We start from the raw sequence: 57,671 nt of genomic DNA, 5'->3' as shown, positions 1-57,671 counted from the left end.
CTCTTCGACCCGTCGGTCAAGACCGCGCGCCGCCAGGCACTCCTGACCGCCGCCCGGGCCGGGCAGGAGGTGCCCGGGGAACAGGCGCAGCTGGTGCGGGCCGTGGAGTTCACCGTGCCCGACCGAAATCCCGACGGGGAACTGGTCTGCCTGATCACCACCGTCCTGGACCCCGCCCGGATCAGCGCCACCGAGCTGGCCACCGCGTATGCCCAGCGGTGGGAGCACGAGTCGGCGCTGGACGAGATCAAGACGCATCTGCGTGGTGGCGGCCAGATCCTGCGCAGCAAGTCTCCCGACATGGTCGAGCAGGAGATCTACGGACTGCTCCTGGCGCACTACGCGGTCAGGGACCTGATGTGCCAGGCCGCGGACGAAGCAGGCCACGACCCCGACCGGCTGTCATTCGCCCGCTCCGTCCGCGTCGTCCGCCGCCAGGTCACCGACCAGGCGGCCTTTCCCCCCTGAACACCTGCCCACGGCAACCGCCCACACCCTCGCCGAGATCACCGAGCGGCCCAACCCCCGGCGTCGCCACCGCACCTACCCCCGCGTCATCAAACGCGCCCGCCACAACTCCTACCGCGTGAAACGCCCCACCGACGTAGCCCTCAAACACACCGGACCACCCACACCGCAACTCATCCGAGCCACCTAACTTAGCGGCATTGGGTCTGGATGCGGATGCGCCCCGGCCCGAACGGCGCCGGGCTGTCCCGCAAGGCGATCTTCGCCGAGCTCGACGCCTCCCTGAAGCGGCTGGGGACCGACTACATCGACCTCTACCAGATCCACCGCTGGGACTACGACACCCCGATCGAGGAAACCCTTGAAGCGCTGCACGACGCGGTCAAGTCCGGGAAGGTCCGCTACATCGGAGCCTCTTCCATGTACGCCTGGCAGTTCGCCAAGGCCCTGTACCTGGCTGACCTGAACGGCTGGACCCGGTTCGTGTCAATGCAGGACCACTACAACCTCATCCACCGAGAAGCAGAGCGGGAGATGCTCCCGCTCTGCGCCGACCAGGGCATCGGCGTGATCCCGTGGAGCCCGCTGGCGCGAGGCAGGCTGACGCGGGTCCGGGACACCGCCACGGCGCGTGCCGAGACCGATGAGGGCGGCAAGATCCTCTACCGCGACGGGGACCAGGCAGTGGCCGAGCGCGTCCACGAGATCGCGGGCAAGCGGGGTCTGTCCCCGGCCCAGGTCGCCCTGACCTGGGTCATGCGCAACCCGGCGGTGACCTCGCCCATCGTCGGGATCACCAAGCCGGCCCAGCTGGCCGACGCACTCGCCGCGGTGGACGTCGAACTCGACGAAGCCGAGGCTGCCTACTTGGAGGCGCCCTACCAGCCGCACGAGGTCGCCTACCTGGAGGAGTCCTTCTACAAGTCGCGCCCGGTGGCGGGCTCCCGGTAGTCCGGGCTACCGCCGGCCTTCGACGAGTCCTTGGCCCCGGCCTTCACAGCCCTGTGGTGGGCCCGGCGGTGCTTGCGGGCGGGCAGCGCGCAACTGCATGATCTGGGCACTGCCCGCCAGCGCGGTGAGCAGGATGCTTGCCACTGCGGCCAGCAGCAGGGCGACGCGCAGCGGAACGTGCCCGTGGGCACCGAGTAGCTGACGTCCACCGACTGCTCCTGAGTTTGGTCAATTGGTAAGAGATTTCGCGGGTAGGGGCGTCAGGCTGATGTGACGCGGGCACCGGGATCCGTTTTGACGTGGGACTCCTACATCTCTACATCTGAAAACGGAGCACCGGTGCCCGCCGTCGAAGCATGGGCGATCGAGCCCTTGTGGGTCCAGTTTGAGGCCCTCCTGCCACCGCATCTCGAGACACATCCGTGGGGCTGTCACAACCCACGGATCCCGGACCGGATCGTGTTCGACAAGCTCGTCGCGAAACTCGTCTTCGGCGGCTCGTACGAGAAGCACGCCGATCAATCGTGCTCGGCAACCACGATGAGAACCCGACGCAACGAGTGGATCGCGGCCGGTGTCTTCGCAGGGCTGGAGCAGATCGTGCTGGAGACCTACGACCGTGTCGTGGGCCTGGACCTGGCCGACATCACCGTCGATGGGCAGATCACCAAAGCGCCCTGCGGTGGCGAGGTCGCCGGGAAGTCACCGGTTGACCGAGGAAAACTCGGGATCAAGTGGTCGCGGCTGACCGACGGACGCGGGATCCCACTGGGCTGTGTCGTGACCGGCGCGAACCGGCACGACTCCCCTTTGCTGCGCCCGACGCTAGAGAAGCTCGGGCGTTTCGAGCTCGCGTTGCCTGAGCAGATCACGGTGCACCTTGACGCGGGCTACGACTCCACGGTCACCCGCAAACTGCTGACCGATCTCGGCTGCGAGTGGCGGATCCAGCCCAAGGGCGTCGTGATCCCGATCAACCACACTCGCCGCTGGGTCGTCGAGCGCACCAGCTCCTGGTACAGCCGCGGCTTCAACTTCACCCTGTCCTGCACGGAACGTCGAGCGGTCGTCATCAACGCACTGCTCGCGTTGATGACCGCGATCATCGTGATCCGACGCCTCATCCGCGAAGCCCGGACCAGCCAACGCTGGGACACACGGCCAGCCCGCCGACCATGACGCCTTGTCCTCTACCCGCGGAATCTCTTAGAACAACGCGCTGTACGCGTTCAGCGCCGGCTGCCCGCCCAGGTGGGCATAGAGCACGGTGGAGTCCCGCCCGATCTCCCCCCGCGCCACCAGGTCCACCATCCCGGCCATCGACTTGCCCTCGTAGACGGGGTCGGTGACCATCCCCTCGGTGCGCGCCGCGAGCCGCATCGCCTCCAGCGTGGCCTCGTCCGGAATCCCGTACGTGCCCGCGTGATAGCGCTCGTCCAGCTCGACGTCCGCCTCCGTCAACTCCTTCCGTACGCCGATGAGCTGCCCCGTGCCGTGCGCGATCCGCGCGATCTGCTCACGCGTGCGGGCGGGCGCCGCCGACGCGTCGATCCCGAGGACGCGCCGCGGCGGCCCGCCCGCCTCCTCCAGGGCGGCGAACCCGGCGACCATGCCCGCCTGGGTCGACCCGGTCACCGAGCAGACCACGACGGTGTCGAAGAAGACGCCCGACTCCGCCTCCTGCTCGGCCACTTCATAGGCCCACCCGGCGAACCCGAGCCCGCCCAGCGGATGGTCCGACGCCCCCGCCGGAATGGCGTACGGCTTGCCGCCGCCCTCCTCGACCTCCCGCAGCGCCTGCTCCCAGCTCTGCTTGAAGCCGATCCCGAATCCGGCCCGCACCAGCCGTACGTCGGCGCCGGCGAGGCGGCTGATGAGGATGTTGCCGACCTTGTCGTACACGGAGTCCGGCCATTCCACCCAGCTCTCCTGCACCAGCACGCACTTGAGCCCGGCGCGGGCCGCGACGGCCGCGACCTGGCGGGTGTGGTTGGACTGCACGCCACCGATCGAGACGAGGGTGTCGCAGCCCTGGGCGAGCGCGTCGGCGACCAGGTACTCCAGCTTGCGGGTCTTGTTCCCGCCGTACGCGATACCGGAGTTGCAGTCCTCCCGCTTGGCCCACAGGGAGGCACCCCCGAGGTGCTGGGTCAGCCGCTCCAGGGGATGCACGGGCGAGGGCCCGAAGAGCAGGGGGTAACGCTCGTACGAGGAAAGGGACATGGGTCGAGCCCGCCTTCTCTACAGCGCCGTGTCAGGCAAGTCACCGTATCGCTCGATGATCTCCCGGGCGAAGACCAGCAAGTCACTCACCCGTTGACCGCTGGGTTGGATCGAGGTCCACAGCTCCAGGTTCTCCGGTCGGTTGTCGTCACGGATGCCGTTCTTGTGGTGCACGCTTTCGACGCGCGGTCGAAGCTGTCTACCCAGGATCTGCTCCATCACCAATCGGTGTTCGGGAACGCGCTTTCCGTTCACCCAGAAGATTCGATAGCCGTTCTGCAGACTGCCGCGAACCTTGCGACCGTCAAGACCGTTCTTGCCGCGTCGCAAGCGCGTGTAGTGCAAGTGACAGTACCCGCGGCCGCCGCCGTAACGCTCCCGTCCACACCCTGCATAACTGCAGAGAGTGCCACGCCGGGTCCATTCGAACTGCGTTGACGACGGTGAGCCGTACCTCTGCAAACGTCTGTAGTGCGTATTGCACAGCCCTCGTGCCTTGAGGGGCCTCGGACATCCCTCCACGCCACACGGCCGGGGCGGGGAGACAGCCCTCCCAGCAGGGGGACCACCACCGCTCGGATCGCCGTAAGCGAGCCAACGTTGGTAGTGCAAATTGCAGTATCCCCGCCCCTTGTGCGGCCTTGAGCACTCGTCCATTTCACACAACCTGGTTGCCATTAGGATAGGTTGGCGAACTAATGCCCGTTCACTCAAGCCATGGCCAGAGCCCGTCACTACCACGCTCAAGCAAGGGAACCATCCGGAAAGCCGCGTCCGAGAGCCCCCCGAACGTGTGCCGGTTGCCCGTCCCGGACGGGCCGTGGCCCGCCCGGTACCCGGCCAGGTTCCAGGTGTAGACCGGAACGTGCGCCGGGACCTGCTCGGTCGGGTCCCCGTAGTGGCTGTACGTGGCCTGCTCGTCGGTGACGATGAGCACCCGGTCGTGCTTCCTGTAGTGCGCGCGCACCGCCTCGCTCGTGTTGGTGCCCCCGAGGTCACCGAAGCGCTCCAGCACCTTCAGCACCGACTCGCCCTTCTTGAACTTCAGCCGGTTGCTGCTGGTGCCGAACTCGACGAGATCCGCGTCCGCCGCCCGCAGCGCGAGCGCCGTGCCGAAGATCGCCGCCGCGTCGGCCCGGTTGAGCTCCGAGCGCTCCGACAGCCGCGAGTAGAACATCGAGCCGGACCGGTCGACGAGCACGAGCGTACGTCCGGGCAGCGCCGGCACGTTGGCCAGCGAGTGGCCGAGCGCCTGCTCCAGCGGGTACGACCAGCGCAGCGAGGGCGCGTGCCGGTACGCGGCGAGGTAGCGGAAGGGGAACTGCCGCGAGCGCGCCACCTCCGCCGGGTCACTGATCCTGGCGGCGACCTGAGCCGCCACCTCGTCGCTGACCCCCGCCTCGTCGAAATTCCGTAGGTTGCGAACGAGCGACGTCGCACCCATGGACGGGATCACGGCCTCCCAGGCCGCCTTGTCCATCGGTCCCTGCAGCCAGCCGGCCAGCGCCTCCCAGGTCATCCCCGCGTCCGCGAGGCGCCGCACGCCGTGCGCGCCGGTCACGACCTTGCGCCGCTTGGCGGGCCGCAGCGTCATCAGGTCGCGGTGGGCCGCCACCACGGGCAGCGACTTGGGCACCACCGCGGTGTCCGGGTGGTGGCGCCGGTCGAGGGCGTACTGGAACAGGTCGCTCTGCCACGGCTTCGCCGGGTCGGGCGCCGCGTGCACCAGGTTGAGGATGTCGCCGAAGCGGTAGCCCTTGGCCGCCGTGTCGTACTTCAGCAGCGCCTTCTCGCCGTAGAGACGTCGTACGGCGTCGGCGATGCCCCGCTTGACGGGCTTGGGCACATTGCGGCCGTACTGGGAGGTCCAGTAGGCGAGCAGCTCGCCGGGCTCGTCCGGGCGGCGCAGCACGGAGGCGATGACCTGCCGGTTGGCCGGGCCGTCGGTGGCGCCGGCGTCGAGGCGTGCCTTCACGTACTCGGCGGCGCCCACCAGCGAGGCCGTCCGCAGGTTGCCCTCGCCACGCAGCCAGCCCAGCAGGGCGGCCGTCCACGACGGGTCGGCGACGGCAAGCTCGCGCACGAGCGTGGCGAACCGGTCGTCGCGGGCCCCGCCGGTCTCGTAGAAGGTGTTCTGCGAGACGAAGTTGGCGATGGCCAGCAGGAAGAGCTCGGAGCGCGCGTCGCGCTCCTGGCCCCGGCCGCCCTGGTGCGTGCGCAGCACGCGGCCGGTCGACGTCACACGGGAAGTGGGCTGCGCCTTGGCCGCCTTGGTATTGAATCGTGCCATGATGAATTCCCCCGAATTCTTTCCACGACGGTGAAGTCGTGTTTCGGAGGGAGGCACAGCAAATGGAGGGGGCCCGAGTTCAGGGGTCGGCGACGGACTTAGCCAGATGCTCTACCCAATTGAGCTACAACGACCCGAAGTCGATGACGGGACTTGAACCCGCAACCGTCCGATCCAATGAAGTAACCGTTGCCTGCGCACCGGGCACCCACCATGAGCTGCGCCTCCCGAGATCAAGTCGGCGGCGGCGTGGATTCTTTGAGAGAGAAGTAGCCGCAGCCCGCGCACCGGGAGGTGCATGAAGTTGTGGTGTCCAGAGTTCAAGGCCGGCGGAACCGACGTAGGTGCTCTAACCCCTGAGCTACACCGGCGCGTTGTACCGGTGGCGGGACTCGAACCCGCGGCCGCCCCATTATGAGTGGAAGTAGGTCCTGCCTTCGCACCTGGACATGCATCACTCTAGGAGGCGTACCGCGGGACGGGCGAGCGAATTAATTCCCCGGGAAACGGCGGGGAGTTCAGCCGCGCTTCTGGCGCTTCCAGGGACCCGTGATCGCGAGCATGATGCCCGGCTCCTGGATGTTGGCGAAGAGGGTCCTGCCGTCGGGCGAGAAGGTGACGCCGGTGAACTCGCTGTAGGCCGGCTCCGCCTCGGTGCCGATGTTGAGTTCGTTGCGGGCGATCGGGTAGGTGCGGCCGCTGTCGGTGGCGCCGAACAGGTGCTGGATGCCTGAGCCGTCCTCGGCGATGACGAGGCCGCCGTACGGGGAGACGGTGATGTTGTCGGGGCCGTCGAAGGCGCCGTCGACGGACGGGTCGGGGTTCACGCCGATCAGGACCTTCAGGGTCAGGGTGCGGCGCTTGGGGTCGTAGAACCAGACGGCGCCGTCGTGTGCCTGACCGGGGCTCTCGGTGCGGGCGTAGGAGGAGACGATGTACACGCCGCCGTCGCCCCACCACATGCCTTCGAGCTTGCGGGCGCGGGTGACCTGGCCGTCGGTGAACTGCTTGCGGACGGAGACGGTCTTCGCGTCACGGTCGGGGACGTCGATCCAGTCGACGCCGTACACCGTGCCGATCTTGGTGGCGCGGGAGAGGTCGTCGACGAACCGGCCGCCGGAGTCGAAGCACTTGAAGGCCTGGAGTGCGCCGGCGTCGTCGGCGAGGGTGGCCAGCTGCCGGTGGCCGTGCTCGAAGCCCTGCGGCGGGGTCCAGCGGTACAGCAGGCCGTTGGGGCCCGAGGCGTCCTCGGTCAGGTAGAGGCGGCCGCGCTTGGGGTCGACGACGACGGCCTCGTGGGCGTAGCGGCCGAGCGCCTTGATGGGCTTGGGGTTCTTGTTGCGGCGGCGGTCCTTGGGGTCGACCTCGAAGACGTAGCCGTGGTCCTTGGTGAAGCCGTTGGTGCCGGCCTTGTCCTCGGTCTCCTCGCAGGTGAGCCAGGTGTCCCAAGGGGTGTTGCCACCCGCGCAGTTGGTGGCGGTGCCCGCGATGCCGACCCATTCGGCCACCTTGTCGCCGCGTACCTCCACGACCGTGCAGCCGCCGGCCGCGGCCGGGTCGTAGACCAGGCCCTCGGTGAGCGGCACCGGGTGGGGCCACTGGGCGCGGGGGCCGGCCAGCTCGTGGTTGTTGACCAGGAGGGTGGTGCCGCGCGGGCCGTCGAAGGTGGACGTGCCGTCGTGGTTGGACGGCGTGAACTCGCCCGACTCCAGCTTGGTCTTGCCGCTGTAGGTGATGACGCGGTAGGAGAACCCGGCGGGCAGCGCGAGCAGGCCCTTCGGGTCGGGGACCAGCGGTCCGTAGCCGACTCCGCCGTGCCGGTACGCCGACTCGTCGCTCTCTCCCACGCTCTCGGTTTCGGTGGAAGCTAGGGCGTTCGGGGCGGTGGCGAGGGCGCCGACACTGCCGGCCAGGGCGATACCTGCACTGGTGAGCGCGGATCGACTGGCGAAGTCCCTGCGGGTGAGCGACATGAGTGTCTCCCGTGACGGTGAAGGATGACCGTGGAGGGTGGCCGAGGGCATTGCGGCCACACAGTCCCGCCCGCGTCTGAACGGGAGTTGAACGCCGGGCGACTTCACCGGCCTCGCTTCCATGAATCCGTAAGGACTCCCCCACGGGCCCCCAAAGTCCACCGAGGCCCAAAAGCCGGGCCACCCGGGCCACCTCGCCCGCCCTTCCGGGGCCGGGCCCGCGCCCGGCCCGCCCCCTCAGCCCCCCCAGTCCCCTAGCTCCGCCTTCCCCTCCCTCAGCCCCCTTGCTGCGAACGTGCCTTGAAGGCGGCCTTCCGGGCCTCCTTGGCGACCTTCTTGTCGGGGTGCAGCCGGCCCATCGCCTCCAGGACGTCCGGGGTGGCCGGGTGGTCGACGCGCCAGGCCGCGGCGAAGAAGCCGCCGTGCTGCTGGGCCAGTCCCTCGACGAGCCCCAGCAGCTCGGCGGAGTTGCCCTCCGCGGCGAGCTGTGCGGCGAGCGTGTCGATGGTGAGCCAGAAGACCATCGCCTCGGACGGCGCGGGCACGTCGGCGATGCCGTGCTCGGAGAGCCAGACCCGGGCGAGTCCGCCGAGCTCGGCGTCGTCGAGGACCTCGCGGAGCGCGGGCTCGGCCTCCAGGCCGACGAGCGAGAGCGCCTGCTGGCAGCGCAGCCGGCGAAGGGGCGCTCCGGTGTCGCCGCCGCGCGCCGCGGCGAGCAGTTCCCGTGCCGCGCTCAGGGGCTCGCGCCGGGCGAGCCACTGCTCGGTCTCGGCCTGGGCGGCGGTCGGCGGGAAGACGGAGGTGCCGTCCAGCAGCGCGTCCGCGCCCTTGTCCGCCAGGTCCCCCACCGCCGGCGCGGCGAGACCGGACTCCAGCAGCCGGGCGCGCAGCCCGTACAGGCCCAGTGGTGTCAGCCGTACCATCCCGTAGCGCGATACGTCCGTGTCGTCGCCGGAGGCCGCCGACTCCTCGGTTTCCTCGTCGGGCTCCGCCATCAGCGCCTCGTCGAGCGGCTGGTAGTGGACGAGTCCGACGGGTTCGAGCAGCCGGAACTGGCCGTCGAGGCGCATCATCGCCTCCGACACCTGCTCCAGCACGTCGTTGGTGGGTTCCGCCATGCCGTCGGGCACGATCACCGACGCGGCGAGGGCCGGCAGCGGTACCGGCAGCCGGCCCGCTCCGCCCTCGTTCACGGTCAGCAGGTAGAGGTTGCCGAGCACGCCGTCCAGGAACTCGGCCTCGGCCTCGGGGTCCCAGTCCAGCGAGGAGAAGTCGATCTCCCCGCCGCCGTCCATCGCGTCGACGAGGTCGCCGAGGTCGGGCACGCTCGCGTCGGCCAGCACCGTCTCCAGCGCGGCGAGCCACACCCCCAGGGCGTCCTGCGGCCCCCCGGAGGTGAGCAGCGCGAGGTCCGCGCCCGCGGCGACCGCGCCTTCCTCCTCGTCCACGATCTCGACGAGCCCGGTGTCGACGGCCACCCGCCAGGCCTCACCGGCGAGGGCCGCCGCGTCGTCGCCGCCGAGCCCGAGCACGTCGGCCGCCCCGGGAAGCTGTTCCTCGACGAGTTCGCCCCCGGCGCCGACCCGCGTGTCCGGACCGGCCCAGCGGGCCAGCCGCGCGGCGCGGGAGAGCAGCGGCGTGGCGAGCGCGTCCCGCGCCAGCTCCGCTTCGGAGTGCAGCCGCACCGGCGGCAAGGGGGAACTGTCTGACATCGGCTGGGTTCTCCTCCGAACAATCAGGACCCGGACAGCGGGACAGAACGGCCCGAACCGCAGGACCGGACGCCCCGTCGAGCAGGACCGACCAAGCATGACAAGCGTGCCGAGCGGGACATCCACCGGGGTCCGGCGGCACATCCGGCAGGACAGCCGTCGCAGCCCCGGGGCCACCCCGGATCCGAGGATCCGGACGCCGCCCAGGAACACCGCGCGGACGGCTCAGCCTAGACGGATTTCCACCCATGCCGCCCGGTTCATGTCCCTGTCAGGCGCAGTACACCCCTGAAACCTTGACAACTCCCCGCACCACACACGAGATTGACGCGCGTAGAAGTTCACCGTGCGCCAGCTTCATCACCTTCTACGCGCGTCACCGGCCCGCACACAGGTCGCGCCACCCCCCACCTGCTCCACCCTCGTCGTCCCGGCGCTCACGTAAGTCCCCGGAGGGATTCCCTTGCCGAGCAAGAGAACCGCGCGCATCGGCGCGCTGACCGTTGCCGCGGTCTGTTCCACCGTCTCCGCCGTGGTGCTCACCGCACCCGCCCACGCGGACACCGTCCACATCCACGACATCCAGGGCACCACCCGTACGTCCCCGTACGCGGGCCAGAAGGTCACGGACGTGGCCGGCATCGTCACGGGCGTGCGGACCTACGGCTCGTCCAGGGGTTTCTGGATCCAGGACCCGACCCCGGACGACAACCCGGCCACCAGTGAGGGCGTCTTCGTCTTCACCAGCTCCACCCCGAAGGTCGCCGTCGGTGACTCGGTCACCGTCACCGGCACCGTCTCGGAGTACGTGCCCGGCGGCGCCTCCACCGGCAACCAGTCGCTGACGGAGATCACCAAGCCGACGATCACGGTGCTGTCCTCCGGCAACGCGGTCCCCGCGGCCACGGTCGTCAACAGCCGTTCCGTGCCGGCCGCCTACACCCCCGCCGGTGACACGGCCGCGAGCGGCTCGATCAACGCCCTCACGCTGCAGCCGAAGAAGTACGCCCTGGACTACTACGAGTCCCTTGAGGGCATGAACGTCCAGGTCGCCGACACCCGTGTGGTCACCGCCACCGACCCGTACACCGAGCTGTGGGTCACGGTGAAGCCGCGCGAGCACACCACCCGCCGCGGCGGCACGCTCTACGGTGCGTACACCTCGCAGAACACCGGACGTCTGCAGATCCAGTCGCTCGGCTCGACCGCCGACTTCCCCGTCGCGAACGTCGGCGACGAGCTCAAGGGCACCACCGCGGGCCCGCTCGACTACAACCAGTTCGGCGGCTACACGCTCGTCGCGAACCAGCTGGGCACCCTGAAGAAGGGCGGCCTGGAGCGCGAGACGACGAAGAAGCAGTCGCGCGGCGAGCTGGCCGTGGCGACGTACAACGTCGAGAACCTGGACCCGGGCGACGGCACCTTCGCCGCCCACGCGGCCGCGATCGTGGACAACCTGCAGTCGCCCGACATCGTGTCCCTGGAGGAGATCCAGGACAACAACGGCGCGACGGACGACGGCACGGTCGCCGCCGACCGGACGGTCACCAAGCTGATCGACGCGATCGTCGCGGCGGGCGGCCCGAAGTACGACTGGCGTTCCATCGACCCGGTCAACGACAAGGACGGCGGCGAGCCCGGCGGCAACATCCGCCAGGTCTTCCTGTTCAACCCGGAGCGGGTCTCCTTCACCGACCGCGCGGGCGGCGACTCGACGACCCCCGTCGGTGTCACCAAGGTGCACGGCAAGGCCCAGCTGACCGCGTCCCCCGGCCGGATCGACCCGGCCAACACGGCCTGGACGACCAGCCGCAAGCCGCTGGCCGCCGAGTTCGTCTTCCGCGGCAAGACGGTCTTCGTGATCGCCAACCACTTCGCCTCGAAGGGCGGCGACCAGGGTCTGACCGCGCAGTACCAGCCGCCGACGCGGAGCTCGGAGACCCAGCGCCACCTTCAGGCGACCGCGGAGAACGCCTTCGTCAACGAGATCCTGAAGGCGCAGAAGAACGCCGACGTCATCGCGCTCGGCGACCTGAACGACTTCGAGTTCTCCGACACGACGAAGATCCTGGAGGGTCACGGCGAGCTCTGGTCGGCGATCAAGTCGCTGCCGAAGAGCGAGCGTTACACGTACGACTACCAGGGCAACGAGCAGGTTCTCGACCAGATCCTGGTCAGCCGGTCGATTCGCGAGGACTGCGACTTCGACTACGACAGCGTGCACATCAACTCGGAGTTCTCCGACCAGATCAGCGACCACGACCCGCAGGTGCTGCGGTTCAAGCCGTAGTCCTGCAGGGGGCTGCGGTTGGGGCCGCAGTCCGGGCAAGGGAAGGGCCCGGCCCCGTCGTCCGGGGGGCCGGGCCCTTCCCTTGCCCGGTGCCGGCCCCGCTCGGTACCGGCTGCCCGGCGTCAGGCTGCGAACACCTCGTTCAGCCAGCCCTGCCAGGCGGCCTCGTTGTGCTTGGCGTCGGCGTCGGACGCGAAGTCGTGGACGCTCATCCCGACCGGCGCGCCCCAGTGGTTGCGCCCGAAGAAACGGATGAGGGCGTCATCGGTACGCAGCCCGATGAAGTACGGGTTGCGGAAGTCGACCACGGCGTCCAGGGCTCGGCCCTCGGGCCCCCGGGCCCGTACGCGCGCCCCCTCGGCCGTGTCGTCCGCGAGACCGAGCGCCCGCCCGACGGCGGCGAAGGCGTCGGACGCCGTGGACGTCCCCGGCCCGTCGAAGGTGGCGAAGGCGACCGGACGGCCCCCGAAGTGCGTCACGTACTCGCGCAGGGTGTGCAGATAGAAGTCCGTGTGCCGGCTCGCGCCGTCGTACTGGTTGTCCCAGTCGTCGACGAAGATGCCGCTGTGCACATACCGCACCCAGGACCGCCGGCCCTCGTCACGCGGTTCGATGGTCTCGTCGATCTGGTTGAGGGTCTGCTGGGAGATGCCCTGGACGTCCTCGACCCGGCTGGTCAGGCGGTGCGGCGGGTCCCAGTTGGTGAGCGTGGAGCCGAAGGGCCCGGTACCGCCCTGGCGCGGCTCGAACTCCATCGGCCACAGCCAGCCGCCGGTGCCGCTGGTGATCGCGTCCCACATCTGCTCCGGCGTGGCGTCGACCTCGAACTCGCGGGCGATCTCGAATTCCTTGGACATGATGGTCTTTCTCCTGGGGTTCAGCCCTGGGCGGGCGGGGTCGGAGTCGGAGTCGGAGTCGGAGTCGGAGTCGGAGTCGGAGTCGGAGTCGGGGTCGGGGTCGGGGTCGGGGTCGGGGTCGGGGCGATCGGAGCCGGCCTGACGGCGGACTCCGGCCCGATGACGGATTCGGACTCGACGGCGGACCTGGTCTCGACGGCGGACTCGGTCCCGACGGCGGACTCGGTCCCGACGGCGGATTCCGGCTTGAGCGTCGGGTGGACGGCGACGACGATCCGGTGGTCACGCCCGCCCTCCGCGTTCCCGTCGTGGTACTTGCGGATGAGCGCGCCGACCCCTTGCGTCAGCTCCTCGATGAACGCGGCGCGATCGGCGGCGGAGGCGAAGGTCACCTCGCCGTCGAGCGCGTAGGTGGCGAGCCGTTTGCGGGCCTTCGCCGCGCCGGTGATCAGCGAACCGACGTCCCGGACCAGCCGGGCGCCGAGCGCGAGCAGCCAGCGGGCCGAGAGCTGGTCCCGGAAGCGGTCCGGGTCGGGCTGCACGGCGGCGAGCGCGAGCGGCGAGATGACGTACGACGCCGCGGTCGCGCGCATCAGCCGCTCGGTGACATTGCCCTTGCGACGCTCGCCCGCGAGCTCGACCAGGCCGTGCCGTTCCAGCGCCTTCAGGTGGTAGTTCACCTTCTGTCGCGGCAGCCCGACCTTGCCGGCCAGCATGGCGGCCGAAGCGGGCCCTGCGGCGAGCTCGGCCAGCAGCCGGGACCGTATGGGGTCCAGCGAGACGGCGGCTGCTTCTGCGTCCTCGATCACGGTCACGTCCAACATGACTCCACCGTCCCACCGAAAACTTTTTTTGTCCAGGCGGATCGAGTTGTCGGTGGAAGGAACCGGGGAAGGAACCGGGGGAGGAACCATGGAGGAGCGAACCGGTCCGGTTCGGCCCGATCCGGACGGCCCCGGCCGAAAAGACCTGGCCGCTAGGCCCTTAGGTCTGCCGCCCGCCCTCGTCGAGACGCGCCAGCCGGGTCTGGAACCAGTCCAGCCTGGCCTGCAGCAGCGCCGCCTCGGCGACCAGCTCGGACACCCCGAGCCCGGCGGGCATGTCCAGGTCCGCGACCGCGGACCCGCTCCCGGCACGGACCCGCAGCCCCTCACCGGCCAGCCGCGCGAACCCCGCGAGCGACACGGACGTACGACCGCGTACGCAGCCCGCGCAGGCCGCCGTCAGGGCGCGCCGGCCGGGCCGCCCCCAGCCCGCGTCCGCGAGCGCGGCGGCCACCGCGCCGCACGCGCAGGGGCCGACCGTCGCGGTCCGCACCCGCTGGCGGGCGTATCGGAAGCCCCGTTCGAAACGGATGTAGGCGCCGAGGACGGAGACCTCCAGGAGGACGGCCGCCCGGTGTTCGGCGGTGCAGAGCATGGCCTCGGCCGCGGCCGGGTCGTGCACACAGTGGAAGCCGCAGTCGCAGCGGCGGTGCGGCGCCCGGTGCCGCAGCCCGTAGACGCAGCGCGCCTCGTCCAGCACTCCGTACGGTTGCGCGCCGCCCAGCGAGACGCCGGTGAACCCGGCCCGGGTGCCGTCCTGGGACAGCACCGGGTGGGCGATCTTGTATCCGGTCGGCGGCTCCGTCGGGCGTTCCTCGGGGAGCCGCAGCCTCATCGGGCGACCGGGACCTCTTCGGGCACGGACGCCTCCAGCTCCTCGATTTCCTCGGGAAGCTGGAGATTGTCTTCGTCCGCGCGAGTCTGCTCCTCCGCGACTCCGGTGGCGAGTGCCTTGCCCAGCCTCATGACGCCTCCCGCGATCTGCCGTCGACTTCCGTCCTCGCCATGGTGACCCATGAGGGGCCGAGTTGGCACCAGGGCCTTGAGAAAGCCACCACCAGGTAGCGCTGCTTCCCTTTGCCTCGTAGGAGAATTAAGTGGAGCTTCACAGTGGGGGTGTCGACACTACTCGTATGACGACCTCACCCATCTCCTCCACCTCCTCCGCTTCCTCGGCCCCTCCCGCCTCCTGCGCCCCTCCCTTCGGCCGCGCGCTCTGTGCGATGGTCACGCCCTTCACCGCGTCGGGCGCACTCGACCTCGTGGGTGCGCAGTCGCTCGCCGACCGGCTGGTCCGCGAGGGCTGCGACGGCCTGGTCCTGTCCGGCACCACCGGCGAGTCGCCGACCACGACGGACGCCGAGAAGTCCGCGCTCGTACGGGCCGTGCGCGAGGCGGTCGGCGACCGGGCCACGATCGTCGCGGGCGTCGGCACCGCGGACACCCGGCACACCGTCGAACTGGCCCTGGCGGCCGAAAAGGCGGGCGCGGACGGCCTGTTGGCCGTCACGCCGTACTACAGCAAGCCCCCGCAGGACGCCGTCGAGGCCCACTTCCGCGAGATCGCCGACGCCACCGGGCTGCCGCTCGCGCTGTACGACATCCCGGGGCGCACCGGCACCCGGATCGAGCCCGACACACTGATCCGGCTCGCCGGGCACCCCCGGATCGTGGCCGTCAAGGACTGCGCGTACGACCTTCTCGGCACCCAGAAGGTGCTGGGCCGCACGGAGTTGGCGTACTACGCGGGATGCGACGAGCAGGTGCTCGCGCTGCGGGCGGTCGGCGGGGCCGGGTACATCAGCACGGTGGCGAACGTGATCCCGGGCGCCTTCCGCGCGATCCTCGACGCGTTCGGGGCCGGGGACACGGCGGAGGCGGCCCGCCGACAACAACGGACCATCCCCCTGGTCGAGTTGATGATGGCGGCAGGCCTGCCCGGTACGGTCACGGCGAAGGCCCTGCTCAACGGTCTCGGCCTGCCCGCCGGACCGGTCCGCGCGCCGCTGCTGCCCGCCGGCCGGGAGGTGACCGACGGACTGCTGGCGGCGTACGAACGGCTGGCCACAAGCGGCTGACGACGTGCGGCGGATGGCCTGCGAACGGCTGACGACCTGCTGATCAGCGCGTGGCGAAGACCGGTGTCCAGCGCCCGGCGGCGCCGTCCTCGCCGCCGCGGAAACCGCTCAGGGGTACCTCCTTGTCGCTGCCCAGGGTGACGAGCACGAGCCGGTTGTGGAACTCGTTCGAGCCGGGCGTGATGTCCCAGGCGATCAGGCGCTTGTTGTCGACCCAGGCGAGCAGTTGCTGCCCGCGTACGGTCGTGGTCCGCCTGCCGGTGACGGGGTCCAGGATCTCGGAGGCCGTGGTTTTCGCGCCGCCCGCGAAGTCGCCCGCGGCGTGCCTGCCGTCCGGGGACAGCCGCGCGTCGACGTACCAGGGCAGGTGCGCCTCGTTCGCGGGTGCCTGGACCCGGTTGCCCCGGAAGTCGTAGAAGTGCTGGCCCGGTGCCGTGGTGAACCCGGTGTGGACGAGCTTGCCGTCGTGGCTGAAGCCGAAGTCCTGGCGGTCGTTGAGGCCGCTGCCGTCGCCCGACGAGACCTCGCTCCAGCGCGCCGCCGCGCCGGACGCGACGTCGACGACGTAGAAGCCGGTCCGACCCGGCTCCTGGTAGTTCGGCCAGCGGCTGGACTGGTTGCCCGACAGCGTGACATGCAGGTCCGGGTTCTTCTTGTAGGTCGTCGCGACGAGTGTGCGGCCGTCGGGCGAGAACGCGACCGCTCCGACGGTGTGATCGACCGGAATCCAGCGTTCCACCCTTCCGGTGAGCAGGTTGAGCAGTCCGATCCGCCGGGCGGGCAGGCTCCGCTCCAGGACGGCGGCGGTCCGCAGGCCGGGAGCGACCGCCACGAACGACCACTTCGTCTTCTCGTACGTACGGGTGCGCGCGTCGAGGAGCCAGTACGTGCGGACGTCGGCGTGGTGCGTGGCCGACAGCTTGACGTTCGTCTCCGTGCAGTACGCGGCCGGCGCGACTCCCCCGGCCGCGATCAGGTCGCGCGGTGGGGTCTGGCCGGGAAATCGGACGGCATTGCGCCGGTTCATCTCCGTGGCCGGGCGGACGTCATCCCTGCCGACGCACGACGACAGCCACGGTGGGCACCGCTACGCTCAAGACCGTACGGTCTTGAGGAAGCAGCCAAGGAGCCGGGCCACGCGACCTCGGGCAGATCCTCGAATTGACGTCCTCGTCTGTGCTAACGCAGGCGATTCCGGTCCGCACCGCTACGCGGTGCCACCCAGGGTTCCTGCTTCACAGGCCCTCGCCCTTCCCTCTCGGGAGCTGGTCTTACGCGGGCCTCCACAGGCGTTACTTTCCGCCCGTCCGGCGGTAGGTCGGACAACTCTGTTGTCCGACAAGGCGATCCTACCTCCGCCACTGCCCCCCGCCAGGCCACAGTGACGGAGATGCCCTCCGCCTCCACCCTAAGGAGTGGAGCACTGGGCAAGTGTTCGATAGTGCAGGACGAGCACGGTGCGCTGCCGGGCGGTGAGCCGGGCCAGGGCCGCGCGCATCACGACCCGCAACTCCGCGGTGGACGAGGGGTCCGCGTCGTGGAACGCGCCCTCGGGCGGCTCGGCGACGCTCAGCTCCCGCCGGGGCCACTTCAGCCGCCAGCGGCTCACCTGTTGGCGGTACAGGACCTGCCGTACGTACGCTTCGGGCTCGTCGATGCGGTGCCAGCGCCCCGCGGCCTTGATCAGGGCGTTCTGCAGCAGGTCCTCGGCGGCATGCCGGTCTCCGCCGCTGAGCAGGACGGCCGTCTTCAGCAGCGCGGACGACCGGTTCGCCACGAACTCCCGGAAGCTCTCCTGTGCTTCGGCATCCATCGTCACCTTCATCTTCCCCGAGGGTCATCGCCGACGGCCCTGGCGGCCCGCCCCTGTGTCTCTTGGGACGCGTGCGGACGCCCGGCGCTATGCCTCTGGGGCACGATCAATTCCCCGGCATCCGCGCGAGGGCGTGAAGAGCCTCTCGTTCCACGGTCGTATGCGCCGGTCCATGGGAGATCCTCCTGGGCCGGCGCGCCACCGTACGCGGGGCGCTGCCGCTTCTCGAGGAGGTTGTCCGTCCACAGCGGACCACAAAAGACAGTGGCAAGGAGGTTACCCACTCCTTGCCACTCTCAACTTATAGCGCACTGGGGGGCTTGCGGCAAGACCCCGGTCCTGCCGCAGAATCACCGGCCGAGGCCGGAATCCGCGGAGAATCGGGAGTCGCGAAGTGCGTGTGTTGTTGTCGACGTATGGGTCACGCGGGGACGTCCAGCCGATGGCGGGGCTCGCGGTGCGGCTGCGGGAACTCGGCGCGGAGGTGCGGGTGTGCGCGCCGCCGGACGAGGAGTTCGTGGAGCTGCTGGCCGGTGTCGGCCTGCCGCTGGTGCCCTTCGGCCGGTCGGCGCGCGAGCTGACGACGGCGACGCCGCCCCCGTCGCCGGCGGATCTGCCCCGGCGCGCGGCCGAGCTGACCGCCGGCCAGTTCACCGCGGTCACCGCGGCGGCCGAGGGATGTGACGCGCTGGTGGCGACCGGCGTGATGTCGGCCGCGGCCGGCGCGCGGTCGGTGGCCGAGAAACTGGGCATCCCCTCCGTGTCCGTGACCTTCCAGCAGCTCACCCTGCCGTCGCCGCGGCGCCGACCGCTGGCCTATCCGGGCCGGCCGCTCCCGCCGGAGGTGACCGACAACCAGGTGCTGTGGGACCTGGACGCCCGGAACATCAACGCGCTGTTCGGCGAGGCGCTCAACACCAACCGGGCGTCGATCGGCCTGCCCCCGGTGGACAACGTCCGCGACTACGTCATCGGCGACCAGCCGTGGCTGGCCACGGACCCGACCCTGGACCCGTGGCAGGAGACGCCGGACCTCGACATCGTACAGACCGGCGCATGGCTCCTGCCGGACGAACGCCCGCTCCCCGCCGAGCTGGTGGCGTTCCTGGAGGCCGGCGAACCACCGGTGTACGTGGGCTTCGGCAGCATGCCCATGCGCGCCTCGCAGGATGCCGCCCTGGTGGCCGTCGAGGCGGTCCGCGCGCAGGGCCGCCGCGTGCTCGTCTCCCGTGGCTGGGCCGACCTGGGCCTGATCGACGACCGGGACGACTGCTTCGGCGTCGGCGAGGTCAACCAGCAGGCGCTGTTCGGCCGGGTGGCCGCCGTCGTGCACCACGGCGGCGCGGGCACCACGACGACAGCCGCCCGGGCCGGCGCGCCCCAGGTGGTGGTACCCCAGGCGGCGGACCAGCCCTACTGGAGCGACCGGGTGGCCGACCTGGGCATCGGCGCGGCACACGACGGTCCGACCCCGACCTTCGAGTCCCTGTCGGCCGCGCTCAAAACGGCCCTGACGCCTGAGACCCACGCACGAGCGACCGCCGTGGCCGGCACCGTCCGCACCGACGGGGCGACGGTGGCCGCGAAGCTGCTGCTCGACACGGTCGGCCGGGAAGGGCCGCCCGTGTCCGCGTGAACACACGGGACCGCGAGCCAGGACCGTCCCGACGCCTTACACGCCTTACACGCCTTACGCCTTACGCCTTACGCCTTACGCCTTGTCGAGCGCCATGGTCGCGAGCGACCTCAGATCGGAGCTGCTTACGTGAACCCTTTGACCACCAGCGCGTTCGACCTTCCCGACCGTCTCTCCGCCAAGGCCGACCCAGCGCTGACCGCCGGCGACGAGCAGCACTTCGCGGCCGTCGCGGAGTGCCTGGAGCAGTCGATCGCCGAACTGACCGAACGCCTCGACGCCGAGCGCCGGGCGCCCGGCGTCATCGGCCGGCAGGCGATGGACCGGGACATCGAGATCCACCGGCTGACCGCTCGCCTGCGCGCGCTGCGCCGCTTCGGTCTGGACCTGTGCCTCGGACACATGGTCGGCGCGGAGGACCCCGAGCCCGTGTACGTCGGAAGACTCGGTCTGACGGACAGCGCGGGTCGTCGGCTGCTGCTCGACTGGCGCTCCCCCGCGGCCGAGCCGTTCTTCGGAGCCACCCACGCCAACCCGATGGGTCTGGCGAGCCGCCGCAGGTATCGCTGGACCCGCGGCCGGATCAGCGACTACTGGGACGAGGTGTTCACCGCGGACGGGTTCGCCGGGCATGCCGCGCTCGACGACCAGTCCGCCTTCATCGCCAGTCTGGGCGGCAACCGGTCGGCACGGATGCGAGATGTGCTCGGCACCATCCAGGCCGACCAGGACGCCATCATCCGCGCGGGATCCCGCGGCGCTCTCGTCGTCGACGGCGGTCCGGGTACGGGCAAGACCGTCGTCGCTCTGCACCGCTCCGCCTATCTCCTCCACTCCGACCCCCGTCTCGGTCACCGCCGGGGCGGCGTGCTGTTCGTCGGTCCGCACCGCCCCTACCTGGCCTACGTCGCCGACGTCCTCCCCAGCCTCGGAGAGGAGGGTGTGCAGACCTGCACCCTGCGGGACCTCGTCGACGAGGGAGCCGCGGCAGCGATCGAGTCCGACCCGGACGTGGCCCTCCTGAAGTCGTCCGCGGACCTGGTGCGGGCGATCGAGACGGCCGTCAGGTTCTACGAGGAGCCGCCCACCAAGGGGATGACGGTCGCGACCCACTGGTCCGACATCCGACTGAGCGCCGACGACTGGGCCCTGGCGTTCGAAGCTGCGGAACCCGGTACTCCGCACAACGAGGCACGCGAGCAGGTCTGGGAGGAGCTGCTCACGATCCTGGGAGACAAGCACGACGAGCACGACGAGGCCAACGAGGCCAACGAAGGCGACGAGGACAACGAGCACGACGAGGGCGCCTCGCCCGGGCTGCTCCGGAGGTCGCTGCTGCGCAACAGGGAGCTGCTCACGGCCTTCGACCGCGCGTGGCCGCTGCTCGAAGCGGCCGACCTCGTCGGAGACCTCTGGTCGGTACCCGCCTACCTGCGCAAGTGCGCTCCCTGGCTCAGCCCCGACGACGTGTCGCGGCTGCAGCGCGCGGACGCCCGGGCCTGGACGGTGTCCGACCTGCCGCTCCTGGACGCGGCACGGCAGCGGCTCGGCGACCCGGAGGCGGCGCGACGCAGGCGTCGGCACAACGCCTCCGTCGCCGCCGAACGTGAGCGCATGGCCGGCGTCATCGACAACCTGCTCGACGCCGATGCCGACGGTGAAGGTGCGGTGACGATGCTGCGCGGGCAGGACCTGAAGGACACCCTGGTCGACGAGACCGTGTCGCCCGGCATCGAACCGGACCTGCTCGCCGGTCCGTTCGCGCACATCGTCGTGGACGAGGCCCAGGAACTGACCGACGCGGAGTGGCAGATGCTGCTGCTCCGGTGCCCGTCCCGGAGCTTCACCATCGTCGGGGATCGTGCCCAGGCCAGGCACGGGTTCACGGAGTCGTGGCAGGAACGGCTGGAGCGGATCGGGCTCGACCGGATCCGCCTGGCTTCCCTGAGCGTCAACTACCGGACGCCGGAAGAGATCATGGCGGAGGCCGAGCCGGTCATCCGGGCCGTGCTCCCGGACGCCAACGTGCCGACCTCCATCCGCAGCGGCGGTGTCCCCGTCGTCCACGGATCCGCCGCGGATCTGAGTTCGGTCCTCGACACCTGGCTCGCCGCGCATGCCGACGGGATCGCCTGCGTCATCGGCGATCCGGCGTTCCGGGCGAGGTCCCGGGTCCGGTCGCTGACCCCGGAGCTGTCGAAGGGGCTCGAGTTCGACCTGGTCGTCCTGATCGACCCGGAGTCGTTCGGCAAGGGCATCGAAGGGGCGGTCGACCGCTATGTCGCGATGACCCGGGCGACCCGGCAACTCGTCGTCCTCACGAGCTCATGAGCTCATGAACATGAAATGGTTCCCCGCACCCCGGAAGGGGCGCGGGGAACCATACGACCGGCCACGAACAACCCACGGCCGATGACGAACCCCTCAGTTGTGGCTGTGCAGAACCTCGTTCAGGCCGCCCCACACCGCGTTGTTCGGCCGCGCCTCGACGGTTCCGGTCACCGAGTTGCGGCGGAAGAGGATGTTCGACGCCCCGGACAGCTCGCGAGCCTTGACGATCTGCCCGTCGGGCATGGTCACGCGGGTGCCAGCGGTGACGTACAGCCCCGCCTCGACCACGCACTCGTCGCCGAGGGCGATACCGACGCCCGCCTCGGCGCCGATCAGACAGCGCTCGCCGATCGTGATGCGGACGTTGCCGCCGCCGGAGAGGGTGCCCATGGTGGAGGCGCCGCCGCCGATGTCGGAGCCGTCGCCGACCACGACCCCGGCCGAGATGCGGCCCTCGACCATCGAGGTGCCGAGCGTGCCCGCGTTGAAGTTCACGAAGCCCTCGTGCATGACGGTGGTGCCCTCGGCGAGGTGCGCGCCGAGCCGGACGCGGTCGGCGTCGGCGATGCGGACGCCCTTGGGGGCGACGTAGTCCGTCATGCGCGGGAACTTGTCGATGGACGTCACCTGGAGGTGCAGCCCCTCGGCGCGGGCGTTGAGCCGCGCCTTCTCGACGTCGTCCACGGCGACCGGGCCGAGCGAGGTCCAGGCGACGTTGGCGAGGTGGCCGAAGATGCCGTCCAGGCTCTGGCCGTGCGGCTTCACGAGGCGGTGCGAGAGCAGGTGCAGCCGCAGGTAGGTGTCGTGCGCGTCGATCGGCTTCTCATCCAGTGAGGCGATGACCGTACGGACCGCGACCACTTCGACCCCCCGGCGGGCGTCGGGCCCGACGGCTTTGGCGGCGCCTTCGCCGAGCAGCTCGACGGCACGCTCGGCGGAGAGCCGCTCGGTGCCGGCCGGGCCGGGCTCTGCGGACAGTTCGGGCGCGGGGAACCAGGTGTCGAGGACGGTGCCGTCGGCCGTGAGGGTGGCGAGGCCTGCGGCGACGGCGCCGGTGGTGCGAGTAGCAGTCGTGTCGGTCATGGGTGAAACCTAACGCGGCCCGGGCCGCGCGGGCGAACCGATCCACCCGGCATCTCACGTGCCGAGCGCCCCGTACGCCCCCCTGCGGGGCGACCCGGCGGGAGCCCGCCCTGCCACCGCACATCCCACCTCACATCCCCCCGCACCGCCCCCTCCCCCTCAGCCGATCACCCGCCCCAACGCCTCCCGCGCATACCCCTCGTCGTACGTCGTCCCCGTCAGCAGCACCTGCAGACAGATTCCGTCCACCAGTGCGACGAGCGCCCGCGCGGTGACGGGGTCGGTGCGGCGGGCGAGGGGTTCGGCCAGGCCCTGGACCCATTCGGCGGCGACGGGGCGCAGGGCGGGGCGGCGCAGCGCGGCGAGGTAGAGCTCGTACTCCAGTTCCACCCCCGTACGGTCGCCCGCGAGCCACTCGCCCATCAGCCCGGCGAGCTCGCCGGCGAGGTCGGCCCGGGGGTCCTCCAGCGCGCCGCGCGCGGCGACCACCTTGGCGAAGCCCTCGTTCGCCTGGCGCAGCGCGGCGACCATGAGTTCGTCGAGGGTCTTGAAGTGGTACGTGGTGGAGCCGAGCGGCACATCGGCCTCGGCCGCGACGGAGCGGTGGCTCAGCCCGGCGAGCCCCTTGGCGCCCACCACCCGGATCGCCGCGTCGATGATCCGCTGCCGACGTTCGGGGTCGTAACGGCGGGGCGCCATCAGTGGGCTCCGCCGAGGTTCAGCACCACGACCCCGCCGATGATCAGCAGTATCCCGGCGACCTTCGTGAAGTTGAGCGCCTCGCCGAGGAACACCATGCCGATCGCGGCGATGACGGCGGTCCCGGCGCCGGCCCAGATCGCGTACGCCGTGCCGACCTGGACGGTCTTCAGGCACTGCGCGAGCAGCACGAAGGCGACGACGTAGCCGAGGACGGTGACCAGCGACGGCCAGGGCCTGCTGAAGCCCTCGCTGTACTTCATGGCGGTCGTGGCGGCGACCTCGGAGGCGATGGCTCCGGCGAGCAGCGTGTATCCCATGTGTACGAGTGTACGCATCGATGCGTACGCACGTACACAAAGAGGCCTGCCCGACTCGGTCGCCGGTCGAGAACCTGACACCGGAGGCGGGCGAGCGCGGACCGATCATGGGCGTGAACGACGACTCGATACCGGCGCCGGGACGCCGGTCGATCCCACCCGTGCCGTCCGACCGGCGAAATCGTAGCCGTACAAGGTCGGCCGTTCCCCCAGTACGGCCTCGCACAGCCGTATCTGAGTGGGCGTCAGCCGGGTGGTCCACCTGCCGGCCCGCGAGGCGTCCAGCGAGGCGCTACGGCTCTCTCGTCCCGGATACGTACTCCTCGCCCAAGTACCCGCACAGCCACCAGAGTTGGGCCTCCGGATCCGCCACCAGGCCCTCGAAGCACAGCTCGTACCAGCCGTCCGGGCCCCGCTCGCGGGCGTGCCTGCGCGTGGCATCCAGCCCGAGTTCGCGGAAGCGTGTCTCCTCGCGGCCGGTGATCCACCGTGCGAGCCCGGCCCGGTTGCCGCGCTCCTCCGGATCGCCGAAGCCCAACCGGCTCTCGTAGGCGGGGAGTACGAAGTCGCGTCGCGATGAGCCCGGACTTGGATCACACTGAGAATGCAATGTGAAGCCACCGCGTGAAGCCATCGCGCCCATGAACGCGCATGAACCCCCATGAATCCCCATGCGGCCACTGGATCAGTGGGGGAAACGGCTGCTCAGACCTCACCGGGTCCACTACTGTTTCACCAGTCGCGCACCCGGTTTCCACGGCTACCGCCGTTCCGTGTGTCTGCGCCCCCCTTTCTTGTACTGAGATCAGTAGACGAATCCGCGTGCGCCTCGGGCGACGCTGGAGGAACGCGCATGCCAGAAATAACGCCGGAGCCCGACCCCGACCCCGAGCCCGGGCCCGACCAGCCCGTGCCCACCTCGGAGGAACCCGCCTGGCGCCCCACTCCCCAGGGCACTCCCTACCCGGCGGAACTGCCCGCCTTCGTCGAGCCCCCACTGCCCTGGGTGTCCGGCGAGATCCCGGGCGAGGGACGGCTGCCAGGCACCCGTCGGCTGTGGTTGGCCGGCGGGCTCGCGGTGGCGGTTCTCATCGCCACCGCGACCGCCATCGCCGTACTGGACAGCAATACTGACGCCGCGTCGAAGAAGGAGGCGAACCACACCGCCTCCGACACGGACGTCCCGTTCATCCCCGGCTTCTCCGCCTCGGCCGACGGCACGGACAACGCCCCGGCCGGCAAGGCCGCCCTGTCCTCCCCGCGACCGTCCGGCTCGGGTTCCGGCTCCGCCTCCGCCTCGTCGGACGCGGCCTCGCCCAAACCCTCGGAACAGGGCTCCGACTCCGAGCAGGTCCCCGGCGACACCGCACCGTCGAAGACGCCCTCGCCGAGCAAGTCTCCGACGTCCAAGCCCGTCTCCTCGCGGAAGTCGCTCCAGTCGGTCAACTACCCCGACCGGTACTGGCACCTGAGCAACGGCCTCGTCCGTCTCGATCCGGTGGGTTCGGGCAGTTCGGAGTCGACCAGGCAGGAAGCCAGCTTCAAGGTGGTGCCGGGGCTCGACAACTCCAACTGCTACTCCTTCACCACCGCCGACGGCAGCTATCTGCGCCACCGCAACTTCTATCTGCGCGCAGACCGCAACGACGGCTCCGGCCTCTTCCGCAAGGACGCCACCTTCTGCCCCCGGACGTCCCCGTACACCGGCGCCGTCATGCTGGAGTCGATCAACTACCCCGGCCGCTATCTGCGCCACCGCAACTTCCAGCTCCGCCTGGAAAAATACGACAACACCCAGCTCTTCCGCGCGGACTCGGCCTTCCGCGTGGTGAACGGCTGGACCTGAGGCGACCTGACCCGACCGCAGGAACAGCCGTGGCCCCCGGCAAGCCGCCGGGGGCCACAGTCGTGTGCGCAGGTGCGGGTGGACTCAGACGTTGAACCCGAGCGCCCGCAGCTGCTCGCGTCCGTCGTCCGTGATCTTGTCCGGGCCCCACGGCGGCATCCAGACCCAGTTGATGCGCAGTTCGTTGACGATGCCGTCCGTGGCGGACTTGGCCTGGTCCTCGATGACGTCGGTGAGCGGGCAGGCCGCGGACGTCAGGGTCATGTCGATCGTCGCGATGTTCGCGTCGTCGATGTGGATGCCGTAGATCAGGCCGAGGTTGACGACGTCGATGCCCAGCTCGGGATCGACGACGTCGTACAGCGCCTCACGGAGTTCTTCCTCCGAGGCCGGCTTCGTCGTCAAGGTCTCGTTCTCGCTCATGCCGTCTTCCTCTCGGCGCTCCCGCCCAGAGCCTGGGCCGTCGCGTCCTTCCACGCCATCCAGCTCAGGAGAGCGCACTTGACCCGGGCCGGGTACTTGGAGACGCCGGCGAACGCGACCGCGTCCTCCAGCACCTCCTCCATCGCGTCGTCGGGCTCGATCCGGCCCTTGGACTGCATCAGCTCCAGGAAGGTCTCCTGGATCTTCTGCGCCTCGGACACGTCCTTGCCGACGAGGAGGTCGTTCAGCACGGACGCCGAGGCCTGGCTGATGGAGCAGCCCTGGCCCTCGTACGAGATGTCCGCGATCTGCTCGCCGTCGTACTTCACACGCAGCGTGATCTCGTCGCCGCATGTCGGGTTGACGTGGTGCACCTCGGCATCGCCATCCCGCAAGCCCCGCCCGTGCGGGTGCTTGTAGTGGTCCAGGATGACTTCCTGGTACATCGAATCCAGCTTCACAACGACTAACCTCGCGTCCTGTCGTCCGTTGCGCGGTCATCCGGCCGGGGGTCCGGGGGTTGTCCCCCGGGATGGCACAGCACGTCTCAGCCGCTCCTCAGCCGAAGAAATTCCGGACGTGCTCCAGGCCTTCGACCAACGCGTCGATCTCGGCCGGCGTGGAGTACAGATAGAACGACGCTCGCGTGGTCGCAGGAATTCCGTAGCGCAGGCAGACCGGGCGGGCGCAGTGGTGGCCGACCCGGACCGCGATGCCCTGCTCGTCCAGGACCTGGCCCACATCGTGCGGGTGGATGTCACCCAGCGTGAACGAGATCGCGGCGCCGCGGTCCTCGGCCGTGGTCGGGCCGATGATCCGCAGGTCGGGGACCTCACCGAGCAGCTTCACCGCGTACTCGGTGAGCGCGTGCTCATGGGCGAGGATCTTGTCCATGCCGATCGAGTTCAGATAGTCGATCGCCGCGCCGAGGCCGACCGCCTGCGCGATCGGGGGCGTGCCCGCCTCGAACTTGTGGGGCGCCGGGGCGTAGGTCGACGAGTGCATCGACACGGTCTCGATCATCTCGCCGCCACCGAGGAACGGCGGCAGGTCCTCCAGGAGCTCCTGGCGGCCCCAGAGGACACCGATGCCCGTCGGACCGCACATCTTGTGGCCGGTGAAGGCCACGAAGTCGGCCTGGAGAGCCTGGACGTCCAGCGGCATGTGCGGCGCGGCCTGCGAGGCGTCGATGCAGACCAGCGCGCCGACCTCCTGGGCGCGGCGCACTATGGCCTCGACCGGGTTCACGGTGCCCAGGATGTTCGACACCAGCACGAAGGAGACGATCTTCGTCTTCTCGGTGATGATCTCGTTGATGTTCGACAGGTCGAGACGGCCGTCGTCGGTCAGGCCGAACCACTTCAGCTTCGCGCCGGTGCGCTGCGCCAGCAGCTGCCACGGGACGATGTTGGAGTGGTGCTCCATCTCCGTGATGACGATCTCGGTCTCGTGGTCGACCCGGTAGGGCTCGTCGGCCCAGCCGAGCATGTTGGCCACGAGGTTGAGCGACTCGGAGGCGTTCTTGGTGAAGATCACCTCGTCGCGGCTCGGCGCGTTGATGAACGCGGCGACCTTGTCGCGCGCGCCCTCGTACAGCGCCGTGGCCTCCTCGGCGAGCACATGCACACCGCGGTGGACGTTGGCGTTGTACTGCTCGTAGTAACCACTGAGAGCGTCCAGCACCTGGCGCGGCTTCTGCGAGGTCGCCGCGTTGTCCAGGTACACGAGCTTCTTACCGTCGTGGACCAGGCGGTCCAGGATGGGGAAGTCCTTGCGGATCGCCTCGGTGTCGAGGAGGCCCGGCAGCTGCGTCACGCGGATACGCCACCCTTCGTGGTGTAGGCCTCGTAGCCCTCGTTCTCCAGCTTGTCGGCGAGTTCGGCGCCGCCGGACTCGACGATCCGGCCGCCGGAGAAGACGTGCACGAAGTCGGGCTTGATGTAGCGCAGGATGCGCGTGTAGTGGGTGATGAGCAGGGTGCCCACCTCGCCGGTCTCGCGGACGCGGTTGACGCCCTCGGACACCACGCGCAGAGCGTCGACGTCCAGACCGGAGTCGGTCTCGTCGAGGATCGCGATCTTCGGCTTGAGCAGCTCCAGCTGAAGGATCTCGTGGCGCTTCTTCTCACCGCCGGAGAAGCCCTCGTTGACATTGCGCTCGGCGAAGGCCGGGTCCATGGAGAGGCGCTCCATGGTCTCCTTGACCTCCTTCACCCAGGTACGCAGCTTGGGGGCCTCGCCGCGGACGGCGGTGGCGGAGGTGCGCAGGAAGTTGGAGACGGAGACACCGGGGATCTCGACCGGGTACTGCATCGCCAGGAACAGGCCCGCGCGGGCGCGCTCGTCGACGGACATCTCCAGGACGTTCTCGCCGTCGAGGGTGACGGTGCCGCCGGTGATCGTGTACTTCGGGTGGCCCGCGAGCGAGTAGGCGAGGGTCGACTTGCCGGAGCCGTTGGGGCCCATGATGGCGTGCGTCTCGCCCTGCTTCACGGTCAGGTCGACACCCTTGAGGATCTCCTTCGTGGCGTTGTCGGCCTCGACGGTGACGTGCAGGTCGTGGATTTCAAGCGTAGCCATGGGTTCCTCAGGACTCCTGGGTGAGGGAGACGAGCACATCGTCCCCTTCGATCTTTACGGGGTATACGGGGACGGGGCGCGTCGCGGGAAGGCCGGACGGTTTGCCGGTGCGGAGGTCGAACGCGGAGCCGTGCAGCCAGCACTCGATCTGGCAGTCCTCCACCTCGCCCTCGGAGAGCGAGACGTTCGCGTGCGAGCAGATGTCGTTGATCGCGAACACCTCCCCCTCGGTCTTCACCACCGAGACCGGCGTGCCGTCGAGCTCCACCCGCTTCGGGGTGTCGTCCTCCAGCTCGCTCAGCCCACAGGCGCGTACGAACGTCGACGAGACAGTCATCAGACGGACGCCTCCAGCTCCTCGTCGATCTTCACGAGGAGCCGCGCTTCGATGTCGTCGACACCGATCTGCTGGACCAGCTCGGCGAAGAAGCCGCGGACCACCAGTCGGCGGGCCTCGTCGGCGGGGATGCCACGGGCCATCAGGTAGAAGAGCTGTTCGTCGTCGAAGCGGCCGGTGGCGGAGGCGTGACCGGCGCCGACGATCTCGCCCGTCTCGATCTCCAGGTTCGGCACGGAGTCGACCCGGGCGCCGTCGGTCAGAACCAGGTTGCGGTTCATCTCGTAGGTGTCCGTGCCCTCGGCCTTGGCCTCGATGAGGACGTCGCCGATCCACACCGCGTGCGCGCCCTCGCCCTGGAGCGCGCCCTTGTAGGCGACGTTCGACTTGCAGTGCGGGGTGTTGTGGTCGACGAAGAGGCGGTGCTCCTGGTGCTGGCCCGCGTCCGTGAAGTACAGACCGAACAGCTCGGCCTCGCCGCCGGTGCCCGCGTAGGCGACGCGCGGGTGGAGGCGTACCAGGTCGCCGCCGAAGGTGACCACGAACGACTTGAAGGTGGCGTCCCGGCCGATCAGCGCGTTGTGCTGGCCCACGTGCACGGCCTTGTCGTCCCAGTCCTGGACGGAGACGACGGTGAGCTTGGCACCGTCGCCCAGGATGTAGTCGACGTTGGCGGCGACCACGGCGTCACCGGTGTGGTCGATGACGACGACGGCCTCGGCGAAGGCTCCGAGTTCCACGACCTGGTGGCCGTAGGCGACGCCGCCCTCGCCGTGCACGGCGATGCGGATCGGCTCGGTGAGCACCGTCTCCTTGGGGACGGTGACGACACCGGCCTTCTCGAACGCCGAGTACGCCTGGGCGGCGACACGGTCCACCGGGGTGCCGGCCCTGCCGAGCCGGGCGTCGTCGCGGCCGACGGTCTCGACGATGACGCCCTCGGGCGCCTCGATGTCGACCTTGACGCCGTCGCCGGTGGCGACCGCGGTGCCGTCGTGCAGCCCGCGCAGCCGCTCCAGCGGGGTGAACCGCCATTCCTCCTCACGGCCATGGGGGACCGGGAAGTCGGCCACGTCGAAGGACGGGGGCGCGCTCATGCGCGTGGCGACGGTCGACTCGGCGGCCACCGCGATCTGGCCGGCGGTGGTGGACCCCACCGGAATATTCTGGGCCTCAGCCATGGCTGTCGGTCTGCTCTCTTTCCTACGTCGGAGTTCGCTGGCTGCTTGCGGAGGCCGGGGCTTAGCCGACCGCGCCTTCCATCTGCAGCTCGATCAGCCGGTTGAGCTCAAGGGCGTACTCCATGGGCAGCTCCTTGGCGATCGGCTCGACGAAGCCGCGCACGATCATCGCCATCGCCTCGAACTCCGTCAGACCACGGCTCATCAGGTAGAAGAGCTGGTCCTCGGAGACCTTGGAGACGGTCGCCTCGTGGCCCATGGACACGTCGTCCTCACGGACGTCGACGTACGGGTACGTGTCGGAGCGGGAGATGGTGTCGACGAGCAGCGCGTCGCACAGCACGTTCGACTTGGAGCCGTGGGCGCCCTCGCCGATCTCGACCAGACCGCGGTAGGACGTACGACCGCCACCACGCGCCACGGACTTCGACACGATGTTCGACGACGTGTTCGGCGCCATGTGCACCATCTTGGAGCCGGCGTCCTGGTGCTGGCCCTCGCCCGCGAAAGCGATGGACAGGGTCTCGCCCTTGGCGTGCTCGCCCATCAGGTAGACGGCCGGGTACTTCATGGTGACCTTGGAGCCGATGTTGCCGTCGATCCACTCCATGGTCGCGCCCTCGTACGCCACGGCGCGCTTGGTGACCAGGTTGTAGACGTTGTTCGACCAGTTCTGGATGGTCGTGTAGCGGCAGCGGGCGCCCTTCTTCACGATGATCTCGACCACCGCGGAGTGCAGGGAGTCCGACTTGTAGATCGGCGCCGTACAACCCTCGACGTAGTGGACGTAGGCGTCCTCGTCGACGATGATCAGCGTCCGCTCGAACTGGCCCATGTTCTCCGTGTTGATACGGAAGTAGGCCTGGAGCGGAATCTCGACCTGCACGCCCTTCGGCACGTAGATGAAGGACCCGCCGGACCACACCGCGGTGTTCAGCGACGCGAACTTGTTGTCGCCGACCGGGATGACCGTGCCGAAGTACTCCTTGAAGAGCTCCGGGTGCTCCTTCAGGGCGGTGTCGGTGTCGAGGAAGATGACGCCCTGCTCCTCCAGGTCCTCACGGATCTGGTGGTAGACGACCTCGGACTCGTACTGGGCCGCGACACCGGCGACGAGGCGCTGCTTCTCCGCCTCGGGGATGCCGAGCTTGTCGTACGTGTTCTTGATGTCCTCGGGCAGGTCCTCCCAGGACTCCGCCTGCTTCTCCGTGGAGCGCACGAAGTACTTGATGTTGTCGAAGTCGATGCCCGACAGGTCCGAGCCCCAGTTCGGCATCGGCTTCTTCTCGAAGAGGCGCAGGCCCTTGAGGCGGAGCTTGGTCATCCACTCCGGCTCGGACTTCTTCTGGGAGATGTCGCGGACGACGTCCTCGTTGATGCCTCGCTTGGCAGAGGCACCGGCCACGTCGGAGTCGGCCCAGCCGTATTCGTACGTACCCAGACCCTCGAGCTCGGGGTGGGCAGTCTCCTCGATGGGGAGCGTCATGCGGGGTTCCTCCCGGCGGTGCTTGCAGATGCGTTGAGGCCATGGAAATCGGATTCGGAAATCTTGGAAATCTTGGAAATCTTGGGGATGAACGTGGTGCACACACCATCGCCGTGGGCGATGGTGGCCAGCCGCTGCACATGGGTGCCGAGCAACTGGGAGAAGAACTCGGTCTCCGCCTCGCACAGCTGCGGGAACTGCTCGGCGACATGGGCGACCGGACAGTGGTGCTGGCAGAGCTGCTCGCCGACCGGTGCGCTACGCGCCGTAGCAGCGTACCCGTCCACGCTCAAGGCCTTGGCCAGCGCTTCCGTGCGCTCTTCGGGCGCGGCGGCCTCGACGGCCGTGCGGTACGCCTCCGCCTGGGCGGCCATCCGGGCGCGGGCGAAGGCGGCGACCGCCTCGCCCCCGCCCTCACGGGCCGCGATCCAGCGCAGCGCGTCCGCGGCGAGCTTGTCGTAGGACTGGTCGAAGGCGTCCCGGCCGCAGTCGGTCAGGGCGAACACCTTGGCGGGACGGCCGCGCGTACGCGCTCCGTAGACCCGTTGCTCACGTGCTTCCACGACGTCGTCGGCGACGAGGGCGTCGAGATGACGGCGCACCGCGGCCTGGGTGAGTCCCAGCCGTCCCGCGAGATCGGCCACCGTCGAGGGGCCGTGGTCCAGGATGGACCGCGCGACTCGGTTGCGGGTGGACCGCTCCCCGGTCGCGAGTTCCTCCTGAGGGGCCCCCACAGGGGTCTCCCGAGTCTCGCCAACGTTTTTCACAACGCCATTGTTGCGTAATTCCTCAGAGACTGACAAGCCGCGTCCTGAGGGGTGGACGGTGCCGTACGTCACTTAGGTATACCTAAGATGACCTGCGGAAACGATCTTTGATCGATCAATCCACTGGCTTCCGGCCGGGCTCTCGGGAAGACTCGCGAACCATGTCGACACCGCCTCCCACCGGCCCACTCGTCACGCGGGACACCCTCGCCACCCAGCTTCACTCGATCGGCGTCCGGCCCGGCGAAACGCTTCTGGTGCACTCCTCACTGAGCTCCCTCGGCTGGGTCAACGGCGGCCCGGTCGCCGTGGTCCAGGGACTGCTCGACGCGCTCGGCCCCGACGGCACCGTGGTCGTCCCCACCCAGTCCGGCGAGCTCTCCGACCCGGCGCTGTGGAGCAATCCGCCCGTGCCCGAGGAGTGGTGGTCGACCGTCCGGGCGACGATGCCCGCGTACGATCCCCTCGTCACGCCCTCGCGCGGGGTCGGAGTGATCCCGGAGACCGTCCGCACCTGGCCCGGCGCCCTGCGCAGCGCGCACCCGCAGACCTCCTTCGCGGCTCTCGGCCCGCGCGCGGCGGAGATCGTCGAGGAGCACGCGCCCGACTGCCGGCTCGGCGAGCGCAGCCCGCTGGCCCGTCTGGAGGCCCTGGACGCCCGGGTGCTCCTGCTCGGCGCGGGCTACGACACCTGCACCAGCTTCCACCTCGCCGAGTACCGCATATCCTCGCCCCTCGTCGAGGTGGGACGCCCGGTGCGGACCCCGCAGGGGGCGACCCGGTGGGAGGTCGTCACCGAGGTCTCGGTCGACTCCGACCGCTTCGACGAACTGGGCTCCGACTTCGAGCGGGACCGTCCCGTCGTACGGGGCCGGGTGGGCGCGGCCGACGTACGCCTGTTCCCGGTGGCCGACGCGGTGGCGTACGCGGCGCGCTGGCTCGCGCTGCATCGCCCCCGTGAGCCGTACCTGGATGCGGCCCCCGGCTCCCGGGCGCCCCGGAGGCGTCCTTAGACTTGCTCCTCATGCGAAGCGAGCCCGTGGTCCAGGTCCAGGCCCTGGTGAAGCGGTACGGCACGAAGACCGCGGTGGACGGCCTGGACCTGGTGGCCGAGGCGGGCATCACCGCCGTACTCGGCCCCAACGGCGCGGGCAAGACGACCACGGTCGAGACCTGCGAGGGGTACCGGAAGCCGGACTCCGGCACGGTGCGCGTCCTGGGCCTCGACCCGGTGCGACAGTCCGGGCAGCTGCACTCCCGCATCGGTGTGATGCTCCAGTCCGGCGGGGTCTACTCGGGCGCCCGGGCCGACGAGATGCTCCGGCACGTGGCGAAGCTCCACGCCCATCCGCTGGACGTGCCCACGCTCATCGAACGGCTCGGCCTCGACAGCTGCGGCCGTACGACCTACCGGCGGCTGTCGGGCGGTCAGCAGCAGCGCCTCGCGCTCGCGATGGCCGTGGTCGGACGCCCCGAGCTGGTCTTCCTCGACGAGCCGACCGCGGGCCTCGACCCGCAGGCCCGCCGCGCCACCTGGGACCTGGTCCGTGATCTGCGCGCCGACGGTGTCTCGGTGATCCTCACCACGCACTACATGGACGAGGCCGAGCAGCTCGCCGACGATGTCGCGATCATCGACGCGGGCAGGGTCATCACACAGGGCTCCCCCGAGCAGCTGTGCCGCGGCGGCGCCGAGAACACCCTGCGCTTCACCGGCCGCCCGGGCCTCGACGTCGGCTCCCTGCTCAAGGCCCTGCCGGCCGACTGCACGGCGGCCGAGCTGACACCCGGCTCGTACCGGATCGGCGGCAAGATCGATCCACAGCTGCTGGCGACGGTCACCTCCTGGTGCGCGCAGCACGGCGTGATGCCGGAGAAGATCTCGGTCGAACGCCACACCCTGGAAGACGTGTTTCTGGAGCTGACCGGCAAGGAGTTGCGCTCATGAGTGAGGCTCAATTGCATCTCGGCCGGGGGTCCGGGGGTTGCCCCCCGGGAAGACACAGCCTGGAGCTGACCGGCAAGGAGCTGCGTTCGTGACCACCGCCGGCATGTACACCCCGAAGCCGGGGGCGGCCCCGCTGCCCCGCATGATCCGCGCGCAGGCCGCCCTGGAGACGAGGATGCTGCTGCGCAACGGCGAGCAGCTCCTCCTGACGGCCGTCATCCCGACGCTGCTGCTGGTGCTGTTCAGTTCGGTCGACATCATCGACACCGGCAAGGGCGAGGCCGTCGACTTCCTGGCCCCCGGCATCCTCGCGCTCGCCGTGATGTCGACGGCGTTCACCGGCCAGGCGATCGCCACCGGCTTCGAGCGGCGGTACGGGGTGCTGAAGCGGCTCGCCGCCTCCCCGCTGCCCCGCTGGGGCCTGATGACCGCGAAGACGGCGTCCGTGCTGGTCACGGAGGTCCTCCAGGTCGTCCTGCTGACGGTGATCGCCTTCGCGCTGGGCTGGTCGCCGCACGGCAACCCGCCAGCGGTGCTGCTTCTGCTGATCCTCGGTACGGCCGCCTTCTCGGGCCTCGGCCTGCTGATGGCCGGCACGCTGAAGGCGGAGGCGACACTGGCCGCCGCGAACCTGGTCTTCCTGCTGCTGCTCGTGGGCGGCGGCGTGATCGTCCCGATGGACAAGTTCCCCTCCGGCGCCCAGGACGTGCTCGGTCTGCTGCCGATCTCGGCGCTCTCGGACGGACTGCGGGACGTCCTCCAGCACGGGGCGGGCATGCCGTGGGGCGATCTCGGGATCCTGGCCGTGTGGGCGGTCGTGGGCCTGGCAGCCGCGGGCAGGTTCTTCCGCTGGGAGTAGCGCCGCGGCTCTGGGAGCCGGTACGGCGGGCACCCGTCGAGGTGGCGATTTGCGTGGGTGCGGGGGTCTCGTGAAGGCGTGCACAAGCGGCCGCCTACGATGGGGCCCGTGCCAAAAGTGACCCGAGCCGACGCCGTAGCCTTCGCGCGCAACCCGCTCGCCCTCATCGCCGAACGCTGGACCCCGACCCCCCGGACGGTGCGACGCGCGGCCCTTGCCGCGCTCGTCATGTCGGTGGTCATCGTGGTGACCGGCGGCGCCGTGCGGCTGACCGGTTCGGGCCTCGGCTGCCCCACCTGGCCCGAGTGCGCCAACGGCTCGCTCACCCCCACCAGCGCGATGGACTTCCACGGCACCATCGAGTTCACCAACCGCATGCTGACCTACGTGCTGTGCGCGGCGGTCGGCTGGGCGATCATCGCCGCGCGTTCCGAGAAGCCGTGGCGGCGCGACCTCACCCGGCTCGGCTGGGCGCAGTTCTGGATCGTCATGAGCAACGCGGTCCTCGGCGGCATCGTCGTCCTGGTCGGCCTCAACCCCTACACGGTCGCCGCGCACTTCCTGCTCTCCACGGTGCTCATCACCGTGGCGACGGTCATGTGGCAGCGCACCCGCGAGGGCTCCGCCCAGCCCCGCCCGCTGGTCGGCAAGGCGGTGCGGCAGCTCGTGTGGTTCCTGGTCGTCGCCACTGTCCTGCTGATCGCGGTCGGCACGGTGGTCACCGGCGCGGGCCCGCACGCGGGCGACTCGAGCGAGGTCGACCGCATGCACGTGAACTGGGAGAACGTCGCCAAGCTGCACGCCGTGCTGGCCTGGATCGTGGTCACGCTGACGTTCGCCCTGTGGTTCGTCCTCAAGGCCGTCGACGCCCCCAAGGGCCCCCTGGACCGCACCCGCGACCTGTTCCTGATCCTTCTCGGCCAGGGCGTCATCGGTTACGTCCAGTACTTCACCGACCTCCCGGAGGCCCTGGTCGGCCTCCACATGTTCGGCTCCTGCCTGGTGTGGATCGGCGTCCTGCGCGTCCTGCTGTCGCTGCGCGAACGGCCCGAGGCCGTGGCGGATCTGCCGGGGCCCGCCACGGAGTCGGCGCTCACGCGCGCGTGAGTCACGCGTAGGTGCTCACCAGGTCGTCGATCGCGGGGCCCAGATAGCCGCGCGTCAGCTCGGCCCGGCGTCGCAGCCACTCCTCGGTGTGCGGCGCCGGATCCTCGTACCGCCGTCGCCATATGTCCTCGACCACGGCGACCGGCGCGCCGAGTTCCGGCAGCAGCTCCAGTGCCTCCCGCTTGGGGATCAGACGGCCCTCCCTGAGGGTGACGGTCGCACGGGCGAAGGTCACCATCCCCAGATCGACCCAGATGTCCCGCTCCCAGAGCGCGGCCTTGCGCACCGCGGGCCGCCAGAACTCCCTCTGCTCCCGTACGACGAAGGCGTCGAGCTCATGGTCGGGAGTGGGCGGCAGCAGATCCTCCGGCGGCTTGCCCCGCAGCACCAGGCCGAAGGCGTACAGCTCGCGGCGGGTGACCGGGGTGACCGGGCGCCTCAGCGGATGGTTGTGGGCCCAGGTGACGTACGACCGCTCGGTGTCGGCCATGGTGTCGGGGGTCAGATAGCTGCAGTGCAGCTTCTCGGCGAGCGGTTCGTCGGCGCGCAGCCGCCGGTGCAGCCGCACCCCCTGGCGGACCGTGGCCGGCGAAACGGGTCCCTCCAGGACCGCAATCAGGTCGAGATCGCTGCGTCCCTCCTGGTAGTCGCCCCCGGCGAGTGAACCGTGGGCCCACAGGGCCACCGGCGCGAGCGCACACAGTTCGGCGGCGAATCGATCCAGGAGTCGAGCAGTGGCGTAGGCGGTCATCCGCACAGTCTGAAGCCCTCCGGCGCCCAGCGGGAAGGGGCTCAGTCCACGCCGTACACCCGCCGTGCGTTGCCCGCCGCGATCAGTCCCGCCACCCGTTGCGCGTCCACCAGCGACCAGGCGCCCTCGGCGACCCAGGCACCGAACACCCGGGCGAGCGCCTCACGGAAGAGGCGGGCGCCGACCACATGGAGCTCGGGCAGGCCGTGGGCTCCGCTGGAGAAGAGGAGCTTGCCGAAGGGGGCCAGTTCCAGGATCTCGGAGAGGACGGCCACCGCCCGGGCTCCCGTACGCACGAGTGCGGCCCCCAGGTCGGCGTAGACATGCGGGAACACCCCGGCGAGGTGCGCCGCGTGGCGGTGGTACGGGTAGCCGTGCAGGAGGACGAGATCCGTGCCGAGCCCGGCCGTGGCGCGCGCGAAGTCGGTGAGCAGGACCGGGTCGGTGCGGTCGATGCGCAGGCCGGGTTCGCCGAGGCCGGCGTGGAGTTGGAGGGGCAGGCCCGAGGCGACCGCGATCCACAGCAGGTGGCGCAGCAGGACGGGGTCGCTGAGGGTCCCGCCCACCCGGCGGCCCGCGAGCCAGCGGCCCGCCGCGCCCCGCACCTCTCCCGGCCCGGGGGGCTCGGGCGCGAGCGCCAGGCCGTGTCGTCCGCCCGCGACGGAGGTGAAGGCGACGGCGTTCGCGGCGGCCCCGTGGACGGACTCGGCGAGATTGGCGAGAAAGGACTCGACGGTGCCCGAGGTGTCCGCGACCTGTTCGGCCAGCAGTTCCAGACGGACGACCTCGTGGGCGTGGGCGGCGCCCGCCGAGGCCATCTCGCTCGGCCCGGTCAGATCGCCGGGCAGCCCCGTGTCGACGAGATACGTGGTGATGCCGCTGCCCCGCAACAGCCTGCGGCCCGCTTCCAGGACGCCCAGTTCGCGGCGCCGGGCCAGATAGCGGGCGGGCGGGCAGTGCGGCTCCAGACCGAGCAGGGGCGGGCACCAGCGGCGTACCGCGAAGCCGGTCTGGGTGTCGAAGAAGGTGGTGCCGGGGGCCGGTGGGCCCTCGGTTCTGGCGAGGTGGGCCTCGAAGGTGCCGAGGCCCAGCTCCGTCCTCAGTACGCCGTGGCAGTACTGGTCCACCAGGGACGGCATTTCGATCATCCGGACTCCCCCGCGACTGGACCGTGCGTTCTGCACGTCCTAACGGGTGAGACGGGCGTCAGGTGTTGCTTGGGGCCGTATTGCCCCCCACCGGGTCAGCCGTTGCTCGGAGCGCCCAGCTGGATTCCCGCCATGCGCTTCCACTCGTACGGGCCCGTCCTGACCCTGGCCGCGAACTCGCCGTCGAACGTTTCGTGAACAGTGAGGTCGGCCTTCTTCACGGCCTCTTCGGCGATCGCGTAGGTGGGGGCCACCAGGTCGCCCCAGCCGCCGTCCGCGCCGACGAGCACGATCCGGGCGCCGCGCCGCCCGATGTACTCGACGTGTCCCTCGGCTCCGCCGTGCTCCTTGGCGAAGGCGTTGATCTGCTTGGCGAGCTTGGCCGCCCTGCGCTCGGCCTTGACGTCCCGGGCGGCGCCGGTGGTCTCGTCAACCTGCTGCGTGTCTGCCATGGTCAGGATGCTACCGACGGGTAGATCAAACGGCGACGGGCGGGGTGCGTGGCCTTGACCACGCACCCCGCCCGTCCGGGACCGGGAAGCCGTACTAGCGCAGGAAGGGGTCCACCGCGACCGCGACGAAGAGGATCGACACATAGGTGATCGACCAGTGGAACAGCCGCATCTCCTTGAGCTTCCCACCCGTCACCTCGGACTTGGCGCGGTTCTGCAGACCGTGCGCCTCCCACAGCCAGAACGCGCCCGCGCCGAGCGCGACCACGGTGTAGAACCAGCCCGTGTAGCCGAGCGGGGTGAGCAGCAGTGAGACCGCGACCATCACCCAGCTGTAGATGACGATCTGGCGGGCGACCACCTTGTTGGAGGCGACGACCGGCAGCATCGGCACGCCCACGCGCGCGTAGTCGTCCTTCACCTTCATGGACAGCGGCCAGTAGTGCGGCGGCGTCCAGAAGAACATCACGAGGAAGAGGACGACCGGCGCCCACGACATCGAGTTGGTGACGGCCGACCAGCCGATGAGTACCGGGAGGCAGCCGGCGATACCGCCCCAGACGATGTTCTGGGAGGTACGCCGCTTGAGGATCATCGTATAGACGACGACATAGAAGAGGAGCGCTCCGAGTGACAGCCAGGCGGACAGCCAGTTGACGGTCAGCCCGAACAGCAGCGTCGAGACGACCGCGAGCGAGATCCCGAAGGCCAGGCACTCGCGCGGGCTGACCATGCCGGTGACCAGCGGCCGCTGCGAGGTGCGCTCCATCAGGGCGTCGATGTCACGGTCGATGTACATGTTGAGCGCGTTGGCACCGCCCGCCGACAGGTAGCCGCCGAGGCAGGTGAGCAGGACCAGTTTGAGGTCGGGCACACCCTGTTGCGCCAGGAACATCACCGGAACGGTGGTGATCAGCAGCAGTTCGATGATCCGTGGCTTGGTCAGCGCCACGAACGCCTTGACACGGGCCCCGAACGGCCGGTGGCTCGGGCGGCTGCTCGTCCCGAGCACCCCCGCTGGACGGGATTCGACGGCCGTCACGCACACCCCTGACAGAGACTTCCCAGCAAGCCCCCAGGTGTGAACTCCCCGTAAAGGCTCGCGCGTACCACGCCACTGTAGACGTTGCCTATACCCCGACCTTCGCGGGGGTGGGGTCGTGTTGGGGGTGGCCCCACCAGGGGCGCGAGGAGGCTCGCGCAACGGGCGTGAGGAAACTCGATTGAGCACTCTTACGAGCGGCTCCGTATTCAGTTGCCGAACATGGATCGGACCGGTCGGGAGGCGGATCCCGGAGAGTCCCGGCAGTCTGGAATGACTCGAAAAAACGCGCGTACTTACGGGGGTAGGCTCGACAACGGCCGGTGGGCGCCCCAGTACACCGGTATTCGACATGTGGAACATGTGGAGAGGAGCCCTGACCCAGGGTGAGCACCAAGCCGACCACCACAGACCTCGAGTGGACCGAGTTGGACCAGCGGGCCGTGGACACCGCCCGCGTCCTGGCCGCCGATGCCGTACAGAAGGTCGGCAACGGCCATCCCGGTACGGCCATGAGTCTGGCGCCTGCCGCGTACACCCTCTTCCAGAAGGTGATGCGGCACGACCCGGCGGACCCCGACTGGACCGGACGCGACCGCTTCGTGCTGTCCGCGGGCCACTCGTCCCTGACCCTCTACACCCAGCTCTACCTGGCCGGGTTCGGCCTGGAGCTGGACGACCTGGAGGCCTTCCGCACCTGGGGCTCCCGCACTCCGGGCCACCCCGAGTACGGGCACACCCCCGGCGTGGAGACCACCACCGGCCCGCTCGGGCAGGGTGTCGCCAACGCGGTGGGCTTCGCGATGGCCGCCCGCTACGAGCGCGGTCTGTTCGACCCGGACACCGCGCAGGGCGAGTCCCCCTTCGACCACTTCGTCTACGCGATCGCCGGTGACGGCTGCCTCCAGGAGGGCATCTCCCACGAGGCGTCCTCCCTGGCCGGTCACCAGAAGCTCGGCAATCTGGTCCTGCTGTGGGACGACAACCACATCTCGATCGAGGGCGACACGGAGACCGCGGTCTCCGAGGACACCGTCAAGCGCTACGAGGCCTACGGCTGGCATGTGCAGCGCGTCGCCCCGAAGCCGGACGGCGACATCGACCCGCACGCCGTCTACAACGCGATCCAGGCCGCGAAGAAGGTGACGGACAAGCCGTCGTTCATCGCGATGCGCTCGATCATCGCCTGGCCCGCCCCCCACGCGCAGAACACCGAGGCCGCGCACGGCTCGGCGCTCGGCGAGGACGAGGTCGCGGCCACCAAGCGCGTCCTGGGCTTCGACCCGGAGAAGTCCTTCGAGGTCGCGGACGAGGTTCTCGCGCACACCCGCAAGGCCCTCGACCGCGGCCGTGAGGCCAGGGCCGAGTGGGACAAGGGCTTCCAGGAGTGGCGCACCGCTCAGCCCGAGCACGCCGCCGAGTTCGACCGGGTCGCCGCGAGCGAACTACCGGCCGGCTGGGAGGAGAAGCTCCCGGTGTTCGAGACGGGCAAGGGTCTCGCCACCCGTGCCGCGTCCGGCAAGGTGCTCCAGGCCCTCGGCGCGGTCATCCCCGAGCTGTGGGGCGGCTCCGCCGACCTCGCGGGCTCGAACAACACCACGATCGACAAGAACTCCTCGTTCCTGCCGGCCGACAACCCGCTGCCGGGCGCCGACCGGTACGGGCGCACGATCCACTTCGGCATCCGCGAGCACTCCATGGCCGCGGAGATGAACGGCATCACCCTGCACGGCAACACCCGCGTCTACGGCGGCACCTTCCTGGTGTTCTCCGACTACATGCGCAACGCCGTACGGCTGTCCGCGCTGATGCACCTGCCGGTGACATACGTGTGGACGCACGACTCCATCGGCCTCGGCGAGGACGGCCCGACCCACCAGCCGGTCGAGCACCTCGCCGCGCTGCGCGCCATCCCCGGCCTCAACGTCGTCCGGCCCGCGGACGCCAACGAGACCGCGGTCGCCTGGCGCGAGGTCCTCAAGCGCTACACGAAGGTCTTCGGCAAGGGCGCCCCGCACGGCCTCGTGCTGACCCGTCAGGGCGTACCGACGTACGAGCGCAACGAGGACGCCGCGAAGGGCGGTTACGTCCTGTTCGAGGCCGAGGGCGGCACGCCCGAGGTCATCCTCATCGGCACCGGTTCCGAGGTGCATGTCGCCGTCGAGGCGCGCGAGCAGCTCCAGGCCGCGGGCGTCCCGACGCGGGTCGTTTCCATGCCGTGCGTGGAGTGGTTCGAGGAGCAGGACCAGGGGTACCGGGACAGCGTCCTGCCGCCGTCGGTGAAGGCACGCGTCTCGGTCGAGGCCGGGATCGGTCTGACCTGGCACCGGTTCGTCGGGGACGCGGGACGCATTGTTTCGCTGGAGCACTTCGGTGCTTCGGCCGACGGCAAGGTCCTCTTCCGCGAATTCGGTTTCACTGCCGAGAACGTCGCATCCGCCGCCCGGGAATCGATCGCCGCAGCCCAGCGCTGACGCCGATATACGACACGTAGGAGATGCAATTTCCATGACAGACGCACTGAAGCGCCTCTCCGAGGAAGGCGTCGCGATCTGGCTGGACGACCTGTCGCGCAAGCGGATCACGTCCGGCAATCTTGCCGAACTGATCGACCAGCAGCACGTCGTGGGCGTCACCACCAACCCGTCGATCTTCCAGAAGGCGATCAGCAGCGGAGACGGCTACGAGCAGCAGCTCGCCGAACTCGCCGCCCGCAAGGTCACCGTCGACGAGGCCATCCGCATGATCACGACGGCGGACGTCCGTGACGCCGCCGACATCCTGCGCCCGGTCTTCGACGCGACGCAGGGCCAGGACGGCCGGGTCTCCATCGAGGTCGACCCGCGCCTGGCCCACAACACCACCGCGACCATCGCCGAGGCCAAGCAGCTGGCCTGGCTGGTGGACCGCCCCAACACACTCATCAAGATCCCGGCGACCAGGGCGGGCCTGCCCGCGATCACCGAGGTCATCGGCAGGGGCATCAGCGTCAACGTCACGCTGATCTTCTCGCTGGAGCGCTACCGCGAGGTCATGGACGCCTACCTGGCGGGACTGGAGAAGGCCAAGGCCGCGGGCCTGGACCTCTCCAAGATCCACTCGGTGGCGTCCTTCTTCGTGTCCCGCGTGGACACCGAGATCGACAAGCGGCTGGACGCCCTGGGCACCCCCGAGGCCAAGGCCGCCCGCGGCAAGGCGGCGCTCGCCAACGCCCGGCTCGCCTACCAGGCGTACGAGGAGGTCTTCTCCTCCGACCGCTGGGCCGCCCTCGACAGGGCGCAGGCGAACAAGCAGCGCCCGCTGTGGGCGTCGACCGGTGTCAAGGACCCGGCGTACAAGGACACCCTGTACGTCGACGATCTGGTGGCGCCGAACACGGTGAACACCATGCCGGAGGCCACCCTGCAGGCGGCCGAGGACCACGGCGACATCACCGGCAACACCATCGCCGGTACGTACGAGCAGTCCCGCGCGGAACTCGACGCGGTCGAGAAGCTCGGGATCTCGTACGACGACGTGGTCCAGCTCCTGGAGGACGAGGGGGTCGAGAAGTTCGCGACGTCCTGGAACGACCTGCTCAAGTCCACAGAGGCGGAGCTCAAGCGCCTCGCCCCTTCGGAGGGCTGAAACCTTGTCAAGCAGCAACCCGCTGCGTGACCCCGCAGACCGACGGCTCCCGCGTATCGCGGGGCCGTCGGGCCTGGTCATCTTCGGCGTCACGGGCGATTTGTCACGCAAAAAGCTGATGCCTGCCGTGTACGACCTCGCCAATCGCGGGCTCCTGCCGCCGGGCTTCTCGCTCGTCGGCTTCGCCCGCCGCGAGTGGAAGAACGAGGACTTCGCCCAGGAGGTCCACGACGCCGTCAAGGAACACGCCCGTACGGAGTTCCGCGAAGAGGTCTGGCAGCAGCTCATCCAGGGGATGCGCTTCGTCCAGGGCACCTTCGACGACGACGACGCGTTCGAGCGGCTGCGCGCCACGATCGACGAGCTGGACAAGGCACAGGGCACGGGCGGCAACTTCGCCTTCTACCTCTCCGTGCCGCCGTCCGCCTTCCCGGTGGTCATCAAGCAGCTGAAGAAGCACCACCTGGCCGATCAGTCGAACGGCTCCTGGCGGCGCGCGGTCATCGAGAAGCCCTTCGGCCACGACCTGAAGTCGGCCGAGGAACTCAACGCGATCGTGCATGAGGTCTTCGCCTCGGACCAGGTCTTCCGCATCGACCACTACCTGGGCAAGGAGACCGTCCAGAACATCCTGGCGCTCCGCTTCGCCAACACGATGTTCGAGCCGATCTGGAACCGGTCCTTCGTCGACCACATCCAGATCACCATGGCCGAGGACATCGGTATCGGCGGCCGGGCCGGCTACTACGACGGCATCGGCGCCGCCCGCGACGTCATCCAGAACCACCTCCTCCAGCTGATGGCCCTCACCGCGATGGAGGAGCCCTCCTCCTTCGACGCGGACGCCCTCGCCGCCGAGAAGACCAAGGTGCTCGGCGCGGTCCGGATCCCCAAGGACCTGGGCCGCGACACCGTGCGCGGGCAGTACGCGGCCGGCTGGCAGGGCGGCGAGAAGGCCGTCGGCTACCTCCAGGAAGACGGCATCGACGCCAAGTCGAAGACCGACACCTACGCCGCGATCAAGGTCGAGGTGGACAACCGCCGCTGGGCGGGCGTCCCCTTCTACCTCCGCACCGGCAAGCGTCTGGGCCGCCGCGTCACCGAGATCGCGGTGGTCTTCCAGCGCGCCCCGCACTCCCCCTTCGACCACACGGCGACGGAGGAGCTGGGGCAGAACGCGATCGTCTTCCGCGTCCAGCCCGACGAGGGTGTCACGGTCCGCTTCGGCTCCAAGGTGCCCGGCACCTCCATGGAGATCCGGGACGTCTCGATGGACTTCGCCTACGGCGAGTCGTTCACCGAGTCCAGCCCGGAGGCGTACGAGCGACTGATTCTCGACGTCCTGCTCGGCGACTCGAACCTCTTCCCGCGCACGGAGGAGGTCGAGCTGTCCTGGAAGATCCTCGACCCGATCGAGCAGTACTGGGACAAGCACGGCAAGCCCGCGCAGTACCCCTCGGGCACCTGGGGCCCCGTCGAGGCGGACGAAATGCTCGAACGAGACGGACGGAGCTGGCGTCGCCCATGAAAATAGACCTCACCGACTCCAATGCCAGCAAGATCAACAAGGCGCTGGTGCGGGGCCGCCGCGCCATCGGCACCCCCGCCGTCGGCATGGTGCTGACCCTCGTCATCGTCACCGACGAGGAGAACGCCTACGACGCCCTGAAGGCCGCCAACGAGGCCTCCCGCGAGCACCCCTCGCGCACCCTCGTGGTCATCAAGCGCGTCTCCCGCTCCGCCCGCGACCGCACGAAGTCGCGCCTCGACGCCGAGGTGCGGGTCGGCGCGGACGCGGGCACCGGCGAGACGGTCGTCCTGCGGCTGTACGGCGAGGTCGTCAGCCACGCCGACTCGGTCGTCCTGCCGCTGCTGCTGCCGGACGCGCCCGTCGTCGTCTGGTGGCCGGTGAACGCGCCGACCGACCCGGCCAAGGACCCGCTGGGCGCCCTGGCCCAGCGCCGGGTCACCGACACCCACGCGGCCGAGGCGCCGGTACGGGAGCTGGGCGCCCGGGCCGACGCCTACACCCCCGGGGACACCGACCTCTCCTGGACCCGCATCACGCCCTGGCGCTCGATGCTGGCCGCCGCCCTGGACCAGGTCACCTGCGAAGTGAACGCGGTCGAGGTGGAGGGCGAGGAGTTCAACCCGAGCGTGGAACTGCTCGCCATGTGGCTCGCGGACCGGCTCGACGTCCCCGTTCAGCGCCTGCGTTCCGCCGGCCCCGGCCTCACCGCCGTCCGGCTGGACACCAGCTGCGGCCCGATCGCCCTGGACCGCGCCGACGGCACCCTCGCGACCCTCTCCATCGAGGGCCAGCCCGACCGTGCGGTGGCGCTCAAGCGCCGCGACACGTCCGAGCTGATCGCGGAGGAACTGCGCCGGCTCGACCCGGACGACACCTACGCGTCGGCACTCCGGTACGGCGTGGACCGGCTGAACGGGCCGGCGACGGCCGGGACCGCCGAGGAGGAGTCGGCCACGGTCAAGGGAGCGGCAGCGGCCAAGGCCACCGCCGCCAAGGCGCCCGCGAAGAAGGCCCCGGCGAAGGTCACCGCGAAGAAGGCGGCCGCCAAGTGAGCACGCCGCAGCTCGTCGTGCACCGCGACAAGGAGCTGATGGCCCAGGCCGCCGCGGCCCGGCTGATCACCAAGGTCGTGGACGCGCAGGCCTCGCGCGGCTACGCCTCGGTGGTCCTCACCGGCGGGCGCAACGGCAACGGGCTCCTCGCGGCGCTCGCGGCCGCGCCCGCCCGGGACGCCGTCGACTGGGGCCGTATCGACCTGTGGTGGGGCGACGAGCGGTTCCTGCCCGCCGGCGACCCGGACCGCAACGACACACAGGCCCGTGCGGCGCTCCTGGACTCGGTGCCGGTGGACCCCGCTCGGGTGCACTCGATGCCCACGTCCGACGGCCCGTACGGCGCCGACGTGGACGCGGCGGCGGAGGCGTACGCGGCCGAACTCGCGAAGGCCTCCGGGCCCGAGAACCACGGTTCCGTGCCCTCCTTCGACGTGCTGATGCTCGGTGTCGGCCCCGACACCCATGTGGCCTCGCTCTTCCCGGAGCTGCCCGCGGTGCGGGAGACGGAGCGGACGGTGGTGGGTGTGCACGGCGCGCCGAAGCCGCCGCCGACCCGGGTCTCCCTCACCCTCCCCGCGATCCGTTCCGCCCGCGAGGTGTGGTTGCTGGCGGCCGGCGAGGACAAGGCACAGGCCGCGGCGATCGCCCTGTCGGGCGCGGGCGAGGTACAGGCTCCGGCCGCGGGCGCCCGCGGCCGCTCCCGGACCCTGTGGCTCCTGGACGCGGCGGCGGCATCCCAGCTCCCGCGCTCCCTGTATCCCCCGGCGTCGCCGTGAGCTAGCACCATCGGGGTGGCAGGGGCGTCATCTCGCCCCTGCCGCCCCGATATTTTTATGCTTCAGGGGCGCGGGGAACTGCGCGCCCAGGTAGGAGCGGCGGGGGCGAAAACCCTAAGGGCGTGGCTGCTGGTACGGATTCCCCGACCACGGCGGCGCATAAGGCTCGCCCTGTCCATAAGGGGCGCCCTGCACATACGGATTTCCCTGCGTATACGGATTTCCCTGGACGTACGGATTCCCCTGCGGCGGCACATTCCCGGCACCCGGCGCATGCCCGGCCCGCGGCGGCGCCACCGTCACAGGATGCGCCCCCAGCCGTATCCCGTGCCGCCGCCGCAACCGGAACATCTCCCACGCGGCTATCCCCGTGACCGTCACCGGCGCCCCCAGGATGAAGACGACCCCCATCCCCAGACTGAGCCCGTGCAGATCCCCCGTGGCAAGGTCCGGAAGTGCCATCAACCACGTCGTCACCGTGGCGAGCAACGGCGGCAGACACCGATGCACCGCAGCCGTACCGAAGAAGTTGCCCGACACCTTGACCGCCCCCGAGGCGACGAACCAGGTCAGCCAGATCGCCACCACGCCCAGCAGCAGGGCGAACCCTCCGACCCTGGCGGCCATCCACCAGGTCAGCACCGTCAGCACGATGGAACCGACGAAGGCCAGCAGCAGCTTGAACGAGTTGACGAGCGGCACCCGCAGCTGACGGACCGTCCCGGTGCGCCGCCAGACGAAGAGCATGACCCCGACGGTCAACGGCGTGATGAACAGCAGCACGGCGGACGCCGTCAGCATGTTCTGCAACATCTCCGCGAACGCGAAGCCGCCCTCCACGAAGGTGTAGACACCGACCGCCGCGACCGCCCCGGCAACGACCCGCACCCGCTTCAGCCGCTCCACACCGGGATCGACCGCGTCCGGGATCCACGCCGGATGGAACACGGCCTCCGCCACCCGCTTCGGCTTCAGGAACGACCGTGCCGTCAGCGAGCCACCCGTCCAACTTCCTTGTGAACCCGCCAACTTCCGCTCCCCCGAGCCGTCACCTTCCTGATCGCCCGGGAGTCTACGGGAAGCGGGCGGACTCCCGCCGCCCGCTTACCCGCGCTCACAGCCTTCCCCCGGGTGTCCTCTTCAGCCTTCTAACGACCGCGCAGCTCCCGATACTTGGCGACCAGCGCCTTCGTGGACTCGTCAAGGCCCGGCACCTCCGCACCCTCGGTCAGCGCGGGCTCGACACGCTTGGCGAGCACCTTGCCGAGCTCGACGCCCCACTGGTCGAAGGAGTCGATGTTCCAGACCGCGCCCTGGACGAACACCTTGTGCTCGTAGAGGGCGACCAACTGCCCGAGCACCGACGGAGTCAGCTCGCGCGCGAGGATCGTCGTCGTCGGGTGGTTGCCCTTGAACGTCTTGTGCGGGACCAGTTCCTCGGGCACCCCCTCCGCCCGGACCTCGTCGGGCGTCTTGCCGAAGGCCAGCGCCTGGGTCTGCGCGAAGAAGTTCGCCATCAGCAGGTCGTGCTGGGCGACCAGCCCGGGCAGCAGATCGGCGACCGGCTCGGCGAAGCCGATGAAGTCCGCCGGGATCAGCTTGGTGCCCTGGTGGATGAGCTGGTAGTAGGCGTGCTGCCCATTGGTGCCGGGCGTGCCCCACACCACCGGACCGGTCCCCCACTCCACCGGGGTGCCGTCGCGGTCCACCGACTTGCCGTTGGACTCCATGTCCAGCTGCTGCAGATACGCGGTGAACTTGGACAGGTAGTGCGAGTACGGCAGTACGGCGTGCGACTGGGCGTCGTGGAAGTTGCCGTACCAGATGCCCAGCAGGCCGAGGAGCAGCGGCACATTGGACTCGGCGGGCGCGGTGCGGAAGTGCTCGTCGACGAGGTGGAAGCCGTCGAGCATCTCGCGGAAGCGGTCGGGCCCGATGGCGATCATCAGGGACAGACCGATCGCCGAGTCGTACGAGTAGCGTCCGCCGACCCAGTCCCAGAACTCGAACATGTTGGCCGTGTCGATGCCGAAGTCCGACACCTTCTCCGCGTTCGTGGACAGTGCCACGAAGTGCTTGGCGACGGCTTCCTGACCGGCTTTCAGCTCGGCCAGCAGCCAGTTGCGCGCCGAGGTGGCGTTGGTGATGGTCTCGATGGTGGTGAAGGTCTTGGAGGCGACGATGAACAGCGTCTCGGCCGGGTCGAGGTCACGGACGGCCTCGTGCAGGTCGGCGCCGTCCACGTTCGACACGAAGCGGACCGTGAGGTCACGGTCGGTGAAGGAGCGCAGCACCTCGTACGCCATGGCCGGTCCGAGGTCGGAGCCGCCGATGCCGATGTTGACGACGTTCCTGATGCGCTCGCCGGTGTGGCCGGTCCACTCACCCGAACGGACCCGCTCGGCGAAGCCGGCCATCTTGTCGAGCACGGCGTGCACGCCCGGGACGACGTTCTCGCCGTCGACCTCGATCACCGCGTCCCGCGGGGCGCGCAGCGCGGTGTGCAGCACGGCCCGGTCCTCGGTGACGTTGATCTTCTCCCCGCGGAACATCGCGTCCCGCAGCCCGAAGACGTCCGTCGCCGCGGCCAGCTCGCGCAGCAGCCGCAGCGTCTCGTCCGTGATCAGGTGCTTGGAGTAGTCGACGTGCAGATCACCGACCTGGAGGGTGTACCCGGATCCGCGCCCGGGGTCGGTTGCGAACAGGTCCCGCAGATGACTCCCCGCGAGCTCCTCGCGGTGCTTGGCCAGAGCTGTCCACTCGGGCGTCTGGTTGAGCCTGGCACGGCTGTCTGCGTTCATCTCTGACTTCCGCCTTCTTTCCTGCGTGTGCTGCTCTGCCTACCTCGCCCCGCTACCGGTCCCCAACCTAATTGATCAGGGCTTGACGTGAGCTGTCGTAGCGCCGTCGTCCGGCTCAACAACAGATACGTCCGGCTTGAGCGCGGGTATCAGCGAGATGACGGCGAGCACGAAGAGCACGGCGGCGAACAGCGCGGGCCCGTTCAGCCCGTACGCCCCCGCCACGGTGCCGCCCAGCAGGGCGCCGAGCGGGGCCCCGGAGGTCGAGGCGGTGCGGAACGCGGAGCTGATGCGGCCCACCATCTCCTGGGGGCTGCGCTGCTGCATCAGCGTGACCTGGTTGACGTTCCACACCATCCCCATGGCCCCGAGCAGCATCATGCCGACGAGGAGGGCGCCCAGGTGACGGACGGTGCCCAGGAGCACCAGCGAAGCGGTCTGGACGCTGCCGCCCAGCAGCAGGGCACGCACTCGCCCGAAACGGCGTGCGATCCGCTGGGCGAGCGCTCCCCCGGCCAGGCTCCCCGCCGAAAAGGCCGTCATCGCGGCCGCGAACCCCGCGTTCCCCGCGTGCAGCCATCTGGTCACGTGCAGTACCAGCGTGGCGATCAGGGCGCCCATGCCGATGTTGCACAGCAGTGTGGCCATGCAGGTGGCGCGCAGTGTCCCGTCCCGCCACAGGGCGCGCAGGCCCTCCGCCACCTCGGCCCGCAGGGTGCTCCCGGCCGGCCGGGGCTTCCGCTCGGGTGCCCGGATCCGCAGGGAGGCCACAAGCGCGGCGGCCAGCAGATAGGTGGCCGAGTCGGCCGCGAACGGCATGGCGGCCCCGACGGCGAGCAGCAGCGGCACGAAGGGGGCGGCCAGGAAGCCCCCGGCGAACTGCTGGCCGGTCATCAGCCGGGCATTGGCACTGCCCAGGGCCGCTTTGTCCACCAGGGAGGGCAGCAGGGCCGTGGACGCGTTGTCGAACAGCGTCTGGAGGGTGGTCAGCGCCAAGGCGAGCGCGATGAGCAGGCCGATGGACGCGTGCCCGAGCCCGACGACGAGGGCGAAGCAGGCCACCAGTAATCCCCGTACGGTGTCGACCGCCCACATGGCGCGCCGCTGGTCCACCCGGTCCGCGACCGCGCCGCCCAGCAGCCCGAAGACCAGCCAGGGAAGATATCCGCAGGCCGTGACGGAGGCGATGACGAACGGATCGTCCGTGAGCTGCACAGCGAGCAGCGGCAGCGCGGCCGTGCGCAGCGCGTCCCCGAACCGCGAGACCACCGCCGCGCTCCACAGCCGCCCGAATCCCCCGCGCCACGCGAGCGCTCGCACACCCGCCGCCTGGACTGTCGTCACCATGCCCCCTCCGATTCCACCACTGCGAGAACCGTAGAGGGCAGCACTGACAATCGGTCCCGGCACAAGCGCCTCGACCGCGTGAAACGGCTCCGGCCAGGCACCTCGGTGCCCGGCCGGTTTCAATTCCTAGATTTCGCCCCGCAGTTTGGCGAGCGCCTCGGCGAGGATCGCCTCGCCGTCCGCGTCGCTGCGCCGCTCCCGTACATAGGCGAGGTGCGTCTTGTACGGCTCGGTGCGCGGCGGGTCCGGCGGGTTGTCCCGGTCCTGTCCGGCGGGAAAGCCGCAGCGCGGGCAGTCCCAGGTCTCGGGAACCTGCGCGTCGCTGGCGAAGCTGGGCACCGTCTCGTGCCCATTGGAGCACCAGAAGGAGATGCGCAGCCGCGGCGCGGACTCGCCGCGCTCGGCCTCGCCCATCGGCCCCGCCCCGACCCGGCTTCCTCGGATCGCGTTGCCACTTGCCACGGTCGTAACTCCCTGCGTGATGGTGCCGCGAAGCGAGTCGGCGTGACGCTTCGCTGCGAGCGCCTCAGTCTACGTAAGGCCCAACGCGCGTCCAGTGATTGGAGTTACACCCCCGCCCCTAGACGCAAGCCCCATGATAGGCCGCGCCCGCGGGCGCGTACCGGACATGGGGCCATACGTGCGGAATGTGCTTGCGTAATGTGCAGTTGTGCTGCCGTACCGGTGCCGGTCGGAGATCAGTTGTTGACCTTCATCAGAATGCCGAGCACGACGATGCAAACGAACCAGAGCAGACCGATCACCACGGTGATGCGGTCGAGGTTGCGCTCGGCGACCGAGGAGCCGCCGACGGAAGACTGCATGCCGCCACCGAACATGTCGGAGAGGCCGCCGCCCTTTCCCTTGTGCATCAGCACCAGCAGCATCAGCAGCAGGCTGAAGACGATCAGGGCGATCGAGAACCCCAAAACCACGGCTGGACCAACTTCCTCGGAACTGAATGGACGACGGGGGCCGAAATCCTCACCCGAAACGCTCGGCGTTCCAAATGCTGGTTTCGGCCCCCCAGGGTACGACGGATCTCAGCTAGCGCCTACTCACTGATCGCGGAACCGGACGATCTTGACGAACTCGTCGGCGTCCAGGGAGGCGCCGCCGACCAGCGCACCGTCGATGTCGGGCTTCGCCATGATCTCGGCGACGTTGCCGGACTTCACCGAGCCGCCGTACTGGATGCGGACCTTGTCGGCCAGCTCCTGGGAGTACAGCTCGGCCAGCCTGCCGCGGATCGCCGCGCAGACGTGCTGGGCATCGTCGGAGCCGCACACCTTGCCGGTGCCGATGGCCCAGACCGGCTCGTAGGCGATCACGATCGACTCGGCCTGCTCGGCCGGGACGTCCTTGAGACCGCCGTCGACCTGGGAGAGCGTGTGCGGGACGTGATTGCCCGCCTCCCGGACCTCCAGCTCCTCGCCGACACACAGGATCGGGGTCAGGCCGTGCTTGAAGGCGGCCTTGACCTTGGCGTTGACGATCTCGTCGGTCTCGTTGTGGTACTGCCGGCGCTCGGAGTGGCCGATCGCCACGTAGGTGCACTTCAGCTTGGACAGCATCGGGCCCGAGATCTCGCCGGTGTAGGCACCGGAGTCCTGCGCCGAGAGGTCCTGCGCGCCGTACTTGATCTTGAGCTTGTCACCGTCGACCAGGGTCTGCACGGAGCGCAGGTCGGTGAAGGGCGGCAGGACGGCGACCTCACAGGCCTCGTAGTCCTTGTCGGCCAGGGCGAAGGCGAGCTTCTGGACGTGCGCGATGGCCTCGAGGTGGTTGAGGTTCATCTTCCAGTTGCCCGCCATCAGCGGCGTACGAGTGGTCATGCGGGGTCAGTCCTCCAGTGCGGCGAGGCCGGGGAGCGTCTTGCCCTCGAGGTATTCGAGGGAGGCGCCGCCACCGGTCGAGATGTGGCCGAATGCCGTCTCGTCGAAGCCCAGGATGCGGACGGCCGCGGCGGAGTCGCCACCGCCGACGACCGTGAAGGCCGGCGAGTCGAGAAGGGCCTGGGCGACCGCCTTGGTGCCCTCGGCGTAGTCGGGGTGCTCGAAGACACCCATGGGCCCGTTCCAGAAGACGGTGGCTGCGTCGGCGAGCTTCGAGGCGTACAGCTTGCGGGATTCCGGACCGATGTCCAGGCCCTGCTGATCGGCCGGGATGGCGTCCGCGGCGACGTTGGTGGGGTTGGCCGGGGCCTTCGTCTTCAGGTCGGGGAATTCCGGGGCGACCAGGACGTCGACGGGGAGGACGAGCTCGACGCCGTTCTTCTCGGCGCGCTCGATGTACTCCTTGACGGCCGGGACCTGGTCCTCCTGGAGGAGGGAGATGCCCACCTCGTGACCCTGGGCCTTGAGGAAGGTGTACGCCATGCCGCCGCCGATGAGCAGACGGTCGGCCTTGCCGAGCAGCTGGTCGATGACGGCGAGCTTGTCGGAGACCTTGGCGCCGCCGAGGGCGACGACATAGGGGCGCCGGACGTCCTCGGTGAGCTTCTTCAGGACACCGACTTCGGTGGCGATGAGATAGCCCGCGTAGTGCGGAAGGCGCGCCGGGAGGTCGTACACGGAGGCGTGCTTGCGGTGCACGGCGCCGAAACCGTCGCCCACGTAGACATCGGCCAGGGCGGCGAGCCGGTCGGCGAACTCACCGCGCTCGGTGTCGTCCTTGGACGTCTCACCGGCGTTGAAGCGCAGGTTCTCGATGACGGCGACCTGGCCGGGCTGCAGGCCGTTGACGGCGTCGTGGGCGGCGGGGCCGACGGTGTCCTGGGCGAACGCGACGGGGGCGCCGAGGAGTTCGGCGAGGCGCTCGGCGGGCTGCAGCAGGGAGAAGGCCGGGTCCGGGGCGCCCTTGGGGCGGCCCAGGTGCGAGGCGACGACCACCTTGGCGCCCGCGTCGGCGAGGGCCTTGACGGTCGGCAGGACGGCGCGGATACGGCCGTCGTCGGTGATGAGGCCGTCGGCCAGCGGCACGTTCAGGTCGGCGCGGACGAAGACCCGCTTGCCGTCCACGCCTTCGGCGAGAAGTTCGTCGATCGTCTTCATGAAGGGGACTCCTTGGGAGGGCTCTTTTGTCCGGGAGGGCTGATCGATCCGTGCACAGAGCAGGGCTCGGACAACGCGGCTGTGCGCTGCCCGAGCCCTGCTCTCACATCAGAGGTGCCTGCTCCGGGACTTAGAGCTGGCCGCCGACGAAGACCGTGAGGTCGACGAGGCGGTTGGAGTAGCCCCACTCGTTGTCGTACCAGCCGAGGATCTTCACCGTGTTGCCCTCCTGGACCATGGTCAGCAGGGAGTCGAAGGTGCAGGAGGCCTGGTCGCCGACGATGTCCGAGGAGACGATCGGGTCCTCGGTGTAGGTCAGGTAGCCCTTCAGGTCGCCGTCGTCGGCGGCCTTCTTGAACGCGGCGTTGACCTCGTCCTTGGTGACCTCGCGCTGCAGCGTCACGACGAGGTCGGTGGCGGAACCGGTCGGGACCGGGACACGCATCGCGATGCCGTCGAGCTTGCCCTTGAGCTGCGGGAGGACCAGGGCGGTGGCCTTGGCGGCACCGGTCGTGGTCGGGATGATGTTCTCGGCGGCGGCGCGGGCGCGGCGCAGGTCCGAGTGCGGGAAGTCCAGGATGCGCTGGTCGTTCGTGTACGCGTGGACCGTCGTCATCAGGCCCTTGACGATGCCGAAGTTCTCGTCGAGCACCTTGGCCATCGGCGCCACACAGTTGGTGGTGCAGGAGGCGTTGGAGATGACGTGGTGGTTCGCCGCGTCGTACTTGTCCTGGTTGACGCCCATCACGATGGTGATGTCCTCGTCCTTGGCCGGAGCCGAGATGAGGACCTTCTTGGCGCCGCCCGCGATGTGCTTCTCGGCGTCGGCCTTCTTGGTGAAGATGCCGGTCGACTCGATGACGATGTCGACACCCAGGTCGCCCCACGGGATGTCGGCGGGGTTGCGCTCGGACAGCACCTTGATGGTGTGACCGTCGACGGTGATCGTGTCGGCGGTGTGCGTCACCTCGGCCTGGAGGCGGCCCAGGATGGTGTCGTACTTCAGAAGATGAGCAGTGGTCGCGGTGTCACCCAGGTCGTTGACAGCCACGATCTCGATGTCAGCACCCTGCTTCAGCAGCGCGCGGAAGTAGTTACGACCGATGCGGCCAAAGCCGTTGATGCCTACGCGGATCGTCACGAACCGATCTCCTCGTTGGTACGCCGGCTCAGTGCCGGCGAGTTTGTATGGGATGTCCCCGACCGCCTACGACCCTACCTCCCTGAGACCTCTGCGGTGACATCGAGATGCCCCATACACGGCAGGGCGTTCCGTACCCACCAGTAGGGGTACGGAACGCCCTCGATGTTGACGAGAAAGTCACACCGGGTTAGTTCTTCAGCGCCGCGAGCGCCTTCTTGACGAGGGCCGCACGGTCGGCCGCCCCGGTGACCTGCTCCAGGCCGAAGCCCAGCAGCACGGTGTCGTCCGTGCCGACCCCTCCGTACGTCTTGAACAGCTCTCCGTAGCGCGCCCAGTCCTTGAGGACGGCGGGGCTGCCCGGGGGCGGACCGGAGGCGCTCCAGGGTCCGAGGGAGGTCTCGAAGCCCTCGGTCTCGGTGGCCGCCCCGCCGACGACGAGGGAGGCGTCGTCCGCGAGGACCCCGTGTCCACCGGTGTTCGGGTCGGTGATGTAGCTCAGCGAGACGTCGACCGACTTCCCTGCGTACGCGCTGAGATCGAAGTTGACCTGCTGCCACCCGGCGGAGGCGCCGGTGAAGCTGTTCCACGCGCCGCTGGTGCCGGTGTTGGCGCAGCCGGTGGCGCTCACGGTCAGATACCGCTCAAGGAACGGGTGCTCCCCGACCAGGAATCCGGCCGCGCACTCCGAGGGGACCCTGGTGCTGGTGGCGCCGCCCGCCTCGGGGAGCGTCGTCCAGTCGTCGGCCCCGGTGGTGTGCGCTTCGAGGACGGCGTGGTCGTAGCCGGGCTCGGTGTCCCACAGGATCCGGGTGCGCAGCGTCGGCTTGTCGGCCGCGCTGACACCGGTGAGGTCGATGGTGCGGGTGAGACGCTTGTAGGCGTCGTCGGTGTGCACCGCGGCCGCCATGTACGAGCCCGTGTAGGGCCCGTACGGGTTGACGGTGCCGAGGAACTGGCCCGCTCCCGTGCTCGACGCGAACTGCGGGTACTGCGCGGCGGACAGCGAGTCCGACGTGACGCCGTAGGTGCCCGCCGCGTTCAGCGGGTTCCCGGGCGCGTCGCCGAGGGCTCCCGTGAAGCCGGTGAGTTTCCCGGCGCCGGTGAACCCGGTGGCCCCCGCGGTGGACGTACGGGAGTAGGCGCCCAGGTAGTACTGGCTGAAGTCGTTCGACAGAGTGCCGCCGCCGAGGTCGACGCTGCCGCCGGCCGACTCGCCCGCCTCGATCATTTTGCCGCCCTCGTTGAGGAAGGCGCGCAGTTGGAGCTGGGTGGCGTTGCCGGGGCGCACGGCGCCGGTGTAGTGGACGACCGTCTTGAAGTGGTCGAGCACGCCGAGCGCGTCGGGTGCGCCGAGGGTCGCGACGTCCCAGACGAGGGGCTTCCTGCCGGCCGCCTTCAGGGCGTCGGCGTAGGCCTGCGACTGGGTGGCGGTCGCGCCCTCCTCGGCGACGACCAGGGTGTCGGCGGCGGGCCGCTGGGCCACGGTGTAGGTGAAGTGTGTGCTGGAGGTGGGCTTCCCGCTCTTCGTCTCGCCGGTGAACCAGACCTCGACCTTGTCGCCCGGTTCGCCGTCCTTCACCTTGGCGCGGTACTCGTCGAAGTAGAGGTTGTCCCCGCCGCCGTAGGTCTCGCCGCCCTTCCATGCCTTGAGCGCCATGTCCCACGTGCGGCCGCCGTTGACGCGGTACTTGAGCTCCTTGTCGCGCACGGACTTACGGGCGACGACGGAGACCTCCTGGTCGGCGCCGCGGGAGTACGACGTCGTGAAGGGAGCCGGGGTGAAGTCGGGCGCGTCGAGGCCGACCGAGGACGACGGCTGGTCGGGGTGCGCGGCGGTCTCGGCGACGGAGAGCGCGAACGGGACGTTCTTCTCGAACTCCTGCTCGATCAGCTTCTCGTCGTCCGGGAAGGTGAAGATCGAGGCGCAGTCGGCCGCGTTCCAGGCGTCGTTCGGGTCGATGTCCGACGCGGTCTGACAGGTCGACATCTCGGGGGTGAACATCGCCGTGCCGTTGACGTTGCCCGCGTGGCCGTCCGCCTCGCCGTTGGTGGTGTAGAGCTCCGAGGAGACCTGCGGGTGGTACCCCGGGATCGCCGAGTTCTCGGGCGTTCCGGCGAGCGCCTTGTAGAGCACGTCGTCCGGGGTCGGAGTGGCCACCTGCCAGCCCACTCCGTAGAGGAGCAGTTCGGCGGCGGAGTGGTAGTTGATGCCGTACGTGAAGCCGATCCGCTTCTCGAAGGTGTCGAGCGCCCTGGTCTCGGGCTCGGAGGCGGGGCTCGCGCCGCGGTAGGTCTCACTGGTGGGGCTGGGGGACGAACCCTCGTCGTCGTAGCCCCACTTGAAGGCGAAGTTGCGGTTGAGGTCGACGCCGTCGCCGGTGGAGATGACCCCGTCGCCGTTCACGTCCCGCAGGTTCTTGCGCCACTGGCGCGTGTCCTCGCTCTGGAACGTGTAGTCGTAGCCGTCTGGGTTGGCCGACAGGACGAACCACAGTTCGGTCGAGTCGACGATCTTCTTGATGCGCTTGTTCGTGGAGTAGTTGTCCAAGTAGTAGTGCATCAGACGCCGTGTCATCTCGGGCGTGATCCACTCGCGCGCGTGCTGGTTGGACATGTACAGCACGGACGGCTTGGAGCCGTCCTTGGTCTTCTTCGCGCCCTTGGTCAGTTTGAGCGCGAGGATGTCCTGGCCGTTGACGGTCCTGCCGATGGAGACGACCTTGGTGAGGTCGGGATGGGCCTCACCCGTCCTGACGATCTCCTCCTGGAGATTGCCCTTGCCGCTGTACGGGCGGAACACCCCCTGGGCGGCGTCCGCGACGCGGTCCTCGGCCTTCGCGGAGAGCGTGTGCTCGGTGAGCTC

The 57,671-nt window shown here is 69.6% G+C and carries 51 protein-coding genes and 2 pseudogenes (2 of these 53 running past the window's edge); 17 read left to right on the top strand and 36 right to left on the bottom strand.

Annotated elements, in window-relative coordinates; translation table 11 throughout:
- The 3 genes and pseudogenes from RV986_RS39345 to RV986_RS39335 all read left to right on the top strand — a co-directional run.
- Window positions 1-468, top strand: partial view of an IS4 family transposase gene (locus tag RV986_RS39345; RefSeq protein ID WP_475918579.1) — the 3' end only. The gene continues 786 nt to the left of window position 1, outside the view; only the last 468 of its 1,254 coding nucleotides appear in the window; the start codon falls outside the window, past its left edge; the stop codon is at window positions 466-468.
- 204 nt (window positions 469-672) lie between these two features.
- Window positions 673-1,419 (top strand): annotated as a pseudogene (locus RV986_RS39340) (aldo/keto reductase); the annotation flags it as partial.
- 339 nt (window positions 1,420-1,758) lie between these two features.
- On the top strand, window positions 1,759-2,598 hold the full coding sequence (locus RV986_RS39335; protein WP_475921949.1) for an IS5 family transposase: 840 nt from the start codon (window positions 1,759-1,761) through the stop codon (window positions 2,596-2,598).
- A 27-nt stretch (window positions 2,599-2,625) separates the two neighbouring features.
- Here the strand turns inward: RV986_RS39335 and RV986_RS39330 are convergent, their stop codons facing one another.
- The 5 genes from RV986_RS39330 to RV986_RS39310 all read right to left on the bottom strand — a co-directional run bounded on the left by RV986_RS39330 (window position 2,626) and on the right by RV986_RS39310 (window position 9,617).
- On the bottom strand, window positions 2,626-3,642 hold the full coding sequence (locus tag RV986_RS39330) for a 1-aminocyclopropane-1-carboxylate deaminase (protein ID WP_475921948.1): 1,017 nt from the start codon (window positions 3,640-3,642) through the stop codon (window positions 2,626-2,628).
- Between the two features lie 18 nt (window positions 3,643-3,660).
- Window positions 3,661-3,972, bottom strand: coding sequence for an HNH endonuclease (locus RV986_RS39325; protein WP_475921947.1), 312 nt, complete (start codon window positions 3,970-3,972; stop codon window positions 3,661-3,663).
- A gap of 376 nt (window positions 3,973-4,348) precedes the next feature.
- Complete coding sequence (locus RV986_RS39320; protein ID WP_475921946.1) at window positions 4,349-5,932, bottom strand: TROVE domain-containing protein; 1,584 nt, start codon at window positions 5,930-5,932, stop codon at window positions 4,349-4,351.
- 518 nt (window positions 5,933-6,450) lie between these two features.
- Window positions 6,451-7,905 carry an alkaline phosphatase PhoX gene (locus RV986_RS39315; protein ID WP_475921945.1) on the bottom strand — a complete coding sequence of 485 codons (1,455 nt, stop codon included), beginning with the start codon at window positions 7,903-7,905 and terminating at the stop codon, window positions 6,451-6,453.
- A 275-nt stretch (window positions 7,906-8,180) separates the two neighbouring features.
- Window positions 8,181-9,617: a hypothetical protein gene (locus RV986_RS39310; protein ID WP_475921944.1), complete on the bottom strand. Its 1,437-nt coding sequence runs from the start codon at window positions 9,615-9,617 to the stop codon at window positions 8,181-8,183.
- 463 nt (window positions 9,618-10,080) lie between these two features.
- On the opposite strand from RV986_RS39310, the gene RV986_RS39305 reads away from it, so the two are divergent.
- The gene (locus RV986_RS39305) at window positions 10,081-11,907 is read left to right on the top strand and encodes an endonuclease/exonuclease/phosphatase family protein (RefSeq protein ID WP_475921943.1); all 1,827 of its coding nucleotides are present in this window, start codon (window positions 10,081-10,083) and stop codon (window positions 11,905-11,907) included.
- 122 nt (window positions 11,908-12,029) lie between these two features.
- Here RV986_RS39305 and RV986_RS39300 read toward each other — a convergent pair whose 3' ends face one another.
- The 4 genes from RV986_RS39300 to RV986_RS39285 form a co-directional block, all read right to left on the bottom strand.
- Complete coding sequence (locus tag RV986_RS39300) at window positions 12,030-12,764, bottom strand: SRPBCC family protein (protein ID WP_475921942.1); 735 nt, start codon at window positions 12,762-12,764, stop codon at window positions 12,030-12,032.
- Between the two features lie 20 nt (window positions 12,765-12,784).
- Window positions 12,785-13,588 (bottom strand): ArsR/SmtB family transcription factor, encoded by an 804-nt coding sequence (locus RV986_RS39295; RefSeq protein WP_475921941.1) that lies wholly within the window; start codon window positions 13,586-13,588, stop codon window positions 12,785-12,787.
- Between the two features lie 160 nt (window positions 13,589-13,748).
- Window positions 13,749-14,423 (bottom strand): hypothetical protein, encoded by a 675-nt coding sequence (locus RV986_RS39290; RefSeq protein WP_475921940.1) that lies wholly within the window; start codon window positions 14,421-14,423, stop codon window positions 13,749-13,751.
- The gene (locus RV986_RS39285) at window positions 14,420-14,554 is read right to left on the bottom strand and encodes a hypothetical protein (RefSeq protein WP_475921939.1); all 135 of its coding nucleotides are present in this window, start codon (window positions 14,552-14,554) and stop codon (window positions 14,420-14,422) included. Before RV986_RS39285 ends, RV986_RS39290 begins: the two co-directional genes overlap by 4 nt.
- Window positions 14,555-14,721: 167 nt before the next feature.
- Between RV986_RS39285 and dapA the strand changes: the two genes are divergently transcribed.
- Window positions 14,722-15,666, top strand: coding sequence for a 4-hydroxy-tetrahydrodipicolinate synthase (gene dapA, locus RV986_RS39280; RefSeq protein ID WP_475921938.1), 945 nt, complete (start codon window positions 14,722-14,724; stop codon window positions 15,664-15,666).
- A 43-nt stretch (window positions 15,667-15,709) separates the two neighbouring features.
- On the opposite strand, the gene RV986_RS39275 is transcribed toward dapA, so the two are convergent.
- Together RV986_RS39275 and RV986_RS39270 are read right to left on the bottom strand one after the other, a co-directional pair.
- Window positions 15,710-16,693 (bottom strand): WD40 repeat domain-containing protein, encoded by a 984-nt coding sequence (locus RV986_RS39275; protein WP_475921937.1) that lies wholly within the window; start codon window positions 16,691-16,693, stop codon window positions 15,710-15,712.
- A 152-nt stretch (window positions 16,694-16,845) separates the two neighbouring features.
- Window positions 16,846-17,479: pseudogene (locus RV986_RS39270) on the bottom strand (SigE family RNA polymerase sigma factor).
- A gap of 394 nt (window positions 17,480-17,873) precedes the next feature.
- Between RV986_RS39270 and RV986_RS39265 the strand changes: the two are divergent.
- Window positions 17,874-19,115 (top strand): glycosyltransferase, encoded by a 1,242-nt coding sequence (locus RV986_RS39265; RefSeq protein WP_475921936.1) that lies wholly within the window; start codon window positions 17,874-17,876, stop codon window positions 19,113-19,115.
- A 129-nt stretch (window positions 19,116-19,244) separates the two neighbouring features.
- A complete protein-coding gene (gene helR, locus RV986_RS39260) occupies window positions 19,245-21,446 on the top strand; it encodes an RNA polymerase recycling motor ATPase HelR (RefSeq protein ID WP_475921935.1) in 2,202 nt (733 codons plus the stop codon).
- 93 nt (window positions 21,447-21,539) lie between these two features.
- Here the strand turns inward: helR and dapD are convergent, their stop codons facing one another.
- The 4 genes from dapD to RV986_RS39240 all read right to left on the bottom strand — a co-directional run bounded on the left by dapD (window position 21,540) and on the right by RV986_RS39240 (window position 24,086).
- Window positions 21,540-22,529: a 2,3,4,5-tetrahydropyridine-2,6-dicarboxylate N-succinyltransferase gene (gene dapD, locus RV986_RS39255; protein WP_475921934.1), complete on the bottom strand. Its 990-nt coding sequence runs from the start codon at window positions 22,527-22,529 to the stop codon at window positions 21,540-21,542.
- Window positions 22,530-22,688: 159 nt separating this feature from the next.
- A complete protein-coding gene (locus RV986_RS39250; protein WP_475921933.1) occupies window positions 22,689-23,228 on the bottom strand; it encodes a TetR/AcrR family transcriptional regulator in 540 nt (179 codons plus the stop codon).
- Window positions 23,228-23,566: a DMT family transporter gene (locus RV986_RS39245; RefSeq protein ID WP_475921932.1), complete on the bottom strand. Its 339-nt coding sequence runs from the start codon at window positions 23,564-23,566 to the stop codon at window positions 23,228-23,230. The genes RV986_RS39250 and RV986_RS39245 overlap by 1 nt, the downstream gene beginning before the upstream one ends.
- Before the next feature lie 274 nt (window positions 23,567-23,840).
- Window positions 23,841-24,086, bottom strand: a complete 246-nt coding sequence (locus RV986_RS39240) for a hypothetical protein (RefSeq protein WP_475921931.1) — start codon at window positions 24,084-24,086, stop codon at window positions 23,841-23,843.
- Between the two features lie 315 nt (window positions 24,087-24,401).
- On the opposite strand from RV986_RS39240, the gene RV986_RS39235 reads away from it, so the two are divergent.
- On the top strand, window positions 24,402-25,394 hold the full coding sequence (locus RV986_RS39235; protein ID WP_475921930.1) for an AbfB domain-containing protein: 993 nt from the start codon (window positions 24,402-24,404) through the stop codon (window positions 25,392-25,394).
- A gap of 84 nt (window positions 25,395-25,478) precedes the next feature.
- Here RV986_RS39235 and RV986_RS39230 read toward each other — a convergent pair whose 3' ends face one another.
- The 8 genes from RV986_RS39230 to RV986_RS39195 all read right to left on the bottom strand — a co-directional run bounded on the left by RV986_RS39230 (window position 25,479) and on the right by RV986_RS39195 (window position 32,167).
- Complete coding sequence (locus RV986_RS39230; protein WP_101405825.1) at window positions 25,479-25,817, bottom strand: metal-sulfur cluster assembly factor; 339 nt, start codon at window positions 25,815-25,817, stop codon at window positions 25,479-25,481.
- Window positions 25,814-26,278: a Fe-S cluster assembly sulfur transfer protein SufU gene (gene sufU, locus RV986_RS39225; protein WP_475921929.1), complete on the bottom strand. Its 465-nt coding sequence runs from the start codon at window positions 26,276-26,278 to the stop codon at window positions 25,814-25,816. Before sufU ends, RV986_RS39230 begins: the two co-directional genes overlap by 4 nt.
- A gap of 97 nt (window positions 26,279-26,375) precedes the next feature.
- A complete protein-coding gene (locus tag RV986_RS39220) occupies window positions 26,376-27,632 on the bottom strand; it encodes a cysteine desulfurase (RefSeq protein ID WP_475921928.1) in 1,257 nt (418 codons plus the stop codon).
- Window positions 27,629-28,396 (bottom strand): Fe-S cluster assembly ATPase SufC, encoded by a 768-nt coding sequence (gene sufC, locus RV986_RS39215; RefSeq protein ID WP_475921927.1) that lies wholly within the window; start codon window positions 28,394-28,396, stop codon window positions 27,629-27,631. Before sufC ends, RV986_RS39220 begins: the two co-directional genes overlap by 4 nt.
- 7 nt (window positions 28,397-28,403) lie before the next feature.
- Complete coding sequence (locus RV986_RS39210; protein WP_475921926.1) at window positions 28,404-28,733, bottom strand: non-heme iron oxygenase ferredoxin subunit; 330 nt, start codon at window positions 28,731-28,733, stop codon at window positions 28,404-28,406.
- Window positions 28,733-29,914: a Fe-S cluster assembly protein SufD gene (sufD, locus tag RV986_RS39205; protein ID WP_475921925.1), complete on the bottom strand. Its 1,182-nt coding sequence runs from the start codon at window positions 29,912-29,914 to the stop codon at window positions 28,733-28,735. Before sufD ends, RV986_RS39210 begins: the two co-directional genes overlap by 1 nt.
- Before the next feature lie 61 nt (window positions 29,915-29,975).
- Window positions 29,976-31,400, bottom strand: a complete 1,425-nt coding sequence (gene sufB, locus RV986_RS39200; RefSeq protein ID WP_475921924.1) for a Fe-S cluster assembly protein SufB — start codon at window positions 31,398-31,400, stop codon at window positions 29,976-29,978.
- Window positions 31,397-32,167, bottom strand: a complete 771-nt coding sequence (locus RV986_RS39195; RefSeq protein ID WP_475921923.1) for a helix-turn-helix transcriptional regulator — start codon at window positions 32,165-32,167, stop codon at window positions 31,397-31,399. The genes sufB and RV986_RS39195 overlap by 4 nt, the downstream gene beginning before the upstream one ends.
- Window positions 32,168-32,328: 161 nt before the next feature.
- Here RV986_RS39195 and RV986_RS39190 point away from each other — a divergent pair, with 161 nt between their 5' ends.
- The 4 genes from RV986_RS39190 to RV986_RS39175 all read left to right on the top strand — a co-directional run bounded on the left by RV986_RS39190 (window position 32,329) and on the right by RV986_RS39175 (window position 36,081).
- The gene (locus RV986_RS39190) at window positions 32,329-33,180 is read left to right on the top strand and encodes an AAC(3) family N-acetyltransferase (RefSeq protein WP_475921922.1); all 852 of its coding nucleotides are present in this window, start codon (window positions 32,329-32,331) and stop codon (window positions 33,178-33,180) included.
- An 11-nt stretch (window positions 33,181-33,191) separates the two neighbouring features.
- A complete protein-coding gene (locus RV986_RS39185; RefSeq protein ID WP_475921921.1) occupies window positions 33,192-34,115 on the top strand; it encodes an ABC transporter ATP-binding protein in 924 nt (307 codons plus the stop codon).
- 103 nt (window positions 34,116-34,218) lie between these two features.
- Window positions 34,219-34,974, top strand: a complete 756-nt coding sequence (locus tag RV986_RS39180; RefSeq protein WP_475924598.1) for an ABC transporter permease — start codon at window positions 34,219-34,221, stop codon at window positions 34,972-34,974.
- Window positions 34,975-35,073: 99 nt separating this feature from the next.
- The gene (locus RV986_RS39175) at window positions 35,074-36,081 is read left to right on the top strand and encodes a COX15/CtaA family protein (RefSeq protein ID WP_475921920.1); all 1,008 of its coding nucleotides are present in this window, start codon (window positions 35,074-35,076) and stop codon (window positions 36,079-36,081) included.
- Window position 36,082: 1 nt separating this feature from the next.
- Here RV986_RS39175 and RV986_RS39170 read toward each other — a convergent pair whose 3' ends face one another.
- The 4 genes from RV986_RS39170 to RV986_RS39155 all read right to left on the bottom strand — a co-directional run bounded on the left by RV986_RS39170 (window position 36,083) and on the right by RV986_RS39155 (window position 39,480).
- Complete coding sequence (locus RV986_RS39170; protein WP_475921919.1) at window positions 36,083-36,832, bottom strand: nucleotidyltransferase domain-containing protein; 750 nt, start codon at window positions 36,830-36,832, stop codon at window positions 36,083-36,085.
- Window positions 36,833-36,873: 41 nt separating this feature from the next.
- Complete coding sequence (locus RV986_RS39165) at window positions 36,874-37,980, bottom strand: amidohydrolase family protein (RefSeq protein ID WP_475921918.1); 1,107 nt, start codon at window positions 37,978-37,980, stop codon at window positions 36,874-36,876.
- Between the two features lie 95 nt (window positions 37,981-38,075).
- The gene (locus tag RV986_RS39160; protein WP_475921917.1) at window positions 38,076-38,432 is read right to left on the bottom strand and encodes a hypothetical protein; all 357 of its coding nucleotides are present in this window, start codon (window positions 38,430-38,432) and stop codon (window positions 38,076-38,078) included.
- A 94-nt stretch (window positions 38,433-38,526) separates the two neighbouring features.
- Complete coding sequence (locus RV986_RS39155) at window positions 38,527-39,480, bottom strand: heme o synthase (RefSeq protein ID WP_475921916.1); 954 nt, start codon at window positions 39,478-39,480, stop codon at window positions 38,527-38,529.
- Window positions 39,481-39,860: 380 nt separating this feature from the next.
- Here RV986_RS39155 and tkt point away from each other — a divergent pair, with 380 nt between their 5' ends.
- From tkt to pgl, 5 genes are read left to right on the top strand one after another with little or no spacing between them, the layout of a single operon-like run.
- Window positions 39,861-41,948 (top strand): transketolase, encoded by a 2,088-nt coding sequence (tkt, locus tag RV986_RS39150; RefSeq protein ID WP_475921915.1) that lies wholly within the window; start codon window positions 39,861-39,863, stop codon window positions 41,946-41,948.
- Between the two features lie 34 nt (window positions 41,949-41,982).
- Complete coding sequence (gene tal, locus RV986_RS39145) at window positions 41,983-43,101, top strand: transaldolase (protein WP_475921914.1); 1,119 nt, start codon at window positions 41,983-41,985, stop codon at window positions 43,099-43,101.
- 4 nt (window positions 43,102-43,105) lie between these two features.
- Entirely contained in the window at window positions 43,106-44,629 is a 1,524-nt protein-coding gene (gene zwf / locus RV986_RS39140; RefSeq protein ID WP_475921913.1) for a glucose-6-phosphate dehydrogenase, read from the top strand.
- On the top strand, window positions 44,626-45,684 hold the full coding sequence (gene opcA / locus RV986_RS39135; RefSeq protein ID WP_475921912.1) for a glucose-6-phosphate dehydrogenase assembly protein OpcA: 1,059 nt from the start codon (window positions 44,626-44,628) through the stop codon (window positions 45,682-45,684). The genes zwf and opcA overlap by 4 nt, the downstream gene beginning before the upstream one ends.
- Window positions 45,681-46,463: a 6-phosphogluconolactonase gene (gene pgl / locus RV986_RS39130; RefSeq protein ID WP_475921911.1), complete on the top strand. Its 783-nt coding sequence runs from the start codon at window positions 45,681-45,683 to the stop codon at window positions 46,461-46,463. The genes opcA and pgl overlap by 4 nt, the downstream gene beginning before the upstream one ends.
- Before the next feature lie 114 nt (window positions 46,464-46,577).
- Here the strand turns inward: pgl and RV986_RS39125 are convergent, their stop codons facing one another.
- The 9 genes from RV986_RS39125 to RV986_RS39085 form a co-directional block, all read right to left on the bottom strand.
- Window positions 46,578-47,492 (bottom strand): hypothetical protein, encoded by a 915-nt coding sequence (locus RV986_RS39125; protein WP_475921910.1) that lies wholly within the window; start codon window positions 47,490-47,492, stop codon window positions 46,578-46,580.
- 119 nt (window positions 47,493-47,611) lie between these two features.
- Window positions 47,612-49,264, bottom strand: a complete 1,653-nt coding sequence (pgi, locus tag RV986_RS39120; protein WP_475921909.1) for a glucose-6-phosphate isomerase — start codon at window positions 49,262-49,264, stop codon at window positions 47,612-47,614.
- A gap of 75 nt (window positions 49,265-49,339) precedes the next feature.
- A complete protein-coding gene (locus RV986_RS39115; protein WP_475924597.1) occupies window positions 49,340-50,608 on the bottom strand; it encodes an MFS transporter in 1,269 nt (422 codons plus the stop codon).
- A 129-nt stretch (window positions 50,609-50,737) separates the two neighbouring features.
- A complete protein-coding gene (locus RV986_RS39110; RefSeq protein ID WP_078615979.1) occupies window positions 50,738-51,073 on the bottom strand; it encodes an RNA polymerase-binding protein RbpA in 336 nt (111 codons plus the stop codon).
- 236 nt (window positions 51,074-51,309) lie between these two features.
- Window positions 51,310-51,546 carry a preprotein translocase subunit SecG gene (gene secG / locus RV986_RS39105; RefSeq protein ID WP_475921908.1) on the bottom strand — a complete coding sequence of 79 codons (237 nt, stop codon included), beginning with the start codon at window positions 51,544-51,546 and terminating at the stop codon, window positions 51,310-51,312.
- Between the two features lie 123 nt (window positions 51,547-51,669).
- The gene (gene tpiA, locus RV986_RS39100) at window positions 51,670-52,446 is read right to left on the bottom strand and encodes a triose-phosphate isomerase (protein WP_475921907.1); all 777 of its coding nucleotides are present in this window, start codon (window positions 52,444-52,446) and stop codon (window positions 51,670-51,672) included.
- Between the two features lie 6 nt (window positions 52,447-52,452).
- A complete protein-coding gene (locus RV986_RS39095; RefSeq protein ID WP_475921906.1) occupies window positions 52,453-53,664 on the bottom strand; it encodes a phosphoglycerate kinase in 1,212 nt (403 codons plus the stop codon).
- Window positions 53,665-53,794: 130 nt separating this feature from the next.
- Complete coding sequence (gene gap / locus RV986_RS39090; RefSeq protein ID WP_475921905.1) at window positions 53,795-54,805, bottom strand: type I glyceraldehyde-3-phosphate dehydrogenase; 1,011 nt, start codon at window positions 54,803-54,805, stop codon at window positions 53,795-53,797.
- A gap of 190 nt (window positions 54,806-54,995) precedes the next feature.
- Window positions 54,996-57,671 carry the 3' portion of a M14 family metallopeptidase gene (locus RV986_RS39085; protein ID WP_475921904.1) on the bottom strand. The gene runs 282 nt beyond the window's last position, so 2,676 of the gene's 2,958 nt are visible here — the last part of the coding sequence; the start codon falls outside the window, past its right edge; the stop codon is at window positions 54,996-54,998.

Source organism: Streptomyces sp. RLA012 (assembly GCF_056270325.1).
The sequence above is the reverse complement of the archived record's forward strand: the minus strand, read 5'-3'. Positions and strand labels throughout refer to the sequence as shown.

Bases quoted from the DNA above. Each gene is read 5' to 3' on its own strand.
- RV986_RS39330 (WP_475921948.1), bottom strand. From the start codon at position 3,642: ATGTCCCTTTCCTCGTACGAGCGTTACCCCCTGCTCTTCGGGCCCTCG.
- RV986_RS39320 (WP_475921946.1), bottom strand. From the start codon at position 5,932: ATGGCACGATTCAATACCAAGGCGGCCAAGGCGCAGCCCACTTCCCGT.
- RV986_RS39315 (WP_475921945.1), bottom strand. From the start codon at position 7,905: ATGTCGCTCACCCGCAGGGACTTCGCCAGTCGATCCGCGCTCACCAGT.
- RV986_RS39310 (WP_475921944.1), bottom strand. From the start codon at position 9,617: ATGTCAGACAGTTCCCCCTTGCCGCCGGTGCGGCTGCACTCCGAAGCG.
- RV986_RS39300 (WP_475921942.1), bottom strand. From the start codon at position 12,764: ATGTCCAAGGAATTCGAGATCGCCCGCGAGTTCGAGGTCGACGCCACG.
- RV986_RS39295 (WP_475921941.1), bottom strand. From the start codon at position 13,588: ATGTTGGACGTGACCGTGATCGAGGACGCAGAAGCAGCCGCCGTCTCG.
- RV986_RS39290 (WP_475921940.1), bottom strand. From the start codon at position 14,423: ATGAGGCTGCGGCTCCCCGAGGAACGCCCGACGGAGCCGCCGACCGGA.
- RV986_RS39285 (WP_475921939.1), bottom strand. From the start codon at position 14,554: ATGAGGCTGGGCAAGGCACTCGCCACCGGAGTCGCGGAGGAGCAGACT.
- dapA (WP_475921938.1), top strand. From the start codon at position 14,722: ATGACGACCTCACCCATCTCCTCCACCTCCTCCGCTTCCTCGGCCCCT.
- RV986_RS39275 (WP_475921937.1), bottom strand. From the start codon at position 16,693: ATGAACCGGCGCAATGCCGTCCGATTTCCCGGCCAGACCCCACCGCGC.
- dapD (WP_475921934.1), bottom strand. From the start codon at position 22,529: ATGACCGACACGACTGCTACTCGCACCACCGGCGCCGTCGCCGCAGGC.
- RV986_RS39250 (WP_475921933.1), bottom strand. From the start codon at position 23,228: ATGGCGCCCCGCCGTTACGACCCCGAACGTCGGCAGCGGATCATCGAC.
- RV986_RS39245 (WP_475921932.1), bottom strand. From the start codon at position 23,566: ATGCGTACACTCGTACACATGGGATACACGCTGCTCGCCGGAGCCATC.
- RV986_RS39235 (WP_475921930.1), top strand. From the start codon at position 24,402: ATGCCAGAAATAACGCCGGAGCCCGACCCCGACCCCGAGCCCGGGCCC.
- RV986_RS39230 (WP_101405825.1), bottom strand. From the start codon at position 25,817: ATGAGCGAGAACGAGACCTTGACGACGAAGCCGGCCTCGGAGGAAGAA.
- sufC (WP_475921927.1), bottom strand. From the start codon at position 28,396: ATGGCTACGCTTGAAATCCACGACCTGCACGTCACCGTCGAGGCCGAC.
- RV986_RS39210 (WP_475921926.1), bottom strand. From the start codon at position 28,733: ATGACTGTCTCGTCGACGTTCGTACGCGCCTGTGGGCTGAGCGAGCTG.
- sufD (WP_475921925.1), bottom strand. From the start codon at position 29,914: ATGGCTGAGGCCCAGAATATTCCGGTGGGGTCCACCACCGCCGGCCAG.
- sufB (WP_475921924.1), bottom strand. From the start codon at position 31,400: ATGACGCTCCCCATCGAGGAGACTGCCCACCCCGAGCTCGAGGGTCTG.
- RV986_RS39190 (WP_475921922.1), top strand. From the start codon at position 32,329: ATGTCGACACCGCCTCCCACCGGCCCACTCGTCACGCGGGACACCCTC.
- RV986_RS39185 (WP_475921921.1), top strand. From the start codon at position 33,192: ATGCGAAGCGAGCCCGTGGTCCAGGTCCAGGCCCTGGTGAAGCGGTAC.
- RV986_RS39180 (WP_475924598.1), top strand. From the start codon at position 34,219: ATGTACACCCCGAAGCCGGGGGCGGCCCCGCTGCCCCGCATGATCCGC.
- RV986_RS39175 (WP_475921920.1), top strand. From the start codon at position 35,074: ATGGGGCCCGTGCCAAAAGTGACCCGAGCCGACGCCGTAGCCTTCGCG.
- RV986_RS39170 (WP_475921919.1), bottom strand. From the start codon at position 36,832: ATGACCGCCTACGCCACTGCTCGACTCCTGGATCGATTCGCCGCCGAA.
- RV986_RS39165 (WP_475921918.1), bottom strand. From the start codon at position 37,980: ATGATCGAAATGCCGTCCCTGGTGGACCAGTACTGCCACGGCGTACTG.
- RV986_RS39160 (WP_475921917.1), bottom strand. From the start codon at position 38,432: ATGGCAGACACGCAGCAGGTTGACGAGACCACCGGCGCCGCCCGGGAC.
- tal (WP_475921914.1), top strand. From the start codon at position 41,983: ATGACAGACGCACTGAAGCGCCTCTCCGAGGAAGGCGTCGCGATCTGG.
- opcA (WP_475921912.1), top strand. From the start codon at position 44,626: ATGAAAATAGACCTCACCGACTCCAATGCCAGCAAGATCAACAAGGCG.
- pgi (WP_475921909.1), bottom strand. From the start codon at position 49,264: ATGAACGCAGACAGCCGTGCCAGGCTCAACCAGACGCCCGAGTGGACA.
- tpiA (WP_475921907.1), bottom strand. From the start codon at position 52,446: ATGACCACTCGTACGCCGCTGATGGCGGGCAACTGGAAGATGAACCTC.
- RV986_RS39095 (WP_475921906.1), bottom strand. From the start codon at position 53,664: ATGAAGACGATCGACGAACTTCTCGCCGAAGGCGTGGACGGCAAGCGG.